Annotated in this window: 56 protein-coding genes and 1 pseudogene (2 of these 57 only partly in view); 30 read left to right on the forward strand and 27 right to left on the reverse strand. The window is 64.2% G+C overall.

Annotated features, from left to right (window positions below):
- From KIT79_08975 to KIT79_09010, 8 genes are all read right to left on the reverse strand, one after another.
- Window positions 1-298, reverse strand: the start of a protein-coding gene (locus tag KIT79_08975; GenBank protein ID MCW5829432.1) for a phosphatidate cytidylyltransferase. Its footprint begins 809 nt before the window's first position; the window shows 298 of its 1,107 coding nt (coding positions 1-298); it begins with the start codon at window positions 296-298; its stop codon lies off the left edge, out of view.
- 17 nt (window positions 299-315) lie between these two features.
- On the reverse strand, window positions 316-924 hold the full coding sequence (locus KIT79_08980) for a bifunctional nuclease family protein (protein MCW5829433.1): 609 nt from the start codon (window positions 922-924) through the stop codon (window positions 316-318).
- Window positions 921-2,273, reverse strand: a complete 1,353-nt coding sequence (gene miaB / locus KIT79_08985) for a tRNA (N6-isopentenyl adenosine(37)-C2)-methylthiotransferase MiaB (GenBank protein ID MCW5829434.1) — start codon at window positions 2,271-2,273, stop codon at window positions 921-923. Before miaB ends, KIT79_08980 begins: the two co-directional genes overlap by 4 nt.
- Before the next feature lie 171 nt (window positions 2,274-2,444).
- Entirely contained in the window at window positions 2,445-3,164 is a 720-nt protein-coding gene (locus KIT79_08990) for a hypothetical protein (protein MCW5829435.1), read from the reverse strand.
- A gap of 61 nt (window positions 3,165-3,225) precedes the next feature.
- Window positions 3,226-3,681, reverse strand: a complete 456-nt coding sequence (locus KIT79_08995; GenBank protein MCW5829436.1) for a rhodanese-like domain-containing protein — start codon at window positions 3,679-3,681, stop codon at window positions 3,226-3,228.
- Between the two features lies 1 nt (window position 3,682).
- Window positions 3,683-4,138, reverse strand: coding sequence for an SRPBCC family protein (locus KIT79_09000; GenBank protein ID MCW5829437.1), 456 nt, complete (start codon window positions 4,136-4,138; stop codon window positions 3,683-3,685).
- A gap of 27 nt (window positions 4,139-4,165) precedes the next feature.
- Window positions 4,166-5,584 (reverse strand): VWA domain-containing protein, encoded by a 1,419-nt coding sequence (locus KIT79_09005; GenBank protein ID MCW5829438.1) that lies wholly within the window; start codon window positions 5,582-5,584, stop codon window positions 4,166-4,168.
- A gap of 15 nt (window positions 5,585-5,599) precedes the next feature.
- Window positions 5,600-6,577, reverse strand: a complete 978-nt coding sequence (locus tag KIT79_09010; GenBank protein MCW5829439.1) for a MoxR family ATPase — start codon at window positions 6,575-6,577, stop codon at window positions 5,600-5,602.
- Window positions 6,578-6,909: 332 nt separating this feature from the next.
- Between KIT79_09010 and KIT79_09015 the strand changes: the two genes are divergently transcribed.
- Window positions 6,910-8,181, forward strand: coding sequence for a hypothetical protein (locus KIT79_09015; GenBank protein ID MCW5829440.1), 1,272 nt, complete (start codon window positions 6,910-6,912; stop codon window positions 8,179-8,181).
- A 4-nt stretch (window positions 8,182-8,185) separates the two neighbouring features.
- Here the strand turns inward: KIT79_09015 and nagZ are convergent, their stop codons facing one another.
- Both nagZ and KIT79_09025 read right to left on the reverse strand, forming a co-directional pair.
- Window positions 8,186-9,343 carry a beta-N-acetylhexosaminidase gene (gene nagZ / locus KIT79_09020; GenBank protein ID MCW5829441.1) on the reverse strand — a complete coding sequence of 386 codons (1,158 nt, stop codon included), beginning with the start codon at window positions 9,341-9,343 and terminating at the stop codon, window positions 8,186-8,188.
- 23 nt (window positions 9,344-9,366) lie between these two features.
- Window positions 9,367-9,756: a TraR/DksA C4-type zinc finger protein gene (locus KIT79_09025; protein MCW5829442.1), complete on the reverse strand. Its 390-nt coding sequence runs from the start codon at window positions 9,754-9,756 to the stop codon at window positions 9,367-9,369.
- A 246-nt stretch (window positions 9,757-10,002) separates the two neighbouring features.
- Between KIT79_09025 and KIT79_09030 the strand changes: the two genes are divergently transcribed.
- On the forward strand, window positions 10,003-10,980 hold the full coding sequence (locus tag KIT79_09030) for a DMT family transporter (GenBank protein MCW5829443.1): 978 nt from the start codon (window positions 10,003-10,005) through the stop codon (window positions 10,978-10,980).
- Here the strand turns inward: KIT79_09030 and KIT79_09035 are convergent.
- The 3 genes from KIT79_09035 to KIT79_09045 all read right to left on the reverse strand — a co-directional run bounded on the left by KIT79_09035 (window position 10,977) and on the right by KIT79_09045 (window position 14,442).
- A complete protein-coding gene (locus KIT79_09035) occupies window positions 10,977-11,639 on the reverse strand; it encodes an LON peptidase substrate-binding domain-containing protein (GenBank protein ID MCW5829444.1) in 663 nt (220 codons plus the stop codon). The two genes, KIT79_09030 and KIT79_09035, sit on opposite strands and share 4 nt — an antisense overlap.
- Window positions 11,640-11,781: 142 nt before the next feature.
- Window positions 11,782-12,714 (reverse strand): fructose-bisphosphate aldolase, encoded by a 933-nt coding sequence (locus KIT79_09040; GenBank protein ID MCW5829445.1) that lies wholly within the window; start codon window positions 12,712-12,714, stop codon window positions 11,782-11,784.
- Window positions 12,715-12,780: 66 nt separating this feature from the next.
- Window positions 12,781-14,442 carry a hypothetical protein gene (locus KIT79_09045; GenBank protein MCW5829446.1) on the reverse strand — a complete coding sequence of 554 codons (1,662 nt, stop codon included), beginning with the start codon at window positions 14,440-14,442 and terminating at the stop codon, window positions 12,781-12,783.
- 182 nt (window positions 14,443-14,624) lie between these two features.
- On the opposite strand from KIT79_09045, the pseudogene KIT79_09050 reads away from it, so the two are divergent.
- Window positions 14,625-14,926 (forward strand): annotated as a pseudogene (locus KIT79_09050) (type II toxin-antitoxin system RelE/ParE family toxin).
- On the forward strand, window positions 14,907-15,236 hold the full coding sequence (locus tag KIT79_09055; GenBank protein ID MCW5829447.1) for a DNA-binding transcriptional regulator: 330 nt from the start codon (window positions 14,907-14,909) through the stop codon (window positions 15,234-15,236). The pseudogene KIT79_09050 and the gene KIT79_09055 overlap by 20 nt, the downstream one beginning before the upstream one ends.
- Before the next feature lie 52 nt (window positions 15,237-15,288).
- Here the strand turns inward: KIT79_09055 and KIT79_09060 are convergent, their stop codons facing one another.
- Window positions 15,289-15,633 carry a hypothetical protein gene (locus tag KIT79_09060; GenBank protein MCW5829448.1) on the reverse strand — a complete coding sequence of 115 codons (345 nt, stop codon included), beginning with the start codon at window positions 15,631-15,633 and terminating at the stop codon, window positions 15,289-15,291.
- A gap of 190 nt (window positions 15,634-15,823) precedes the next feature.
- Here KIT79_09060 and KIT79_09065 point away from each other — a divergent pair, with 190 nt between their 5' ends.
- Window positions 15,824-16,564, forward strand: coding sequence for a hypothetical protein (locus KIT79_09065; GenBank protein MCW5829449.1), 741 nt, complete (start codon window positions 15,824-15,826; stop codon window positions 16,562-16,564).
- Window positions 16,565-16,605: 41 nt separating this feature from the next.
- On the opposite strand, the gene rpmF is transcribed toward KIT79_09065, so the two are convergent.
- Window positions 16,606-16,785, reverse strand: coding sequence for a 50S ribosomal protein L32 (rpmF, locus tag KIT79_09070; GenBank protein ID MCW5829450.1), 180 nt, complete (start codon window positions 16,783-16,785; stop codon window positions 16,606-16,608).
- Window positions 16,786-16,942: 157 nt separating this feature from the next.
- Between rpmF and KIT79_09075 the strand changes: the two genes are divergently transcribed.
- A complete protein-coding gene (locus tag KIT79_09075; GenBank protein ID MCW5829451.1) occupies window positions 16,943-17,701 on the forward strand; it encodes an endonuclease/exonuclease/phosphatase family protein in 759 nt (252 codons plus the stop codon).
- A gap of 23 nt (window positions 17,702-17,724) precedes the next feature.
- On the opposite strand, the gene KIT79_09080 is transcribed toward KIT79_09075, so the two are convergent.
- Window positions 17,725-18,393, reverse strand: coding sequence for a DUF177 domain-containing protein (locus KIT79_09080; protein MCW5829452.1), 669 nt, complete (start codon window positions 18,391-18,393; stop codon window positions 17,725-17,727).
- Window positions 18,394-18,525: 132 nt separating this feature from the next.
- On the opposite strand from KIT79_09080, the gene KIT79_09085 reads away from it, so the two are divergent.
- Complete coding sequence (locus KIT79_09085) at window positions 18,526-19,602, forward strand: hypothetical protein (protein MCW5829453.1); 1,077 nt, start codon at window positions 18,526-18,528, stop codon at window positions 19,600-19,602.
- A 3-nt stretch (window positions 19,603-19,605) separates the two neighbouring features.
- Here KIT79_09085 and KIT79_09090 read toward each other — a convergent pair whose 3' ends face one another.
- From KIT79_09090 to KIT79_09130, 9 genes are all read right to left on the reverse strand, one after another.
- Window positions 19,606-20,157, reverse strand: a complete 552-nt coding sequence (locus KIT79_09090; GenBank protein ID MCW5829454.1) for a thioredoxin family protein — start codon at window positions 20,155-20,157, stop codon at window positions 19,606-19,608.
- 11 nt (window positions 20,158-20,168) lie between these two features.
- The gene (gene lgt, locus KIT79_09095) at window positions 20,169-20,996 is read right to left on the reverse strand and encodes a prolipoprotein diacylglyceryl transferase (GenBank protein MCW5829455.1); all 828 of its coding nucleotides are present in this window, start codon (window positions 20,994-20,996) and stop codon (window positions 20,169-20,171) included.
- Window positions 20,977-21,504, reverse strand: coding sequence for a signal peptidase II (gene lspA, locus KIT79_09100; protein ID MCW5829456.1), 528 nt, complete (start codon window positions 21,502-21,504; stop codon window positions 20,977-20,979). Before lspA ends, lgt begins: the two co-directional genes overlap by 20 nt.
- Window positions 21,501-24,368, reverse strand: coding sequence for an isoleucine--tRNA ligase (gene ileS / locus KIT79_09105; GenBank protein ID MCW5829457.1), 2,868 nt, complete (start codon window positions 24,366-24,368; stop codon window positions 21,501-21,503). Before ileS ends, lspA begins: the two co-directional genes overlap by 4 nt.
- 162 nt (window positions 24,369-24,530) lie before the next feature.
- Complete coding sequence (gene rplC / locus KIT79_09110) at window positions 24,531-25,205, reverse strand: 50S ribosomal protein L3 (protein ID MCW5829458.1); 675 nt, start codon at window positions 25,203-25,205, stop codon at window positions 24,531-24,533.
- Window positions 25,206-25,451: 246 nt separating this feature from the next.
- Window positions 25,452-26,459 (reverse strand): DUF4340 domain-containing protein, encoded by a 1,008-nt coding sequence (locus KIT79_09115; GenBank protein MCW5829459.1) that lies wholly within the window; start codon window positions 26,457-26,459, stop codon window positions 25,452-25,454.
- A gap of 15 nt (window positions 26,460-26,474) precedes the next feature.
- Window positions 26,475-28,115 carry a GldG family protein gene (locus tag KIT79_09120; protein MCW5829460.1) on the reverse strand — a complete coding sequence of 547 codons (1,641 nt, stop codon included), beginning with the start codon at window positions 28,113-28,115 and terminating at the stop codon, window positions 26,475-26,477.
- Window positions 28,116-28,132: 17 nt separating this feature from the next.
- Window positions 28,133-28,909: an ABC transporter permease subunit gene (locus KIT79_09125; GenBank protein MCW5829461.1), complete on the reverse strand. Its 777-nt coding sequence runs from the start codon at window positions 28,907-28,909 to the stop codon at window positions 28,133-28,135.
- Window positions 28,906-29,856, reverse strand: a complete 951-nt coding sequence (locus tag KIT79_09130; GenBank protein MCW5829462.1) for an ATP-binding cassette domain-containing protein — start codon at window positions 29,854-29,856, stop codon at window positions 28,906-28,908. The genes KIT79_09125 and KIT79_09130 overlap by 4 nt, the downstream gene beginning before the upstream one ends.
- Before the next feature lie 252 nt (window positions 29,857-30,108).
- On the opposite strand from KIT79_09130, the gene KIT79_09135 reads away from it, so the two are divergent.
- The 11 genes from KIT79_09135 to KIT79_09185 all read left to right on the forward strand — a co-directional run bounded on the left by KIT79_09135 (window position 30,109) and on the right by KIT79_09185 (window position 46,131).
- Window positions 30,109-31,251, forward strand: coding sequence for a hypothetical protein (locus KIT79_09135; GenBank protein MCW5829463.1), 1,143 nt, complete (start codon window positions 30,109-30,111; stop codon window positions 31,249-31,251).
- 26 nt (window positions 31,252-31,277) lie between these two features.
- Complete coding sequence (xseA, locus tag KIT79_09140) at window positions 31,278-32,627, forward strand: exodeoxyribonuclease VII large subunit (protein ID MCW5829464.1); 1,350 nt, start codon at window positions 31,278-31,280, stop codon at window positions 32,625-32,627.
- Between the two features lie 38 nt (window positions 32,628-32,665).
- Window positions 32,666-33,622 carry a bifunctional riboflavin kinase/FAD synthetase gene (locus tag KIT79_09145; protein MCW5829465.1) on the forward strand — a complete coding sequence of 319 codons (957 nt, stop codon included), beginning with the start codon at window positions 32,666-32,668 and terminating at the stop codon, window positions 33,620-33,622.
- A gap of 2 nt (window positions 33,623-33,624) precedes the next feature.
- Window positions 33,625-34,503: a shikimate dehydrogenase gene (gene aroE / locus KIT79_09150; protein MCW5829466.1), complete on the forward strand. Its 879-nt coding sequence runs from the start codon at window positions 33,625-33,627 to the stop codon at window positions 34,501-34,503.
- Window positions 34,504-34,556: 53 nt separating this feature from the next.
- Window positions 34,557-37,034: an MMPL family transporter gene (locus KIT79_09155; GenBank protein ID MCW5829467.1), complete on the forward strand. Its 2,478-nt coding sequence runs from the start codon at window positions 34,557-34,559 to the stop codon at window positions 37,032-37,034.
- A 168-nt stretch (window positions 37,035-37,202) separates the two neighbouring features.
- Window positions 37,203-39,047 (forward strand): chlorite dismutase family protein, encoded by a 1,845-nt coding sequence (locus KIT79_09160; protein ID MCW5829468.1) that lies wholly within the window; start codon window positions 37,203-37,205, stop codon window positions 39,045-39,047.
- Between the two features lie 79 nt (window positions 39,048-39,126).
- Window positions 39,127-40,176 (forward strand): alcohol dehydrogenase catalytic domain-containing protein, encoded by a 1,050-nt coding sequence (locus tag KIT79_09165; GenBank protein MCW5829469.1) that lies wholly within the window; start codon window positions 39,127-39,129, stop codon window positions 40,174-40,176.
- Between the two features lie 10 nt (window positions 40,177-40,186).
- Window positions 40,187-41,215 carry an alcohol dehydrogenase catalytic domain-containing protein gene (locus KIT79_09170; protein MCW5829470.1) on the forward strand — a complete coding sequence of 343 codons (1,029 nt, stop codon included), beginning with the start codon at window positions 40,187-40,189 and terminating at the stop codon, window positions 41,213-41,215.
- Between the two features lie 61 nt (window positions 41,216-41,276).
- A complete protein-coding gene (gene uvrB, locus KIT79_09175; GenBank protein MCW5829471.1) occupies window positions 41,277-43,430 on the forward strand; it encodes an excinuclease ABC subunit UvrB in 2,154 nt (717 codons plus the stop codon).
- Window positions 43,431-43,435: 5 nt separating this feature from the next.
- Window positions 43,436-44,221 (forward strand): DUF429 domain-containing protein, encoded by a 786-nt coding sequence (locus KIT79_09180; GenBank protein ID MCW5829472.1) that lies wholly within the window; start codon window positions 43,436-43,438, stop codon window positions 44,219-44,221.
- 23 nt (window positions 44,222-44,244) lie between these two features.
- Window positions 44,245-46,131: a hypothetical protein gene (locus tag KIT79_09185; GenBank protein ID MCW5829473.1), complete on the forward strand. Its 1,887-nt coding sequence runs from the start codon at window positions 44,245-44,247 to the stop codon at window positions 46,129-46,131.
- Between the two features lie 6 nt (window positions 46,132-46,137).
- Here KIT79_09185 and KIT79_09190 read toward each other — a convergent pair whose 3' ends face one another.
- Entirely contained in the window at window positions 46,138-46,755 is a 618-nt protein-coding gene (locus KIT79_09190) for a molybdenum cofactor guanylyltransferase (GenBank protein MCW5829474.1), read from the reverse strand.
- Between the two features lie 98 nt (window positions 46,756-46,853).
- Between KIT79_09190 and KIT79_09195 the strand changes: the two genes are divergently transcribed.
- From KIT79_09195 to KIT79_09245, 11 genes are all read left to right on the forward strand, one after another.
- Entirely contained in the window at window positions 46,854-47,060 is a 207-nt protein-coding gene (locus KIT79_09195; GenBank protein ID MCW5829475.1) for a hypothetical protein, read from the forward strand.
- A gap of 6 nt (window positions 47,061-47,066) precedes the next feature.
- On the forward strand, window positions 47,067-47,507 hold the full coding sequence (locus tag KIT79_09200; protein MCW5829476.1) for a hypothetical protein: 441 nt from the start codon (window positions 47,067-47,069) through the stop codon (window positions 47,505-47,507).
- Window positions 47,508-47,541: 34 nt separating this feature from the next.
- Window positions 47,542-48,585 (forward strand): SPASM domain-containing protein, encoded by a 1,044-nt coding sequence (locus tag KIT79_09205; GenBank protein ID MCW5829477.1) that lies wholly within the window; start codon window positions 47,542-47,544, stop codon window positions 48,583-48,585.
- The gene (locus KIT79_09210) at window positions 48,582-49,073 is read left to right on the forward strand and encodes a PaaI family thioesterase (GenBank protein MCW5829478.1); all 492 of its coding nucleotides are present in this window, start codon (window positions 48,582-48,584) and stop codon (window positions 49,071-49,073) included. The genes KIT79_09205 and KIT79_09210 overlap by 4 nt, the downstream gene beginning before the upstream one ends.
- Window positions 49,074-49,082: 9 nt before the next feature.
- On the forward strand, window positions 49,083-49,991 hold the full coding sequence (locus KIT79_09215) for an NAD(P)-dependent oxidoreductase (protein MCW5829479.1): 909 nt from the start codon (window positions 49,083-49,085) through the stop codon (window positions 49,989-49,991).
- Between the two features lie 46 nt (window positions 49,992-50,037).
- A complete protein-coding gene (gene rpiB, locus KIT79_09220; protein MCW5829480.1) occupies window positions 50,038-50,475 on the forward strand; it encodes a ribose 5-phosphate isomerase B in 438 nt (145 codons plus the stop codon).
- A 108-nt stretch (window positions 50,476-50,583) separates the two neighbouring features.
- Window positions 50,584-51,885: a serine hydroxymethyltransferase gene (locus tag KIT79_09225; protein MCW5829481.1), complete on the forward strand. Its 1,302-nt coding sequence runs from the start codon at window positions 50,584-50,586 to the stop codon at window positions 51,883-51,885.
- 15 nt (window positions 51,886-51,900) lie between these two features.
- Window positions 51,901-52,467 (forward strand): cytidine/deoxycytidylate deaminase family protein, encoded by a 567-nt coding sequence (locus KIT79_09230; protein MCW5829482.1) that lies wholly within the window; start codon window positions 51,901-51,903, stop codon window positions 52,465-52,467.
- 21 nt (window positions 52,468-52,488) lie between these two features.
- Entirely contained in the window at window positions 52,489-52,944 is a 456-nt protein-coding gene (nrdR, locus tag KIT79_09235) for a transcriptional regulator NrdR (protein MCW5829483.1), read from the forward strand.
- A 72-nt stretch (window positions 52,945-53,016) separates the two neighbouring features.
- On the forward strand, window positions 53,017-54,384 hold the full coding sequence (locus tag KIT79_09240) for a sigma-54-dependent Fis family transcriptional regulator (GenBank protein MCW5829484.1): 1,368 nt from the start codon (window positions 53,017-53,019) through the stop codon (window positions 54,382-54,384).
- A gap of 102 nt (window positions 54,385-54,486) precedes the next feature.
- Window positions 54,487-55,866 (forward strand): AarF/ABC1/UbiB kinase family protein, encoded by a 1,380-nt coding sequence (locus KIT79_09245; protein MCW5829485.1) that lies wholly within the window; start codon window positions 54,487-54,489, stop codon window positions 55,864-55,866.
- Here the strand turns inward: KIT79_09245 and KIT79_09250 are convergent.
- Window positions 55,863-56,753, reverse strand: coding sequence for an alpha/beta hydrolase (locus KIT79_09250; protein MCW5829486.1), 891 nt, complete (start codon window positions 56,751-56,753; stop codon window positions 55,863-55,865). The two genes, KIT79_09245 and KIT79_09250, sit on opposite strands and share 4 nt — an antisense overlap.
- Before the next feature lie 36 nt (window positions 56,754-56,789).
- On the opposite strand from KIT79_09250, the gene gloB reads away from it, so the two are divergent.
- Window positions 56,790-57,162, forward strand: the start of a protein-coding gene (gene gloB / locus KIT79_09255) for a hydroxyacylglutathione hydrolase (protein ID MCW5829487.1). It continues 404 nt past the right edge of the window; 373 of the gene's 777 nt are visible here — the first part of the coding sequence; it begins with the start codon at window positions 56,790-56,792; its stop codon lies beyond the right edge, outside the window.

Consider the following 57,162-nt stretch of genomic DNA (forward strand, 5'->3'; position numbering starts at 1 on the left):
ACCCCCGGAGCCCCTTGGCATCCATGAAGTTGAAAAACTCCCAGGTGGCGGCAGCCGCGACCACGGCGACGATAGCCGTCCAGATCGCCCCGCCCTTGATGATCCCGAGAATGATGACCGGCACCAGCACGATGGCCGTGGCGACACGGGCCTTCAGGTCGCTCTTCTTTTTCGCCGCATCCGGGAGCTGGGCGCGGCCGATCGGGTAGTCGGCGCCAGGCTGCGATTCGATCGCTTCGACGAGCCGTGACTGCGGCAGCGTCTCCGGCGTATGGGGCGTGTGGGGCGTGTCGGTCATCCGGGCAGAGTCCCTGCCTACATCTTGTATTTCGACAGGTGCTCGGGCTTGAGCTTTTCAAGCAGTTCGGTCCACTTGTCCTTGTTGGAATCGTCAAACCGGACGGCCTGTTCCTCGGGCTCCGGCGTTGCGGGTTGTGAACCGGAGGAACCGGTCGGCGCCGGCTGCGCCTCCGGAGCCGGCGCATCCTCGCCGTCGCCTTCGTCCTCTTCTTCCTCGATGTCGCCCATCGGGATCCTGGCCGCCTCGAACACCTGCTGGCTCATGTAGACCGGGGCATCAAACCGGACGGCCAGCGCCACGGCATCCGAGGGCCGGGAGTCGAGTTCCACCTCGCGTCCGCCGGCCTCGACGAATACGGCCGCGAAATAGGTGTTTTCCTTGAGCGCGGTGATCTCGACGCGGACGATCTTGGCGTTCAGCCGCCTGAGCGCATCGGCGAAAAGATCATGCGTCACCGGGCGCGGCCCCGGCTGCGCGTCCAGGATCATGCGGATCGAATCGGCCTCGAACGGGCCGATCCAGATCGGCACGCCGGCCTGCGTCTCCGGGTCGCGCAGGATCATCACCGGCGAACGGGTCACGGGATCCATGGCCAGCCCGGCCACTTCCATTCGTCGTTTCATGCGGCCTGGTCTCCTTCGCCTGCTCCCGTGATCTCCCCCCGGAGCGTATGCGCCATCTTCTGCGTGATACGGACCGTGGAGGTCCGGCCTGTCCGCCAGAGCGGCGCCGGGACATTGACAGCGATATTCGACGGCGTCCGGCCCATCAGCTCGTTTTCCGCCTGCCGGGACGGGCCTTCAAAGAGGACCGGCTGGCCGGAACCCACCATCGCGGCCAGCTTTTCGTCGGCGATCTCCGCCGCCAGCTTCTGCACACGCTGGAGCCGTTCGGCCCCCACTTCCGGCGGCAGCTCGCGATCGAGCTTCAGCGCCGGGGTGCCGGGCCGGGGACTGTAGGCGAACGAGAACAGCGAATCGAACCGCACTTCCTCCACCAGCGATATCGTCGCCTCGAAATCGGCGTCCGTCTCTCCGGGGAAGCCGGTGATGATATCCGTCGTGATGGCAATGCCCGGCACCGCCTCGCGGAACCAGCCCACCACCTCAAGATACCGCTCGCGGCTGTATTCGCGCTTCATCCGCCGGAGCACCCGGTCCGAGCCCGACTGCACCGGAAGGTGGATGTGCGGCATCACCTTCGGTTCCGCCGCCATCACCTCCACGAGATCGCGCTGCACGTCGGCCGGGTGGGACGTGGTGAACCGGACGCGCTCCAGTCCCTCCACGGCGGCAACGAGACGGAGCAGCCCGCCGAAACCGGTCCCGCCGGCAAACTGCTTTCCGTAGGAATTCACGTTCTGGCCGAGCAGCGTCACCTCGCGGACTCCCTGCTCCACGAGGCCGCGCACTTCGGCGAGAATGTCTTCCGGCCGCCGGGACATCTCCGACCCGCGTGTGGCGGGGACGATACAGTAGGTGCACTGGTGATCGCAGCCGATCGACACATTCACGAAGGCCGTCACCTTCCGCTCCGACGGGCGGACGGGCGACTGGAATATCCTCTCGTCGTCGTAGGTGAAGTTGGCGCGCACCACCGGGTGTCCGGTGGCGCGGCGCTCGCCAATCATGCCGGGCAGTTCGTGGATATTGTGCGTCCCGCAGACAAGGTCGAGACCCTTCACCCGAGCCAGGGCCTCGGCACCTGCCTGCTGGGCGACGCAACCGGCCATGCCGACGAGGAGTTCCGGGTTCCGGCTTTTCAGCAGCCGGTATTTGCCCAGTTCCGAGTAGGTCTTCTGCTCGGCGCGGTCGCGCACCGAGCAGGTGTTGATGAGAATGAGGTCGGCCGTCTCCGGCTCGGAAGCAAACCCCCAGCCGTGCTGCTCCAGAAGTCCGAGAATCGTCTCCGAATCCCGAACGTTCATCTGGCAGCCGTGGGTCTCCAGATAGACCTTCTGTGGGCGCGTCATCTGCATCGGACTCTTCGGGGTTTCCGCCTCTGGATCTTCCGCTTGTGTCCAGTGGTACACAATCAGGGGGCTATGCAAAGCCAAGAAGGTGATTTTTTGCCCCGCCTGGGGAGCGGACCCCTATGTAGACCGCCTTCGCCACTTTGCCAAAGTCATCTTAACTGTCTGATATTACTTTGGTTTCAGCTCGACCCGGTGAAACTGCACCCGCCGGGGCAAAATCACGACCGGCAACTGCTCGGTCCGGTATCCGGCCTGGGCGATCTCCAGCATGTGGATGCCCGGCTCCAGCCGGATCGTGTTGGCCGAGGGCACCAGAACAGGGGCACCGTCCACCCGGATCGACGCCAGCCGGGGCTTGACGTCGAGCTGGAGCTGTCCGTCGAGCAACGCCTCGCGGGGGATGAACAGCTGGATGGCGAAAAAGACAGCCAGCGACGGCAGGTGGATCTCCCCGCCCCGCCACTGGAACTCCTGCCGGGCGATCACCTCGCCCGACTCCGTGCGGACCCGCTCCAGCACCAGTTCCGCCCGGTCCGGGCGCCCGCTCACCCCGCCGTGGATATACTCCACCGCCCCGGCTGCACGGGCCACGCGGGTCCGGCAGTCGACGTCCGAGCACTCCGGCAGCCGGCCCACGCCCAGTATCTGCTTCAGTTCGTCGCCATAAAGGATGTTGTAGTAGGCGAGCGCCGCCAGTTCCCGCGAGACGGCATAGTTCAGGCTGATCTGCTCGGTGTATTCGAGGCCGGGGGCCGGAAGCTCGAACAGCACGATCCGCTCTCGCGGGACATAGACCGGCGCCTCGTCGCCGAACCACTCGCTCGCCCCGGCGCGGACCGCCGGGAACGCGGCAGAGAGAAACAGGACCATGCACACCGCGAGCCGCATCGAAGGGAACCTCTCTTCCAACCGCCCGTAACCGGACCATGCGGGGGATTTCAAACCGGGGTCAGGCCGGGCGCCAGCGGGAGATGCCGCCGTCCACCGAGTAGACGCGGGTGAACCCACGCATGTAGAGCAGGCAGGCGGCATCGAGCGAACGCACCCCGGCGGCGCAGTAGATGACGATCTCGCGGTCGGCGGGGATCTCGTCCAGCCGCCGCTCCAGCTGGCCGACGGGTATCACCCTGGCGGCCGGGACAATGCCGTGGGCGGTTTCGTAGGGCTCGCGCACATCGAGCACAAACGCCCCGGCCGCCCACTTCTCGGTGGCATCGGCCGGCGCGATGATGATCTCGTCCACGGGCGGAATCCGCCGTCGCATCTCATCGTCCAGCCGCGCCTGCTCTTCCTGCCGGAGCCGTTCGCGCTCGCGGGCGAGTTTCTGTTCCTCCTCGCGCAGGCGCGCCTCGGCCCGGCCAGTCACGCGGTCCACGAGGCGTCCGAAAAAGCTGCGGGCTGGCATGTCAGGCGGCATTGCGCTTGCGGAACTTCGCTTCGAGATCATCCGCCCACTGGCGGTCGAACCGGTCGATCATGCCCTTCAGCGGGACCATGAGCGGCGCGAGCAGCCCCTCGGCGAACTCGTGGTTGCGGATGCGGCAGCGGCCGGGACCGAGCGGCTCGAAGTGGAACCGGTGGATGACCGTGAGCAGGCCGAGCGGCCACTTGACCCCCCAGCCGATCAGCCGGTGCTCCTCGTACTCATGCATGGTGATCCTGAGCGGAATGGCCGGGGCAAAGCTGGCGTGCATGGTGAACCGGTAACCCACACGCCAGTCGCCCGTGTCGGTGCGTTTCGTCTTGCGGATCGCCCGCGTCCAGCTGGGCCACTCCTCGATCCGCTTGAAGAAGGCGAAGATCTCCCCGGCCGGAGCGTCAATCTCGTTGGTGAAGTCGGTAAAGTCCCTGTGAAACGCCATGCGTGCAGCCCTCCGGTCGCGCCAGCCCTACCTGAACCCCTCAATCACGATCCGGTCAACCACACTGACCAGATCGTTCAGGTTGCCCACCACCTCGGCCCGCGTGACGTGCGGCAGGTAGCGGAACATCTCCGAATCGCCGAAGCCCCAATTCCCCCGGCCTTCGGGATTGAGCCAGGTGACCGATTTCGCCCGCTGCTTGATGTCCTTCAGCACCCATTCGTTCGGCGCGTTGTAGTTGTTCCGCCCGTCGCCGATCACGATGACGTGACTCTTGTCGTTCACCACGTGGAAGTGGTCGCGGTGGAAGATCTTCAGCGCCATGCCGTAGTCGGAATGGGTATAGGGGTTGATGATATCCCCCCACAGCGCTTCCTCGATGGCGCCCGAGACATCCTGGTTCTTGAACAGCGGCGTGATCTCTCCCAGTTCCGCCACGAAGATGTAGCTCCGCACGCGGGTGAAGACCGACTGGATCGAGTAGATGAACTGGAGGAAGAACCGCGACATGGACCGCACCGAGTCGGAAATGTCGCACAGGATCACCAGTTCCGGCTTGTCGATGATCCGGTCGTTGAACACCAGCCGGAACGGGACCCCGCCATACTGGATGTTCTTGCGGAAGGTGCGCTTGGCGTCGAACTTGCCGCGCTTCATCTTCTTGCGCCGGGCCTGCACGACCGACTTCAGCCGCTCGGCGAGCCGCTGGACGATCTCGCGCATCCGGCGCTGGTCCTCCTGGTTCAGCGAATAGAAGCTCTTCTGGAACAGAAGCTCGTTCTTGAACTTCTCCACCTGGTCGAAGTTCTCGAGCTCAAGCTGCCGCTCCACGTATTTCCGCACCGCCTCGCGGAACCGCTCCAGCCGCTCGTCGAGCCGCCGGAATCCCTCCTCGACCAGTTCGTTGGAAAGCCCCCTGGCCTTCATCTGCTCCCGGATCTTGCCGAGGCTGTCCTCCACCCGGTCCAGGTTGAGCCGCTGGCGGATCCGCTGGGTGAAGACGCCGATCTGGAGGATCGTCTCGATCTCGCGGACCTCGGCCTCCTCGCCCGCCTGCCGGAGCAGCCGGTCCAGCGTGCCGCGGTCGTTGCGGACGAGCGAGATGGTCAGTTCGTCCAGCTCGTTCGCCAGTTCCCCCATCGCCTCGCCGAGCGCCTCCAGGAACTTTTCCATGTCCACCGGCGGCCCGTCCCCGCCGGGACCGGCTTCCTGGGAATCGCCCATGAGCTCGCCGACCCCGGAAAAGAACAGGTCGAACAGCTCGTCGTAGGTGGCGATATCCACGTGGCGCTTGACGACCGATGCCCGGAGCGCGTCGCGGAACGGCACCCGGTCCTGGATTCCGATCAGCCGGGCCGACTCCAGCGCATCCACCGATTCGGACAGGCTCACCCGGACCCCGTTCTTGCGGAGCACGTTGAGGAAATCGACCAGCACGTCGTCCATGGGAAACCGCTCCGGCTAGTTCAGGAAGTCCTTGCGCGGATCTCCACTCGGCGCGTCCTTGTCAGTAACGGCCGCCTTGGCCTTCTGCCGCTCGATATAGGAGGCCATTTCCTTCTGCGCCTTGAGGACATCGCCTTCGTACTTGAGGATCGCCGAGAGCGTGTCCTTCACCACCTCGTCGCCGAGCGACCTGGCGTTCAGGACGGTGAGCGCACGGGCCCAGTCGAGCGTCTCCGAGATGGACGGGATCTTCTTCAGATCCTTCTTCCGCAGCTCGCCCACGAAATCGACGACTTCATTGGCCAGCTTGGCGCTCGCCTCGGGAACCTTCAGCCGTACGATCTCCAGCTCGCGGGACTTCTCCGGGTAGTCGATAAAGAGGTGCAGGCAGCGGCGCTTCAGCGCGTCCGAGAGCTCGCGCGTGTTGTTCGACGTGAGGAACACGAGCGGCTGGTGCCTGGCCTTGATGGATCCCAGTTCGGGCACCGTCACCTGGAAGTCGGACAGGACTTCCAGCAGGAACGCCTCGAACTCCGGGTCAGCCTTGTCGATCTCGTCCACCAGCAGCACGACCGGTTTCTCGGACGAGATCGCCTGCAACAGGGGCCGGGGGAGCAGGAACCGCTCGCTGAAGAAAACGTCGTCCTGCTTACCCAGGCTGTCCACCGCCTCGGTGAGACTCCTGGCGCTGCCCACCACCTCGCTGATCTTGTCCTTGAGGATCTGCGTGTAGAGAAGCTGCTTGGCGTATTCCCATTCGTAAAGGGCCTTCGCCTCGTCCAGCCCCTCGTAACACTGGAGCCGGACCAGTTCGCGTCCCAGCGCGGCGGCCACGACCTTCGACAGGTCCGTTTTACCCACGCCGGCGGGGCCCTCGATCAGGACCGGCTTGCCCAGTTTCGCGGCCAGGAAGATGACCGTCGAAATGCGTTTGTCGGAAATGTAGTTCTGGTCGGCGAGCTTCTTGCCCACCTCGTCAATCGATTTGAACACGCACTGCTCCTGCCTGCCGGCGGCCCCTGATTTGGAAGGCTGGGCCCGTCCAGCGACTCCCCGACCGTAGCACCCGCGCCGGAGCCGGTCGATAACTCACCCTGGCAGTGGTCATCCGGAACCAGACCTGCCCGTCGCGGGCCTCTATAAGGACATGCCAGCTGATGGCTGCATCGAGCAAGTCCGTTGCTCCCAGAATTGGCAGGCAGCCTGAAAACCCGCCATTAAAGCCGGTTTAATGCGGCTTTTCGGCCCCTTGACACCGTAGAGGCATAAACTAACATTCATGCACGGACTGTTCTGGTCCTCGTTATAAATGAGGAGTATGCCCTATGCCCGTCAACACAGCCGCCACCCCACCGGCCGAACCGGCCCGTTCCCAGACCATTCCTTCAGTGGACCGTCGCGTACTGCCCATCGATGGCCATGTGCGCAACATCCTGGGACTCTACCTCTCGATGTTCCGCAACTATGACGAGGCGGCACGGGCGATCCAGATATCCAAGGACACCGTGGCCAAGTATTTCGAGGGCAACCCGAACATCGCTCTCTATGTATTCGACCGCATGTTCGCCGTGTTGCAGGAAAAGGGCGGTTCCGAGCGCCTCAAGGCGGCCATGGATGGCGCCACCTACGAGGAAGTCGTCTCACGCGCCCGCGAGCGCAACGGCCAGCAGATCGACAACGTGATGTACAAGATGACCCCGCGCCTGAGGGACATCCTGACCCTGTACACCAACTCGTTCCCGAGCCGGGCGCGTGCGGCAGCCAAGATCGGCATCAACCCGCGCACGTTCAAGGCATACGTGAAGGGCGATATCGCCAGCTTCCCGCGCGGGAGGTTCGAGCAGGTGGTGGCCGTGCTGCGCGAGAAGGGGCACACCGAAAAGGAACTGCTACAGATCGCCGGCGTCTCCGACTGGTCGGAGCTTGTCGCTCCCCGTGCCCGTGCCGAAACGGCCTCGATCTCCGAGAACGACATCATCCAGGAGGTCCTGACACGCTTCGAGGCGGGCACGCTGAACACCCGCACGCTCGACAAGAACTTCCAGGCGGCTGCCGCCCGCATCTTCGGGGACTTCGGCAGCGCGATCCGGGCGGCGATGAAGCAGCTGGAGGAAAAACTGGGTCGCCAGATCGAGAATGCCATCTCCAAGGGGAACTTCATCGACGCCTTCAAGGATATCCGCCGCCTGGAGCAGTTCATCGGCACCTATGCAATGCGTGAACGCACCGTGAACCGCACTGCGAGCTACGGACGCAAGAAGGAGTGGTCCGACGACGTGAAGACCATGCGGGACCGCAAGAACCGCCTGAAGCTGCAGGTGTTCAAGGCCCTCCGCATCTACGACTTCCCCGATGACCGGCCCGACCTGGTGGAAAACATCCGCACGCCCGACATCGAGCACGAGGTCAGTGCCTACGATCCCGGCTCCCGCTACGAGGCCGGCGACATGCTCAAGCACCCGGAGTTCGGCGTAGGCCGTGTGCTGAAGGTGGCCGAGCCGCGCATGGTGCAGGTGACCTTCGGCCCCCGTACGGGCGAGAAGTTCCTTGTCATGAACGCCAACGGTCCCCGTCCCGAAATCCGCACTTTGCAGTAGGGAACTATCCCCTTCCCGCTTCGGTCGGGTCCGTCTTTCCCCAGGCGGTCTCCCCTCCATGCTCGCGGACGAGCGCCGAGAGGCGCTGGTGGCGCTCGCAGCCGATCACCCCCGGCGGCACCCGGCCGGTGCCTGCGGCGGCGAACTTCCGCTTGAACGCGAGCACCCGCCCGGCGGCCCGGCGCACAAGCCGTTCGGACAGTTCGCCGTCGCGGACCGCCTTCAGGACCGCCTCGACATAAAGCGGCTGGCTGTCGAAGTTCGCGCAGACGAGCAGCACGTCGCACCCCGCCTTGAGGCAGTCCACCGCCACACGGCCGGGTTCGCGCCCCTGGCTGATCCCCGCCATCATCAGGTCATCGGTGAACACCACGCCCCTGAAGCCCAGACCCCGGCGCAGGATGTCCCGCTGTATCCTGCGCGAAAGCGTCGCCGGGACGCCAGGATCCACTGACGGGAACACGACATGCGCGGTCATGATGCTGGCTACGCCGGCACGGATGGCGTCGCGGAAAGGCGGCCACTCGGTCCGGGCGAGCGATGCCACCGGCCGGTCCACCACCGGCAGCGCGATGTGGGAATCCTGGCTCGTGTCGCCGTGGCCGGGGAAGTGCTTCGCGCAGGCGGCGATGCCCGCCGACTGGAGCCCCCCGATGAACAGCGCGCCCAGCCTGCCCACCCAGGCCGGATCGTCGCCGAAACTGCGCGGCCCGATGATCGGGTTCTTCGGATTGGAGTTGACGTCCACCACCGGCGCGAAGTCGGTGTTGAACCCGGCGGCGTTCAGTTCCAGCCCGATCGCCCTCCCCACGTCGAATGCCAGTTCCGGGCGGCCCAGTTTCCGGGCGGCGCGGCTGATGGAGAGATTGCCCGTCCATTCGGTAAACGGTTTCTGGAGCCGGGTGACCAGCCCTGCCTCCTGATCGACGGAGATAACGGGCGGCAGGTGCCGGGGATGGAGGGAGCGGATCTCGCCGGTGAGGTCACGCACCTGGCCGGGGTTCTGGATGTTCTGGCGGAACAGGATAGTCCCGCCGATACCGTAATTCCTGACGAGTCTCCGGTAGCTGTCTGCCACCGCCGGGCCGGCGAAGCCCATGACGAAAAGCTGGCCCACGAGGGCCTCGGCGGGTTGGCGACGGTAGCACGCCGGCCGGTTCAAGACAGGTGTTCAGGCAGGGGCCGTCAGCCGGCCATGTCCCGCTCGCCGCGCTCCTGCTCTTCCTTGCAGGTGATGCAGAGCGTGGTGACGGGCCGGGCCTCAAGACGCTTCAGGCCGATCGGTCCGCCGCAGGATTCGCAGGTGTTGTAGGTGCCCTTGTTCATCCGCTCGATGGCGAGATCGATCTTCGAGAGCAGCGTCCGCTCGCGGTCGCGCAGCTTGTGGATGATCGCCTTGCTCACCTCGTTGGTGGCGACGTCCACCTCGTCCTGCAGGTCATCGGTCGTGGAGTTCTTCTCTTCGTCGGTCGCCTCGGCGGCGAGCTGGATGATCCGCTGGCGCTCGGCTTCAAGCTGCTCCAGGAAGCGTTTCTGGTCGGTCTTGCTCAGTTTGGTCGATTCGGTCTTGGCCATTGCTGCTCTAGTCTCTGGTCTCTTCCGTGTTATTGGCTTCCACCCCAGGGGAAACCGGCCTCACCATGTACATCCGGCCCCCTGCCGATGCAACCACGGCCGCCCAGACCCGCCGTTTGACGCATCCCGGCACCGGGTTTTACAGTATCCAGAGCCGCCGGAGAACCCGTTAATCCATTCCCGGCAGTTTCCCGTGAGTCACCCCTCCGGTGGCCGGGCCCGACAGGAGCCCGACACGGTACATTCATGGCCGAAGGCCCACATACGGTCCCCGTCCGGCTGGACCCACCCCGCCAGGTGACGGACAAGACACCCTGGCAGCGGTTCACGACCAGCGGCCCCATGCTCCTTTTTGCCGCCAGCATCTGCTTTGCCTGGATGGCCGTCTCGGTCCGCGGCCTCACCCGGTTCTCGCCGAGCGAGACGACCTTCCTCCGGTTCGCCATCGGCCTCGTTGTGCTGGTGATCTTCCACCGGCTCACGCTGATGCCGCTCAGGTTCGTCAATCGCCCGATGCTCGTCGTCCGCGGGCTGCTCGGCGCCGGGGCCGTGATTCTCTATTTCACCTGCATCCAGCGGACCAGCGCCGCCACGGCGACGCTGCTCAACAACTCCTATCCGCTGTTTGCAATGATCGCCGGGTTCTTCGTCGGGACGGTGACGGTGAACCTGCGGCTTCTGGCCCTCGTCGGGATGTCGCTGGCCGGCATGGTGATCGTCGCCAACCCCGCCTGGGGAAATGTTGGCACGGGAGCGGCTTATGGCATCGCGTCGGCGGCGATGGCCGGCGCCGCGCTGATCGTGATCGAGAAGATCCGCGAGACCGACTCCGCGCAGGCGACCTTTTTTTCCATGTGCGTGGGCGGCGTCATCATCGGGCTTGCCGGCATGGTGTTCCATGACCGGGGGATGCTGGTGCCCACCGGGCCCGAATGGGGCTGGATCATCCTCCTCGGACTCACCTCCACGGCGGCGCAGCTCATGATGAACCACGCCCTCTTTTACGTGAAGGCGACACAAGGGTCGGTCGTCTGCGTGACGACGACCGCCTTCACCGCCGTCTTTGCCTATTTCACCTTCGGCGAGAAAGTCGCGTGGAACTTCTATCCTGGCGCCGCGCTCATCCTGACGAGCGCCGTCATCTCGGCGCTCACGATGGCCCGCCACCCGGCGGAAAGGCCCGCCGAGCCGCCCGCCGCCGAACCGGAGCGGAGCGCCGCCTAGTTCAGGTTTTCCGGGTCGGTGGGGAACAGTTCGGGAAGTTCCTGGCGGCGGACCTGGAGCTTTTCATGCAGGATCAGGTAGCGCTCAACGATGGTGGATGATTCCAGCATCTGCTGCTTTTCCATTCCCGACAGGTTCAGCACCTGGGCCGCCACGGCGCCAAACTGCGCGTCGTCGAGCTTGAGGAGCCGCTCGCCGAACTCCCCGTCGGCAAGCACACGCGGATCGATGAACCGGGGGATCGTCTCCAGAAGGTCGCGGCGGATCGCCTGGATGCTCGCCTGCTCCTCGGCCGTCGCGTTCACGTATTCATGGTTGATCGCCACCTGACGGTAGCTCTTCGCGCCCGGCAGCTCGCGGTCGATGCGGAACCGCTCGATGCCGAGCAGCCAGATGAGGAACCGGCCGTCCGCCAGCTCCTGGTGCCGTGCGATCAGGCCCGCGCACCCCACATCGCGCACCGGCGGCGCGCCGTAGTAGTCGCGCTCGTAGCCCGGTTGCAGCAGGACCATCCCGATCACCCGGTGGGTGTCGAGCGAATCGCGCACCATGTCGCGGTAACGGGGTTCAAAAACGTGGAGCGGGAGGACTTCGGAAGGAAGCAGTACGGTTTCCGGGAGGGGGAAGATCGGAATGACGTCGGGCACGTTGGAAATCATCTCGGGCGTTACTCCTCTGGCTGGCTTGCCGGTTTCCTGCTGGTGTCCCTCCCGAACGCTTCTTCTCGATACGAGGACATTATAAACCCAAAACAGGCTCCGTGTCGAAGCCTGTGTGTGCGCTAAATCAATAAGTAACGGATTAAACCGCGTCCAGAAGGCGGGTGACTTCGGTCACGATCTCCTGCGCCTTGGGCTTGGTGCGCTTCCACATGTTGCGGCCGATGATGAACCCGAAGCATCCTCCCGCGACGCAGGCCTTCGCGTTCTCGATCACCGTCTCGGTGGAGGCTCCCTCGCCGCCGGAGAACAGCACCGGGATGCCGGTCGCCGCCTTCACCACGCGCCGGGCGCGCTCGGCCGCCTGCGCGGCCGGGTCGAGCCGGAGGAGCTGTTCCTCCAGCTCGCGGTAATACTTCGGCACCTTCTCGTTTTTCACGAAGTCGGGCTTGGCCGCCTTGGGCAGGTTGCTCTTGACGATCGTCGCGCCCATCTCGACGGCGAGCCGCGCCGCCGACTCCAGCGCATAGGAAGTCTCCTTGCCGCCCTTGGCGTCGATCGCCTCGCCACGCGGGTAGGCCCAGACGATGAGCGGCAGGCCGAACCGCTCGCAGGCGGCGCGCACCCCGGCCATCTGCGGCAGGTCTTCGTCCTGCCGGGGCGAGCCGTAGTAGAGCGTGTAGCCGATGCCGGTGGCGCCGATCCGCACGGCGTCCTCGACGAACGACGTGGCTGTCGAGAGCGCCTGCGCGTCGGACGGAATCGACGTCTTGCCGTTCACCTTCAGGATCAGCGGGATGCGCCCCTCTGTCTTGGTCCAGAACCGCCGGGCGACGCCGTAGTGGACGGCCACGGCGTTGAAGCCGAGGTCGATGCCCAGTTCCATGATGTAGTCGGGATTGCCGGCGTCGCTCTCGGCCTCCAGATGGCGGCAGTCATGCTCGATGAACTGGTCGTAGGGGAGGATGATCGACGTGCCGTTGCCGCGCGTAATCTGGCTGACCCGGGCCATCTCGCCCGGTCCCAGGCGAACGCGCCGGAAAAATCTCAGGGGGTCTTTACGCATGTCCTGCATGGGAAACGGTCCTCCATCGTCAGGCCGGTTCCTATCCGGCAGAAGGCGGGTAATTCAACACATTCCTCACGGCCCCAGCACCGGAATGCCCACCGTCCCGGCGAGGCCCCGGATGCCGAGCGTGACGGCCGGCAGGTGCACCGCGCCCGGCCCGACCTCGAACGGTCCGATGGGCGTCCCCTCCTCGATCAGGTACCGCTGCCGCTTTCCCCTCAAGACGACGGCCACGAGGTAGTTCCCCTCCGGCACGTTCTCGAAAACAAAGGGATCGGCGAAATCCGCCCGCGGTTTCGACGCCGCCACGAGCCGCGGAATCAAAAACGCCGTCCACTCCGGACTGGTCGCTTCCGGCCGGGGGAGCGTCTCGCCAGGTTCCAGCGAGAGGAGTACGAGTCTCAGCGCCTCGGCGCCGAGAACGCCCGCCTTCATCGTGATCGTGGCGGCGCCGTCCTCGCCCTGCCGGGCGAAAGCCCGCTCCACGGCCGATTTCGCCTCCGGGGTGAGACGGAACTTCGCGGGATCGAGAAAGGCATAGAGAAGCCCATCGTTGTCCCGGTCCCTCATTCCCCGCCCGAGGCGGTCCAGAAGCAGCGTGCAGGCGGGCGGACGCTTGAGGCCGAAACAGCCCTGCACGAGCCCCGCCGTGATCTCCTCCGGCAGGGCGGCCGCCACGCCGCTCGCCGCGTGGATATCGTCCACGTAGGGCTTCAGTTCCGGGGCAATGGCGATCCGCCGGTCCCAGCGGCCGAACGAGAGGGGCCGGACCGGCATCCCCTCGATCGTGCTCCAGACCTGTTCGGGCAGCATCCGGGGCGTGAGCCGCTTTTTCTGCCCGCCGCCGGATGTCTCCTCCTGTTCATCGTGCTCGTCGTGAAGGATCACCAGCGTGGGACTCCCCGCTGTCTCCAGCGGAACCCCGGCCATGAACTGCCGGGGGCCGCTTTCGGCGGGCAGCGGAGCCCGCGCCGCCTGCGCCTGCGACATCCCGCCGGCGGCGATCACGGGCAGAAGCGCCAGCGCCGACTGCCGCCAGTCCCGCACGGCCAGCCGCCACACGAAGAGAAAGAGGCCGGTCGTCCAGAGCACAAGCACCACCGACCGTTCCAGCACCGGACCCCAGAACGGCGCGCCGGGCCGGGACACCAGATCAAGCCGTGATGCCTGGTGCGCAGCCACGTGGCCGCTGGTGAGAAGCATGAGGACGCCGAGCGAGAGCGCGCTCCCCGCCAGCACGAGCAGCGGGAGCGGCAGCGGGCGCACAAAGACGGACTCTTTCGGCGGTTTCAGGGCCATCCAGACGCCGAGCCCCGCGAGCGCGCCCGGCAGCATCGCCCAGGCCATCGAGCCCCCCGACTGGAGCCACGGGGCCCAGGAGCCAAGCAGCATCGAGTGGAAGACGGCGGCGATGGCGAACGAGAAGTCGCTCACCGATTCGGGCCATGGCTTTACTTCCAGTTCCGGCGGCCGGATGCCGGAGGTGAAAAGCCGCGCCCCCAGCAGCGCGAGCCCGGCAAACAGGCCCACCGACAGGGCGACGAGCGGCAGGCTCCGGAGCCAGCCGGTCATCCCAAGCACCGGCTCCCACGCATACGCCTCCACCGGCACCACGCCCGTGTCCAGCGGCGGAACCACCTGCGCCGCCGAGATGAGACTCACCCGGAGTTCGTGGAGGAAGTGGGGAACGGCGAGGAGCACGAGGCCCCAGACGATGCGGCGGCGGCTGGTCACGGGCCGAGCCTAGTTGGGCCGCGGGCGGAGAGGGAAGGAGGGGGTGAACAGCAGGACTTGGATGATATAGGACTCAGTGCTATAGTTTCCCCGTGGCTGCCGCCTTCAAGACACGGGGATTTGCCAAGCAGGCCCGAAAGGCAGGGATCACCGATACGGCGCTGGTAAATGCCGTGGAAGAGATGAAACGCGGGATAGTCGATGCCGAGCTTGGCGGAGGTGTCGTAAAGAAGCGGGTACCTCTGCCGGGACGCGGCAAGCGTGGTGGAGCTAGAACGCTGCTCGCCACTAACCGGCACGACCGGTGGATATTCCTCTATGGTATGGCTTCGCCAAGAACGAGAAGGAGAATGTGAGCGAGGCCGAACTGGAGGCTCTCAAGCTGCTGGCGAAAGATTTGCTTGGACTGACGGCGACCGAACTGGCCCGGGCCATCGAAGCCGGAGAACTGCTGGAGTTGTGTGATGAAAAAGACCACCACTAGAAAGACCGGGAGCCGCATTCTCGCCGCCGTCCATGAAACGGCCAGCGGGCTCCATCGCGCCGGGTTGATCGACAAGCGCCGGATGCGGGACTACGACGCTCTGGCCCTTACGGCCGTCGAGCCGTTCAGCCCAAGGCGAATCCAGTCGCTCCGGCGTGAACTGAACGTCAGCCAGGCCGTTCTCGCAGCCCTCCTGAACAGCAGCGTCTCCACCGTGCAGAAATGGGAAGTCGGCGCCAAACGTCCCAGCGGCCCGTCGCTGAAGCTGCTCAACATCCTGGAAAAGAAGGGGATCGAGGCCGTGGCCTGAGGTAACGGCCTTCAATCCATACCGTCTCGACCGTCTCGCAAATCAGGCACTGTCACATGTGGGTGATGCTGAATCCGGCGCCGAGCAGTACCCAGAGGAAGCATCCGGCCACGGACAGCACAAGGGTGGTGCGTCCAGGGCGCTTCCAGTGGATGAGCGGCAGTAGCGTCGCACCGGCGCAAAACAGCAGGAACCCGGCATTGGAAGCAATGGAATGGTATTTCATGAGATGCAGCCGCCCCAGGACATTCAGGGGGCCCAGAATCATGCGGACAATGATGCCGCCCCGGACATATTCCGAATAGCTGAACCAGACGGTGGCCGCCGCTAGCATCTGCACGCCGGTAAACGCCGCAAGGCACCTCGAAAAGGCCTTTTTCCGGTCCGTCCAGTCCATGACCCGAAGGATACCGGACCCCCAGCCGCACGGGAACCGGGGATTTGCCTGATCCCCGTGATGTCTCAAAAACCCCCGAAAAATCCTCCCCGATTCCCCACTGATTCCGCCTGGCTGGAAGCTGTGTCATGCCCTGTCATATGGTCGTGCTTCACTCCTCCCATAACCTTAGTAGGGAGGTGCCTTCATCATGAATCCGTCCATCAACGAGCCCTTGAGCCCGGAGCCGCCGCCCGCGGCGGGCCCCGGCACGCGCCCGCCGTATCCCGGCATTCCGCCGCCCAATCCCGGCGAGCCGCTCCAGGCAGCCGGCGCCCCGCCCGGCATCTGCATCGACCTGGTGCGGTTCCAGCCGACCCGCTATCCCGGCGACGAGACCTGGGAGCCCTGGGCCGTGGGGCTCATCTGCGAGCGAATGTGCCACTACCGGATTCCGGACTGGTACCCGGCCGAGTGGCGGCCCGGAATGGAGATGCGGCTCCGCATGGTGCTGGGGTTCCTCCGGATCAGCGAGCACGCCAACAACGAGCGCGTCTGCCTGTCGGCCCTGAACACGGCGAGCCGTGACTTCAGGCAGATCCAGATGGAGATCCAGGCGGCCGCCGAGAATCTGGCGAAGGACCGGTCCGGGAATGGCCAGACGGGTGGTGGGGTGTCCGGCAATCCGGACACAAAAGAGTTTAACACGCTAAGGAGTGAAAAAAGTGGTCACGGGCCGGAACCCGCCCCGGAGCCAAGGCCGGAACCGCCACTGGAGGCGGCCCCTCCCGCCAGTACCGCCCGGTCCCCCGGTACCGGAGGCGAGCCGGGAGAAGGCCATCCGCGCCTGCCGCCGCTTACCCGCCAGCAGCGGCGAAGGCTGGACCGCCAACTCCGGAAGAACCGCGAGCGGCTGGAAAAAGGCCAGGCGACCAAACCCTTGAGCTGGTAGGGAGTGGCCCCGCATGACAGGGCCGGGCTGACCAGGCCTTCTTATTCCTTCGCCTTGATGATGGCGCGGCCCTTGTAGTAGCCGCAGGACGAGCAGGCGCGGTGGGGCTCGGTGTATTCGAGGCAGTTGGGGCACTGGTATTTGCCGGGGACACCCAGACGGTCCTGGGCGCGACGGCTCTTGCGGCGGGATTTTCCGGGCTTGCGTTTCGGGACACCCATGACCACGGCTCCTTGAGAATGAGGCACTGCTGCCCGCGGGCAGTCAGGGGCCCCGTTGGTAGCCCGGCAGGACGGGCAAATCAAGGGGGATTTTCGGCCCCGGGACCGCTATCCTCACCGGCCGGGGTCAGATTAACGAAGGGGCGGCTCGAAGGCCTTGAGGCTCTATTTTCTCAACATCCTGTTCCAGGCGGACGAGGCCCGGTTCGAGCGCCTCATGCAGCGGGTCCGCGACCTGGAGCCCGACGTGATCGCCTTCGTGGAAGCCGACGGCTGGGCCAGGGGGCGGGCCGAGCGGTTCGCGCGGGAGATGAAAAAGGACTCCTACGTGGCCGAGAGCCCGAGCGGCCTCGACCTTGCCGTCTTCGCCCCCTATGGCTGGATGAGCGAGAAGGCGCCGGTGGGGGCCGGGCTGTTCTTCCACGGCGCCTGCCGGGTGACGATCCGCCCCCGGACGGGCGGGCCGTTCCGGCTCTACACGACACACCTCAACCCCAAGGGGGAGGACCGCCGCCTGAAGGAGATGGACGCACTGCTCGCCGATGCCGCCTCCGGGCCGCCGGGCGAGCCGGTCCTCATCGTGGGCGACCTGAACTCCGTGCGCGGCGAGGACCGGATCGCCGGACGCCCCATCGCCGGGATCGTCCCCGACGAGAACTCCCCCTACTGGCTCCACGACAAGCTGCCGCCCAAGGTGATCGACCGGGTGCTGAAGGACGGCTGGCACGACCTCTACCGGGAACTGGAGCCGCAGGCCGACGGGTTCACCTTTCCGTCCACCGCCCCGGCCGCCCGGTACGACTTCACCCTCGCCAATGCCGCCATGCGCCCGAGGGTCCGGGGCGTCCAGCTTCTCGGTTCGCAGGCGGACGTGCAGGTGTCGGACCACCTGGGCCTGATGGTCCGGGTGGAGTGAACATATATATCAACCCCGACAGGTCAGCCCTTCTTGAGTTCCTTCAGCACCGCCCAGCGGGGGTCCGCGCCCCTGGCCCGGTCCGGGGCCAGCGCGCCGGGGTCCACCGCGCAGGTCCGTCCCGGAACCATCTCGCAGGTGGCCCGCATGGGGAGTTCCAGGGCCACAAGCTCGTAGAGGTAGGGCTCCAGGTCGATCTCCGCGCCGGAGTAGGTCATCTCGTCCAGGTCGCCAGCGGCGAGCCGGTTCCCGGATTCGTCCTCCGGGCCGGCCGCCTCGAACTGCTCCAGGGGCTTCTTCCCCTTCGGGGCCGGCTTTGCTGTTTTTGCCGGCTTCGCGGCCTTTGTGGCCTTTATCTCCAGGCGGCTCTCCTTCTGGAAGACGAACCGGACCTTCTCGTCCATCCGGAACGGAAGCACCTGGCCGCACCGGTCGCAGGGCCGCTCGTAGTCGAACGCGAGCCTTCCCTCGGCCACCACCACGTCGCCCGCCTTCGAGACCTGGAGCTCCGCACGGATGGGCCCCTTCACCCCGACACCGAGACCGCTGGTGTCGGTCCCCGTGGGCGAGCGTCCCGCCGCGCCGGTGGCGTCCGGCGGCAGGTGGCCGTCGGCCGAGAGGAGCGGCACACTGGCCGTGATCTCCCTCGGTTCCTGTTCGATGTCGCGGAGGCTCACGAGAAACTGGCTCATGGGCGGAATCATACACGATCGGCCGCCCCCTGAGAGGGGTACTCCCGCCACAAAAATGGCCCGTCTTGCCACCCCCGCCCCGCCGGTGGCAGGGTCAGCCGGTTGCTGCTGCCGGAGCAAGGGAGAGCCGCCATGACCACACCCACCGAGATGCCGCCGAACTTCAGGGCCATACCGGAACTGGACGACGGGTGGAGGGACACCCATCCCGGCCACCGGGTCGAGGAAATGCGCGAGCGGGGGCGGTCCTTTCAGAAGCAGTTCCTGAAGGATGGCCCCGTGCGCGGCGTCCGGACGGTGGATCTGCTGCCCTTCCCCTATCCCGTCGCGTTCGGCTTCTGGCAGGCCGCGCCGAACAAGGCGAAATACCTCATCATGCGGAACCGCATGGAGGTGATCGAGTTCGAGGATTTCTCGGGGCAGGTGAGGACGCTGCTCGTGAATCCCACCGAGCATGACCTCTCCGGCCGGGCGCCGTTCTTCGAGAACGCCCGCCGGGAGCTGATGCCGTTCGTGTCGGAGCAGCGGCTGGCGAAGATGGACGGCCCGGTGCCGAAGCTGAAGAAGCTCGGCCTCGACCCGGCAAAGATCGACTACATCACCTTCGACCACCTGCACGTGCAGGATCTCCGGCGCGGCCTTCTCGGCGAGAACGGCCGCCCGCCGCTCTACCCCAACGCCCGGCTGGTCGTGAACCGGCGCGAGATCGAGACGCTCCAGAGCATCCACCCGCTCCAGCGGCCCTGGTGGATCGAGGGCGCTCTGGACGGCGTTCCGCCGGAGCGGATCCTCTCCGTCGAGGGGTCGGTCTGGCTCGGCAAGGGCGTCGCCATCGCCTGGACGCCGGGCCACACGCTCGGCAACCACACCATCGTCTTCCATGCCGAAGGCCGCGGTGTCTTCACCGTCTCGGAGAACGGAATCTCGCCCGACAGCTACGTGCCGGAGCGGTCGAAGCTGAAGTCGCTCCGGGAATATGCGAAAAAGTACGGCGCCGAGGTGGTGATGAACGGCAACGCACTCGAAAGCACCTTTTCACAGTATTCGTCGATGATCCTGGAGAAAGAGCTCGCCGGACGGACCGCGGATGGCGTTCCGCAGGTCTACAACTCGTCGCCGTTCATACGGACGCCGATGGCCTGGGGAATCGGCCCCACCTTCACGATCGACCCGGTCAACACCGGCTCGGTCACGAAGGCGAAAGCCTGACGCTCACTTCCACTTGATCGTGCAGCCGATGGAGTAGGTTTCGGGCACCGCCGGGGCCTTGCCGGCCATGATCGCGTCGAGTGCATTCCTGAGATCGTGGCTTTTCGCTCCGGCCGGATCCTTGTAGTTCTCGTCGATCCGGCCGTGGTAGGCGAGCCTGCCGTCCCGGCCGAACACGAAGCACTCGGGGGTATGGGTCGCGCCGAAGGCCTTGGCCGTCCCCTGGGTGTCATCCCGCAGGTAGAGGAAGTTGAACCCCTTTTCGCGGTGCCGCTTCACCATCCCGGCGAAGGAGTCCTCCGGGTAGTTCAGATCGTCATTGGCGTTGATGCAGGCGATCCGGAGGCCCCTGGGGCCGTAGTCCTTCTGGATCTGGACCATGCGCCCCTCCCACCCCTGCACGTAGGGACAGTGGTTGCAACTGAAGATGACGGCGAGGATGCCGTCCTTCAGCAGTTCCACGCTGGACACCATCCTGCCGTCCACGTTCTTCAGCGTGAACGGCGGGCACGGGGTTCCGGTGCGGATCGACTTCTCGTTGGTGGATACCGACATGGCGCGGGGGATTATGACCCCTTGGGCGCCGGCTGGCCAGCCGGCGGGACGCCATCCCAGTAGTACCGGGGCTTCTTCTTCCAGTATGCCCAGGCGATGATCCCCAGTCCGAACAGGACGGAGAACAGCGAAATGAACTGGGAGGTGGAAAGGCCCGTGTCCCCCACGAAACCGCGCACCGTATCGCCGCGGTACAGCTCGATCACGCTCCGGGCGATGGCGTAGGTGATGAACACCATGCCGGTCGTGATGCCGTCGTGTTTCTTGTACTGGTTGAGAACGATACCCAGCCCGACGATCGCCATGCAGGCGAGGAACTCGTAGATGGGCGTCGGATGGACCGGCAGCCCCTGCCGGAGGTAGTCGGAGGCCGCCGCTGGCGGATAAACGACGCCCCACGGCACGCCGGTCACCTTCCCGTAGCAGCATCCGGCCGCGAGGCAGCCGAACCGCCCGATGCCAAGCGACAGCATCATCGCGACCGCGCCGATGTCCGAGTAGGCGAAGGCCCCGACGTTCTTCCGGCGGAACACCCAGAAGGCGACCGGCACGACCAGCATCGGGCCGCCATAAAACACGAGCCCGCCCTTCCAGATGGCGAATACGTCCCAGAAGTTGTCCTCGAACCGCTCCCAGGTGACGAGCACGTACAGGGCGCGTGCCCCGATCACCCCGACGATCACGAACAGGAACGCCAGGTCGGCAGCGAACTCCGGGTCGAGCCGGATCCTCCGCGCCTGCCACTGCATGTAGTAGAGCGCCAGCAGGAACCCGGCGGCGGCCGTCAGGCCGTAGGTGTGAAGCTGGAACGGGCCGATCTCAAACAGGATTGGACGCATGACTGGTGTCTTCCTTACGCAGCAGCTCAAAGACAATGATGATGACGGCCCCCACCGTGATCCCTATGTCCGCGACGTTGAACGTCGGCCAGGCAGGCCCGCCCTTGCCCCAGTAAAAATCGAGAAAATCGACAACGAAGCCGAAACGGGCCCGGTCCACGGCGTTGCCCACCGCCCCCGAAAAGATGAGGCCGAGCCCCGACGCCATCCAGTAGTCCCGCGCCGGAATGGTGATGAGGAACCAGAAGATCGCCGAAACCGCCACGATGGTCACCACGGCAAAGAACCAGCCGCGCGCCCCGTCGGGAAGATCCCGGAAGAGGCTGAAGGCGGCGCCGTAGTTCCGGGCATAGGTGATGCTGAACAGTTCGTCGATAATCACCCGGCTCTGCCCCGGCCGGAAGTCGCGGACGATCAGGTCCTTGGTCCACAGGTCAAGGAACACCATGATCGGGACGATCGAGCCGAAGATGACATATTTGGGCGGAAGCGGCCGGCGTTCGCTCATGGGACCACCTCGATGCACCGCTCGCACAGGTCCGGGTGCCTTTCGCAGGATCCGGTCTTTTCTGAATGATGCCAGCACCGGCCGCAACGGGCGCCGGACGCCTTCCCGACGTGTATCTGCACCGTATCGGCCTCCGGCAGCAGCTCAAAGGATGACACGACGAGCAGTTCCTCCATGAGCGACAGGCGGTTTACGTCGCGACCTGCCGCCACCCGCAGGAAGTCCGCCGGAATCTCCCCGCGTTTGGGAGCGACGGCCGCCTTTGCCTCCTCGGATTTCCCGATGCTGCCCGCCACCCGGAACTTCTCCAGTTCCAGGTTCACGGCCTCGCGGAGCGCGAGCAGCGGCACGAAATCCGCCGCCAGCTTCCGGTGCCGGTCCAGTTCCGTACCGGAAGGGCCGGGCATGTCGTTCAAAAAGACCGACTCTGCCGCCAGCGGACCGAACGGCGCATCTTTCGCCGTCCCCGGCGCCTGCCGGTGCAGTTCGCCCCAGGCTTCCTCGCAGGTAAAGGAGCACACCGGCGCGAATACGGTGAGCAGCGTCACCAGCACGTCATACATGGAACTCTGCGTGGAACGGCGCGCCGGATCGTCCGCCTTGAGGATATACAGGCGGTCCTTGGTGGCGTTGGCGTAGATGGATGAAAGATCCACGGTCACAAACTGGTTCACGCCGTGATAGACACGGTGGAACTCGTAGTTTTCGTAGGCCGCCCGCGCTTCGGCCGCCAGCACCATCGCGCTGGAGAATATCCAGCGGTCCAGAAGCGGCCGGCGGTCATAGGGGACATAGTTCGCCGCCGGGGAAAACCCGTCCAGGCAGCCCAGCAGGTGACGGACGATGTTGCGGAACTTGCGGTACATCTCCGACAGCCGCTGGAGGATTTCGTCGCCGAAATGGATGTCGTTCCGGTAGTCCTCGGCAGCTACCCACAGGCGGAACAGTTCCGGCCCGCTCGTCTTCAGCGTCTTTTCCGGCGGCGTGTAGGTCGGGTTCGACTTGGAATACTTCTTACCCTCGTGGTCCACCACGAAGCCGTGGGTCAGTACCGCACGGTAGGGCGGACCGCCACGGGTGGCGACCGAGGTGAGCAGCGACGAATGGAACCACCCTCGGTGCTGGTCGGAGCCTTCCAGATACAGGTCGGCAGGCCAGGCAAGTTCCGGGTTCCCTTCCAGCACGGCGGCGTGGGACACCCCGGAGTCGAACCACACGTCGAGGATATCGCCGCCTTTCTTCCATTCCGTCTGGCCGCACCGGGGGCATTTGTACCCGGCGGGGATGAGCTGTTTCACGTCGCCGGCGAACCAGACCTCGATACCGTGCTGCTCGATCTGTCTGGCCACCAGTTCGACCAGCTCCGGCGTCGATTCCACATGACCGCAGCCCGAACACTCGTAGCTGACGATTGGCACGCCCCACACCCGCTGGCGCGAGATGCACCAGTCGGGACGGTTCGCCACCATGTTGTAGATCCGGTCCCGGCCCCACGGGGGAATCCACTGGACCTTCCCGTCGATGGCCTCAAGGGATTTTTCGCGCAGGCCGTCGTGCTCCAGCGAGACGAACCACTGGGGCGTCGCCCGGAAAATGACCGGTTTCTTCGACCGCCAGCAGTGCGGGTAGCTGTGGCTCACCTTGCCCTGCGCGAGCAGCGCACCTGCGGCATCGAGCTTTTCGATTACCTTCGGATTGGCATCGAACACCTGAAGTCCCACAAGATCCTTCAGATTTTCATGGAGGTCAGCCGTATAACGGCCCCTCGAGTCCACCGGCGAATAGACATCAAGATCGTAATGGCGGCCCATCACGTAGTCCTCGGCTCCGTGGCCCGGCGCCGTATGAACAATTCCGGTGCCCTGTTCGAGCGTGACGTGGGTGCCGAGCATGATGAGCGACGCCCGGCCGGTGAGCGGGTGCCGGGCGGTCTTCCGCTCCAGATGGCCGGGACGGAACTCCGCCACCACCACCGGATCCTTCAGCTTGCAGGCGGCCGCAAACGCCTCCAGAAGTCCCTTGGCGACAATGAATACGCGCCCGCGCCCGGCTGCATCGGCCGTCTTCACGGCCACGTAGTCCAGTTCCGGGTGGAGCGAGAGGCCCAGGTTCGCCGGAATGGTCCAGGGCGTCGTCGTCCAGATGACAAGCTCCGGCTTCTCCCCCTTCAGTTCGGGGGCAATCTCCGACCCGTCTCCGTCGTAGGGAAATGCCACATAGACCGATGGCGAGGTGTGGTCATCATACTCCACTTCCGCCTCGGCGAGCGATGTTTCCAGCGCCCAGCTCCAGTAGACCGGCTTGTTCTGCCGGTAGACGTAGCCCTTCGACAGGAACCGCCCGAACTCGCGAAGGATCTTCGCCTCGTAATCCTTCGTCATCGTCCGGTAGCAGTTGGCGTAGTCCGCCAGCACACCCAGTTCGCGGAACTCCGCCATCTGGATGCCGATGAACTCCGAGGCGTAGTCCCGGCAGGCGGCCACCATCTGCTCCGGCGTCGCCTGCTGTTTCTTCGCCCGGAAGTTTTCGGCCACCTTCTGCTCGATGGGGAGGCCGTGGCAGTCCCATCCCGGCACGTACGGTGCCCCCTGCGTGCCGGAAAGGTTCCGGTACTTGACGATGATGTCCTTCAGGACCTTGTTGAGGATGTGCCCGTGGTGGATATGGCCGTTGGCGTAGGGCGGACCATCATGGAGAACGAACCGCCTGCGGCCTTTCGTGCGCGCCACCATCCGGCCATAGGTGTCTTCCGACTCCCAGCGCCTGACGAACTCCGGCGCCCTCCTGGCCATGTCGGCGCGCATGGGGAACGCCGTCTTCGGAAGGAAGATGGTGTGCGACCAGGGATTATCGTTTTTGGCCATGATGGTTAAAGGACGCGGCCAATGGCCGCGTGCGGAACCGGTCCTATAATCCGCGCCGGAAACCGGGAGCAAGTGAAAAGACGTTCACCACGGACGCCCCTGTGGTTCCTCTCCGCCATTCACGGAAAGGATTGCAGGGGCACCCGGATCTACGGTAAAAGCCTACTTCTTCCCCGCAGCCTTGCGGTGGGCGGCCTTGCGGGCCTTCTGGACATACACGATGCCGTTGATCGGGCCGGGAACCGATCCCTGTATCAGGATCACGTTCTCGTCGGGGCGGACCTGAACCACCTTGAGGTTCTGGGTCGTGACCTTGTCGACACCCATGTGGCCCGGCATGCGCTTGTTCTTCCACACCTTGCCGGGGTGCTCGCGGGCGGAGATACCGCCGCCGTGCCGGAAATATTCGTGCGTGCCGTGGGTGGCACGGAAGCCGCTGAACTTGTAGCGGCGGATCACGCCAGAGAAGCCCTTGCCCTTGGTGATGCCGGCGACATCAACCAGTTCGCCCGCCTCGAACGCCTTTACCGTCAGGTCGTCGCCCACGTTGATCTTGGCGAGTTCCTCAGAGGGAAGCCGCACTTCCTTCAGATGCGCCAGCGGCTCGTGTCCGAGCGCCTTGAAGCGCCCGAGATCCGGCTTGTTCGTGCTGTAACTCTTTTTGGATCCGAACCCGATCTGGACGGCCTCGTAGCCATCCTTTTCTTTTGTCCTCTTGGTGACGACCTTGCACGGTCCTGCCTCAACAACAGTGACGTTGAGGCGGCTGCCGTCGTCGGTAAACACGCTCGTCTGTCCGAGCTTGCGGCCGAGAATGCCGAAAGTATCAATGCGCATGGAATGGTCTCCTTCCAGAGAGGTTGGGATGAGATAGTTCGGGCGGGACTCCAGCCCCTGCGCGGTTTCCAGAACGAACTGGAACCCTGGGGCCTTTGTGCCGCGTCCTGCCATATGGCCGGACTCACTTCAACATCTTGAAATCACTTGTGTTTCCCCGCTCCGTCCCTTGCGGAAACCGTTACCGGGAACCGACCGGTTAAACGACAACAGGCCCCCGTGTCAACAGGGCCTGAATGCTCGCAATCAGGGTGCCGGAGCAGGAGTTTCAGGTGCTTCCGCAGGCGGCGCTTCCTTCACCATGAGGTAATCCGGCCCGGAGGGCATCTGGTCCCGGCTGAACTTCGAGATGGTCACGATTTCCCCGGACCGGCTGGACCAGGTCCAGGTGCCTTCGCTGCTTTTCTCCACCGACCCGAACCGTACCTTATCCAGCAGCTTGCCGTCCTCGCCATACAGTTCCGCTTCCAGCACGGGCCTGTCGAGGCCGTATTTGCCGAAGCTGTCCTCGCCCTCTCCGCTGAACTTCACCGCCCTGAGAAGCCGGAGTTCCGACAGGAAATCATCCAGCCGGTCCACATCGATCTTCCCCTCGGGTCCGGCAGCGAACTTCCAGCCGTCCTTGCCCCGCTCCAGCACCGTCTCGCCGGTCCCCTTTTCGCCCCAGCGGACCACGGCCCTGAACACCTGGGCAGGCTCGGCGTTCACCAGCTTCTTCTCCCGCAGGTCTTCTGTCTTCCGTTCGAACGGGTAGAGCGTATGTGCCGCCGTAACGTATACCGGGCCATCCAGGTCCACACGGATATAGCGGGAGTTCCCGAGCGGCGAATCCCCGCCAATCAGGATGTCGGTCTGGTCCTTGTTCTTCTCCCGAAACCAGACCGTGCGTGGCGGATGATCCAGACCGAAGCTGGAGTCCGGCACGTTTTCATCCGTTTCGATCATGCGACCCCTGATCGCCGCCAGCGCGCTCACCAGATCTCCCACGGCGGACGGATCTGCCAGATGGCGGCGATCGCCGTCACGGACCTCCCACTCGCCGTTCGCCTTCTGGAAGACAGTGAACGACCCCTTCTCGTCGGCAATGCCCACTTCCTCTACATTGACGGCCGAAAGCCCCGGAAACAGCTTTTCCCCCTCGCCGGGTTGCACTTCCTCCGCCACGGGTCTTTCCGACTCGACGAAATACATGTACGCGCCTGCGGCGACCGCAAGAAAAGCGAGCATGAGCGTGTTGCGTAGTTCCCGGTTCATAGGCGATCCCGAAGGTCAGAGCCGCCGGCGGCGGAGCTGGATGAATACGCCCATCAGCACCAGCAGGAGCGGGAACAGCAGGGAGGGCACCCAGCTGATGAAGCGGGTGAAGCTCTCGCTCGGCAGGTTGATCGGCCTCTCGCCGCGCTTCCGGGGCCGGATGGAGATCAGCTCGGTATCCCCGGTCGCCCAGCTCACGGCGTTCAGGAACAGGTCCTTGTTGCCGTAGTAGCTGACCCACTGGTTCGTGATGAAGTCCGAGTCGCCCGCCACGACAAACCGGACGCTCCGGGTCTTGCCCTCGCCGCTGTCTTCCCCGGCTTCGTCTCCGTCATCTCCGCCGCCATCAGCATCCGGACGCTTCACCAGCCGGATTCCCGCCTCCATCAGCACCACAGGCCCCAGGGCATCCTTGCCCTGGTCGGGCCGGGGCCTTGTTCCCTTGGCAAGGTCCGTCTCGCCCCAGGAATCCTCGCTCGTAAACACGATCGAGGTGGATGTGGCGGCCGGATCGGTAGCCTCGACCCCTTCGATCCGCTCCAGTGACCGGGCGAGCGGGAAAATCGTCTGCACGTTCTTCATCTTGTCTATGATCTCGTGCCTGCCATAGGCAGCGGCCACGGGCGCGAGGAAGTTCTGGCCGGTCATCTGATTAAGCGGATTGGCGTCCACCACCACGTCGTTGCGGGGCCGGACATTGAAATATTTCAGCAGGCCCGACTGGTCGGGTGTCTGCGGATCGACCAGCACCATCAGCGCGCCGCCGCGCCCGTCCACGAAATCCCTGATAAGCGGAATCTCGTCTGGCGAGAGCGCCCTCGTCGGCCCGGCGATCACCAGCAGGCTGCATTCCGGCCGGACACCACCCTCTGACAGGATGTTGACCCCCATGACCTTCAGCCCCTGCCCGGCCAGTTCGCTCCGGACCGTGGTGAGACCTTCGCCTTCGGGATCATCCAGACCGCGCTCGCCGTGACCGGTAGTGAAGCAGACCGTCTTTTCCACCTGGCGGGTAATCCGGATCAGCCCGCGGGTCAGTTCCTGCTCGTCGGTAGCCGGGAGCGACTGCCGTTTCTCGCCGCTTTCGAGAATGACCGTACCGGCCATGCCAACATTGTAATCCCGCGTCGTTACCGGATCGGCGTCCGGATCAATCAGCCGTACGGTGATCCGGGGCGAGGCTTCGGCATAGAGCCCCGCCAGTTCCTTGAACGTGTCCCGCGCAGGCTGACCGGACTTGAAGAAGCCCAGAATCGTCACGTCCTGACCGAGCGCCCGGGCCACTTCCTCGGACTGCGGGGCGAGCATGTTGATTCTTTCTTCTGTCAGGTCCCACTTCTTGTAGTTGCGGCTGGCGAAGTAGTTCACCGAGACGATGATCGCGAGCACCATCAGTATCTGGACAAGCGCGCCGGCGGTCCGGAGCGTGCCCCCCGACTTCACGGCCCGGACGACGGTTTCCCAGTCCCACGCCAGGTATCCGGCGAGCAGGCTCACGCCGAGACCCAGGATCAGGCTCCAGACATGGAACAGGTCGCCCCATATCTTGAGGTCGCCCCGGACCCGCAGGAACAGGAGTCCAATGACAATGACAGCTATGGATGCCAGCAGCAGGGGCCAGCGTCCGGTGGTTTCGCGGCGGCGGGGTGCGTTCATCTGCGTCATTCCTCCCCTTAGCTCCGCCACTGGCTCGTGCCGAGCGTACGATGCGTGGCGAACAGGAACAGCGCCGGCAGCGACACGAAGTAAACGATATCCCGCGTGTCGAGGATGCCCTTGGACAGGTTCTCGAAGTGCTTGTCATACGCGGCGTATTCGATCACCGGCCTCAGGAACGACCCCTCGAACATTCCTGTCAGCCATCCCAGCACCAGAAGCGTCAGCAGTCCCACGAACGACAGCAGCGCCGCAACGATCTGGCTCTCGGTGACCGAACTGGCAAAAACGCCGATGCTGGTGAAGGCGGCCCCCACCAGGAACACGCCCAGGTAGCCGGAATACAGCGGCCGCAGGTCGAGGGGGCTGATCTGGTGCAGTACGGCGGGTATATGGAGCGTCCCCGCCAGCATCACGGCCACAACGAACAGCGCGGCGGAATACTTGCCGAGCACGATCGCCGTGGTCGATACCGGCGAAGTGAACAGCAGTTCGTCGGTTTTCATGGTGCGCTCTTCAGTGAACAGCCGCATCGTGATGAGCGGCGTGAAGAACAGCAGGAATGTCGTCAGGTAGGGGAATACGCCCTGCGACATCATGATGTTGATGTCCGGCGTCTGGCCCCGCATGATCGGACTGTCGCGGCTCATCAGGTAATCCCGCACGTATGAGTCCATCATTGCCAGAAAGAACTGGCCGCTCAGGAACAGGAATCCGCCCGCCACGGTCCACGCCATCGGCCCGCTGAAGTAGGCGCGGACCTCGCGCCAGAAGATCGTCAGGAAACCCTTCATGCCTGCGGCACCTCCCCGGACGCTTCCTCGGAAGTCAGCCGCCGGAAGATCGACTCCAGCGATTCGGCCGCCCCGCGGAACTCGACAAGCCCATAACCCTTCTCGACGGCGAAACGGGCGATCTCTGCCCGCGAATCCGGCTCAAGTCCGGTTTCGATCACCAGCGTGCGGTGCGAATCCTCGCCAGCCCAGCTCGCTGACCGGACGCCCGGGACTGACAGTATTTCACTGGCGGCTGCCGGGGCCTCCTTCTCGAATACCAGCTGAAGGCGGCGGCCACCCGATCCCTGGAGCAGCCGTTCGACCGTATCGCTCGCCACGATCCGCCCCTCGTTGATGATCGTGACCTGGCGGCAGGTCTTCTCGACCTCCGACAGGATGTGCGTTGACAGGATCACCGTGCGCTCTTTGGCCAGGTCGGCAATCACTTGCCGGATCTCGATCACCTGATTGGGGTCGAGCCCCGAGGTGGGCTCATCAAGAATGACAACCCGTGGCTCATGGACAATCGCCTGCGCGATACCAACCCGTTGCCGGTAGCCCTTCGACAGGTTGCGGATAAGCCTCCCCGACACGTCGGAAAGACCGCAAAGCTGGATGGCCCGGTCCACAAGGCCGTTGCGGCGGCTCCCCTCGACGCCCTTGAGGTCGGCGACGAACCGGAGATAATCGACGACGATCATGTCGCCATAGAGTGGCGGCGTCTCGGGCAGGTAGCCGATCCGTTTCTTCACCTCGAAGGGGGCCTCGGTCACGTCGAAGCCGTCCACAACCACACGTCCCGAGGTCGGAGGCAGGTAGCCCGTGAGGCAGCGCATGGTAGTGGTCTTTCCGGCACCGTTCGGCCCCAGGAATCCCATCACCTGTCCTTCGTCGACACGAAATGAAACATCCCGCACGGCCAGATAACTGCCGAAATAGCGGTCCAGATGCGAAACTTCGATCATGGCCCCTGGTTCTCCCGGTTCAGACTGCGAGCAATCGGATAATGCCGCCCTGTCCCCGGGGCAAGAACCCCGGTGATTAAAAAATGTTCAGTCCACTACTGAAACGCATCCTGGGCCTGCCGACCGGACCCGGAAGTTTGCAAGGGCGCGGGCAACGCCTATAGTGACGCTTCCCGGCCTTCCGGTTCTGCCTGTTTCCGCAGTTTGCCGGACTTTGGGGCATTAAAGACGGCCGGGAAGGGGTCAGTTCCTGTGGCATCGTTAGGAACCCTGCTCGTGGATGCGGGGCTCATCACCCAGAAGCAGTTCGATGAGGCGCTCCAGAGCCAGGTGCTCTTCGGCGGCAGTATCGGCACGAACCTGATCGAACTGGGCTATCTGGATGAGGACAAGCTGTGCCAGGCACTGTCAAAGCAGCTCGGCATCCCGACGGTGCTGGCTGCCGAACTGGAGCGCATCGCCCCCAATGTCATCGCCGCGGTTCCGGCTCCGCTTGCCCGCGAATACTACTCGGTCCCGTTCCGGCTCGATGGGGACGAACTGCATGTGGCGATGGCCGATCCGCGCGATCCGGTGGCCCTCCAGCAGCTGACGCTCAAGACAGGCCGCAAGATCCGCCCTCACGTGGTGCCTGAAGTGCGGATCTCCTACCTGATGGAAAAGTTCTACGGCATCCGGCGCGAGCAACGCTACCTGAGCATCGCCAAGCCGGCCCAGGAAAAGCCGGCGGCATCCGCCCTCTCACTCACGCCGCACCTGATGGCCGCCCCCGAGCCACGGCCGGGAGAGAAGCATGAGGCATTCGCCCGCCTGAGCGCATCCCGGCCGCCTGAACCGGCCGAAAAGCTCCCGGAACCGAAAGCGGCGGAAAAGGAGCGGCCGCGCCGGTACACACCCGCCGAACTGGCCGAGATGATCAAGGGCGTCAAAAACCGCGACGATCTCGCCCAGATCATACTGGAATACGCGAAGGGCTACCTGAAGCGTGGCGTCCTGTTCGTCGTGAAGCGGGATATCGCCTTCGGCTGGGCGGGTTTCGGCGAGCGGATCACGCCGGAAACCGTCCGCGGGCTGATGCTGCCGCTCTCGCAGCCGTCACTGTTCCAGCTGGTCTGGAAAAGCCACGGGCACTACCTGGGCAGCGTCGCCAGTTCCCCGATCAACAACCGGTTTTTCAGCGCCCTCGGTGACATGCACCCGCTCACGGTCATCGTGCTGCCGATCCTGTACAACAACAGCATGATCGCGCTGCTCTATGGCGACAACGGCGAGGGCAAGGGGGTGAGCCCGGCCCGCGCCACCGACCTCCAGATCCTCACCACCCAGGTTGCATCGGGATTCGAAACCCTGCTCCGCAACCTGCGCGAGACGCGCCCGGCCGCCGCGGCCCGATGACCGCGCCGGGGTAGATCAGAACCACCATGCCCCGCGACTATCCAGAAACTCCGGTCGTCTCGGTGGCCGATTTCGTCCGGCAGGTAAACGACGTCCTGCGGTCAAATGTTCCGGGCGTGTGGGTCGAGGGCGAACTGTCCAGTTACAAGGTCTGGCCGAGCGGCCATGCCTACTTCACGCTGAAGGACCGGGATGCGGTCCTCGAGGCGGTCATGTTCGCTCCCGGTCCGAGGCAGCTCCGCTTCCAGCCGCGTGCGGGGCTTTCGGTCATCGTGCACGGGCGGCCGGACATCTACCCGGCGAGGGGCCAGTTCAAGCTGCTGGCCGACCGGATACTCCCCCAGGGCGAGGGAATCCTGCAGCTCCAGTTCCAGCAGCTCGTCGAGCGACTCCGCAAGGAAGGACTGTTCGACGACCAGTGGAAGCGGCCCATTCCGCCGTTCCCCGAGCGGATCGGCGTCGTTACGTCGGTGCGGGGCGCCGCCGTGCGGGATTTCCTCCGGACCCTTTTCCACCGCTGGCCGGGAGCGGCCGTCGTGCTCGCCGACAGCCCGGTCCAGGGTGCGGATGCCCCCCTGAGGCTCGTGCATGCACTGCATGACCTCGCCACCCATGGAGAGGTGGATGTCATCGCCCTGGTCCGGGGCGGAGGCTCGCTGGAAGACCTGTGGGCCTTCAATGACGAGAATCTCGCCAGGGCCATCCGGTCCTGCCCTGTCCCCGTCGTGACCGGAGTCGGCCACGAAACCGACACCACTATCGCAGACTTCGCAGCCGATCTCAGGGCCTCCACCCCCACGCAGGCGGCGATGATTCTCTCGCGCAGCGTCGCCGACGTATCCGACGGCGTACGCAAGCGGCGGCAGGCGATCGTGAGAACCATGCAGGTGCGGCTCCAAGATGCCCGCCTGCGGGCGCAGGCAGCCTCCACCCGTATCGCCGATCCCCGCCACCTGTTCGCCGGCCGAAGGCGGCAGATCACCGATGCCTCTGGCCTGCTTGAACGCCTCCTCCGGTCCCGGCTCTCCGGCTGGAAATCCCGGACAATTACAGCACTGGAGCGGGTCCAGGCGGCTGATCCGCGCAAACGGCTTGCCGCGCAGCACCGGAGGGCATCCGATCTCAGACAAATCCTGATCCGGTCAGCCGAGCGGCTGCTCGCCGAGCGCCGACGGAGATTCGGCGAACTTCCCGCCCGGCTAGATGCCATGAGCCCGCTCAAGGTGCTTTCGCGGGGCTATTCGGTCCTCACCACTGCCGCCGGCCAGGCCGTCCGCAGCGCCACCGAGGTCAGGCCGGGGGAACGCCTGACGGCCCGGCTCCACCACGGCCGGCTCGACGTTGAGGTCAAAACCCGTTACGAGGAGTCTGGCTGAACGGCTTGGCCGCCAGCCCCTATCGAGGACGCCCGCAGGTGAAAGTCGCCAATGCCAGAAAGATCGGCCCCCGGTTCTTCGACCGGACCGTGCTCGCCATCGGAAACTTTGATGGCGTTCACAGGGGGCATCACGCGATCCTGAGCGAGGTGGTGCGGCTCGCAAAAACGACCGGCGGGCCCTCCGTCATCTACACCTTCCAGCCGCATCCCCGGAAGGTCCTGTTCGGCCCCGATTCGACCCGGGTGCTGACCGACTTCGACACGAAGGTCCGGTTACTGTCCAGATTCGGCGTGGACTGGATGGTCTGGGATGAATTCACCCGTGATTTCTCCGAGCAGTCGGCAGCCGAATTCGTCGAGAAGCGGCTGGTCGGGACATTCCACGTCGAACACGTGCTGCTGGGCTATGACAGCCACTTCGGCAAGGACCGCTCGGGCGGCGCGAGCGAACTGGTTGAGCTGGGCCGCCGGTTCAACTTCACCGTGGACCAGCTCGGGCCGGTACATGTGGGCGAGCGGCCCATCAGTTCGACCTGGATCCGCGAATCCATCGAGTCAGGCAACATACGGATGGCGAACGGGCTGCTCGGTTACGAGTTTTTCCTGAACGGAATCGTCTGGAAGGGTCAGCGGCGGGGCCGGACTCTCGGCTTCCCGACCGCGAACCTGCTCACGCAGGCCGAAGTACTGCCCAAAACCGGTGTCTATGCCACCCGTGTCCGGCTGGATGGAAAGATACTGGATAGTGTGACCAACGTGGGGCTCAACCCGACCTTCACCGAAGGTGGCGCCGGTCATCCCCTCAACATCGAGACGCACATTTTCGGGCTCGACGCCGACATCTATGGCCGCCAGATTGACGTGATTTTTCATGACCGGCTTCGCGATGAGCAGAAGTTTTCCGGCGTGGAGGCCCTCAAGGCGCAGATTACGGCAGATTGCCAGAAGGCGCGGGACCTCCTGGCGAAAATGCCTCCACCGGAGGATTTCTGAGCATGGATTCCCGCACCGCTGCCGGTATCCGGGCCACGACACGGCTCCTCGCCGTGCTGGGCCACCCCGTGAGCCATTCGCTGAGCCCTGCTATGCATAACGCTGCCATTGCCGCGCTCGGTCTCGATCTGTTGTACATCGCACACGACGTCGAACCCCGAAATCTCGACGACGTGCTGAAAGGCCTCCGGAAGGCGGGATACCTTGGTGTCAATCTCACCATTCCGCACAAGGAGGCTGCCGTCCGGCTTTGCACGAAAATCTCGCCGGAAGCCCGGCTCGCCAGAAGCGTGAATACACTCCGGTTTGGTGCGGACGGCATCTACGGCGACACGACCGATGGCGCCGGCCTGCTGGATTCCCTGAAGGCGGAATTCGGGTTCTCGCCAAAAGGAAAGCGGATTGTCATTCTGGGAGCCGGTGGCACTGCACGGTCGGTGGCGGCCGCGCTCGCTGGCACCGCAAAGACGATTCACATCGCCAACCGCACGGTTGAAAAGGCCGACCATCTGGCGGCGCTGATGAACCGGGCACCGGGCAAAACGCTTTTCACATCGTCAATGCTGGACCAGTTGGAGCTGGCCGCCCCGCTCCAGGACGCGCAACTGGTCATCAATACGACCAGCGCCAGTCTCACGGGCGCGGCCCTGCCCCGTCTCCCATGGAAAATCCTGGATACGGACACCATCGCCGTTGATGTGATGTACGGAAGGCCCACAAAGTTTCTGGCTGATGCGAAACGCCACGGACTTCGCCATTCGGACGGCCTGGGTATGCTCGTCCATCAGGGAGCACGGGCCCTCCGCATCTGGACCGGCCGGAATCCCGACACCCGGATCATGCGGGAAGCGGCGCGAAAAGCACTGAAGCAGGGCCGTTGACCCGGCCTCCCCCGGCCCCCTAGGTTGCAACCGACGGCTATTCACGACGGCAGATGCCCGAAACATTCATCAACTCGCTTGCCCGCCGCTGGTCCCGGCTTGTGCTCCGGTGGCCCGGCATCCTTCTTGCCCTGCTAACGGCGGCGACGGGCCTGCTCGGCTGGTATGCATCGGGCCTTGAGCTGCGTTCCGATTTCAAGGAACTCCTGCCGCAGGAGTCGCAGGCCGTCAGGGACTACAACCAGTACCGTGACCGGCTGGGCGGTGTCGGTAACTTTATCATCGTCGTCGAGAACCGGAACTTCGACGCCGCCCGCGACTATGTGGATGCGCTGGTTGCCGCGCTGGAGGAGAAGACCCCTCCCGGCCAGATCGAATACATCGACTACCGCGTGACCGCCCAGCGGGAGTTCTTCGAGAAGAACAAGTACCTCTATGTCGATGTGGAAGATCTCGTCACGATCCGCGAGCGGCTCCGCACCAAGATCGAGTGGGAGACCATCTGCAGCAACCCGATGTATATCGACATCGCTGGCGATTGCGACGAGGACCCCGGTTTCACCTTCGACGACATCCAGGACAAATACCGCGCCCTTGGCCGCCGTTACGACCACTATATCGAGAACTACTACACGTCGGCCGACGGCAGCCTGATCGCCATACTCATCAAGCCGAGCCACGATGCGGCGAGCGTCACCAACGTGGAGGCGTTCCTCAAGGCCGTCGAACCGGTGATCCAGTCGGTCGATCCCGCCGCCTTCGATCCGTCCATCCAGCTCAGATACACGGGCGCCTTCATGATGGCCTATGGGGAATACAAGGCCATCTTCAACGATATTCTCTCCACGGCCGCGCTCTGCTTTGTCCTGGTGCTCCTGGCTCTGGTCCTCTATTTCCGGCGGTTCCGGACGATTTACCTGATCTTCAGCGGTGTCATCTTCGGCCTCGTCTGGATGTTTGCCCTGACGCGGCACCAGTACGGTTTCCTCAACTCCGTCACGGGATTCCTCGGAATCGTGGTGCTGGGGAACGGCATCAACAACGCGATCGTGCTCGTCGCCCGATACCTCGAAGAACGCCGCCGCGGGGAAGAGATGCCGGAGGCGATGGAAACCGCCCTGGCCTCGACCCTTCGTGCGACATTCGTCGCTGCCTTCACGACGGCGGCGGCCTACGCGACGCTCGTCATCTCCGACATGCAGGGGCACAAGCAGTTCGGCGTCATCGGCTCCTTTGGCATGGCCGCCTGCTGGCTGGCCACGTTCCTCGTCGTCCCACCGCTCATCTGCCTGTCGGAGCGGTTCCGCCCGATCTCGCCGGAAGGCTACGCCGAAAGCCGGATCCGGGTGGGAGACTGGATCTACAAGTCGATCCGCCGGTATCCGCAAGGCTGGATTTCAGCGGGTGCCCTGCTCACCGTGGCCGGGACCGTCTGCCTCGGCCTGTTCCTCCGGGATCCGTGGGAAGAGGACTACACAAAAGTCCGGTCACAGTCGTCGCTCCGGAGCGGCTACCAGGCGACCAACCGTCTCATCATGGAGCGGATATTCGACCTGTCGCTGACCCCCGCAGCGGTCCTTGTGGATGATCCGGAAGATGTCCCCGCTGTTGTCGCCGAACTGGAACGGCGGCGGGAGACGCCGGATTCCATCATCGACTCCATCCGGTATGTGGCGGGATTTGTTCCGGACCGGCAGGGGGAGAAGCTCGCTGTCCTCGACGATATCCGCGAACTGATGGACGGGCAGGCACTCAGATTCCTGAATGCCGAGCAGCGCACGGAGGTGGACCGGATCCGCGAGTCCATCAACCTGGAGAAAATCACCGTGGATGACCTCCCCGATGAGATCGTCCGGAACTTCCGCGAAAAGGACGGTTCATTCGACAAGGTAATCTACGTGTTCCCCGACAACAGCCGGGAGCTGGTCTACAAGAGCAACCTCCAGGCGTATGTGGACTCCGTACGGCATATCCGGCTGGATAACGGCAAGGAAGTCACTTCCGCCAGCGAGCAGACGCTGGTTATCGACACCATCAACCTGACGATCGAGACCGCCCCTGTCGTCGTCGGCCTCGCCTACGGGCTTGTGCTGCTGCTGGTGGCCGTCCTGTTCCCGTCAGCACGCGCAATCATCACGCTGATGATCACGCTGACGGCCGGCTTCCTGATGATCTTCATGGGGTTCTATGGACTCAACCAGAAGCTCACATTCTTCAACTTCATCACCCTGCCGCTCACCATCGGCATCGGTATCGACTACGGAACGAACATCTACAGCCGGTACGAACTGGATGGCCGCGGCTCGATCCGCGACGTGCTGAGGACGACCGGCGGAGCCGTGATGCTCTGCTCGGTAACAACAGTGATCGGGTACCTGTCGCTGCTCATCGCCAACAACCTGATGCTGGTCTACTTCGGGTGGCTGTGCCTCATTGGCGAGATCACCACCGTTTTTACCGCCATCGTGCTGCTCCCCGCCTGGCTCCTGTGGCGGGAACGGCGGGAACTGGTCATGCCACCGGCGGGCTGATCCCTCTTGCCAGCGGCCCTTTTCCCCAAGGGAAAGGGGCCGTTCGTTTTCACACATTCCCTGATTCAGGTCAGGTTTTTCCGGCTCTGGCCTGTGCTACGAAGGGCGGCTATGAAATGTGGCAAGTTAAGGCATATATCGGGAACTGGTTATTAAGGACGGCGACTCATGGATCTTCAGCATACGGTATTCGGCATGTGGAACGGCGGGCACTTCCTGCACTTCGGCGAGGATATCGGCGCCGAACGGCTGAAGGCGCTGGTGCGCAAATCCTATGACCTGGGCGTCCGGACGTTCATCACGGCCGATGTCTATGGCGAGGGCGAATCCGACCGGATCGCGGGCGAAGTGCTGAGCGCCTATCCCCGCGACAGCTACTGCCTTGTGGGCGGCATCGGGCACGACTTCATCAAGGGCCAGCGCGACGGAGAAAAGGGGTTCCCCCGGTTCACCGACCCCAGCCTTCGCCCGGCCTCCGAATACGAGAGCTACATCCGCACGTCGGTCGAGGAGTCCCTCAAGCGGTGCCGGACGGACCATTTCGACCTCGTGTTCCTGCACAACCCCGACCAGACGGGCTACGAAAGCCCGGTCGTCTGGGACGCGATGGCAAAACTCAAGGCCGAGGGGAAGACCCGGATGCTCGGCCTCGCGCCGGGCCCGGCCAACGGCTTTACCTTAGACATCATCCAGTGCTTCGAAAAATACGGCGAGCGGATCGACTGGGCCATGATCATCCTGAACCCGCTGGAGCCCTGGCCGGGAAGCTACTGCTTCGCGGCGGCCAAAAAGCACAATATCAAGGTGCTGACTCGCGTGGTGGATTACGGCGGCCTCTTCCATGGCTACATCAGGCCGGGCCACCGGTTCGGGCGGAACGATCACCGCTCCTTCCGGCCTGCAGGCTGGGTTGAGGAAGGACTGAAGAAGATCGACCAGATGCGGCCCATCGCCGAGCGGCACAACCTCTCGCTTTTACATCTCGCCTGCCAGTGGACAATGGGACACGATCCGGTGGAAGCCGTCGTGCCGACCCTGCTTCAGGAAGCCGGTCCCGATGCGAAGCCGGTAGAAGCGCAACTGGAAGACCTGGCGAAACTGCCAGCGAAGAAGCTCCTTTCGCCGGAGGAAGTCGCCGCCATAACGAAGATCGGCGACAACAAGGGCTGCATGCAGCTCAAGGGCGCCTCGCGCCAGTACAGCGGTCCGCCGCAGGGCGACCAGTGGGCCATGACCCCGCAACTGGAAGAGGTGGCCAGGCGCTGGAACTTCCGGCCCGACCGGGATTTCTATTTCGCGGGCGACCCCCGCGACATGCGCGAAAAAGGACTCCCCATCCGCGGCGAGCCGCAGCTTGAGGACCGGCGCCTGTTCATCCAGCTCCAGTGCTTCACGGGCGCCAACGGAGCAGGAACGCTCGTCGAGGCGATGAAAAAGAGCCAGCTCGAATGCGTCCTGTATTCCAGCGCCAACGATCCGCATGGCGTGGGCGTGCTGGTCCTGAGCGAGAACGAGAACACCTTCGTCACGACGGCCCGCGACCTGTTCAACAGCGATCCGTTCCAGAAGCTCGTGCCTGTTCCCGCCATGACCATGTTCGGCCGGACCTACGGCGGCGGCCGGGAACCGGACCTCAAGGACTGGCTGCTCGACAAGCCCCGCCGCAACGCGATGAACGGCGACTGCCCGTGGGCCATCTGGTATCCGCTCCGCCGCAAGGGCGCGTTCTACCGGCTGCCGGATGCCGAGAAGGGCAAAATCCTGTTCGAGCACGGAATGATCGGCCGCAACTACGGCAACGCGGGGCTCGCCTTCGACATCCGCCTCGAATGTTTCGGCATGGACCCGAACGACAACGAGTTCGTGATCGGGCTCGTGGGCCCGCGCCTCCACCCGCTCTCGAAACTGATCGCCGACATGCGCCCCACCACCCAGACCTCCGAATACATGGACAAGCTGGGGCCTTTCTTCGTCGGCAAGGCGATCTGGCAGAGTGGCGTGAAGGGCTCATAAGTCCACCCGCTTGCCCTCCTCCCGCGGGGCCCGTATGTTTCGCCCCTCGGCGCTCCGGGAGGCCGCCCTTAACGACGTCATGCGAGCAGCGGTCTATCACGGCAAGGACCAGGTGAAGGTCGAGGAGGTTCCGGTACCGGATGTGGGGCCGGGGGAAGTCCTCGTCCGCGTGAAGGCCTGCGGCGTCTGCCAGTCGGACATCAAGAAGATCCACTACGGCCTGCACGAGGGCCCGCGCATCTACGGACACGAGACGGCCGGCGTCGTGGAGCGCACGGGCGCTGGTGTGACGAAATGGAAGCCGGGCGACCGGGTGGTGTTCCACCACCACTATCCGTGCATGAACTGCCGCTACTGCCGCACCGAGAACTACTCCATGTGCCAGGTGTACAAGGACGTGGTTTCAACGGCCGGGTTCGTGCCGTCGGGCGGCGGATTCGCCGAACTGGTGAAACTGCCCAGGCACCTTGCCGATCACGCCGTCATTGCCATGCCGGACAGCATCTCGTTCGAGGAAGCCACGTTCGTCGAGCCGCTCAACTGCACGCTGAAGGCGGTCCGAAAGGCGCGGGTACAGGCGGGCGATTTTTCATGGGTGATCGGCGCGGGACCGATGGGCCTGCTGTTCGTCATGGCGCTGAAGGCCCTTGGCGCCCGGCCCATCGTCTCCGACCCCCTTCCCGAACGGCGCGAACGGGCCCTGAAACTGGGCGCGGCCCACGCGCTCGATCCACTGGCGGCCGGTTTCGCCGGTGAGCTGGCGGAGGTTTCCGGTGGCCTTGGTCCGGACCAGGCCTTCCTCGCCGTGGCCCAGATGAAGCCGCTGGAACAGGCCCTCCGGCTCGTCCGCAAGGGCGGGACGGTTTGCGTGTTCAGCGAGTTCCCCGAGGAGCAGCGGCTTGGCGTCGATCCGAACCTGATCTACGGCCGCGAGGTGGACCTGATCGGCAGCTACTCCTCGTCAGCCGCCGTGCAGGATCTTGCCGCCGAACTGGTGTTTTCGCGCCGCGTCCCGGTACGGGAACTGATCTCCAGAACCTATCCGCTCACCGGCCTGATGGACGCCATCAACGAGGCGCTCCACCCCACGCCCGCCACCTGCAAGCTGATCGTTACGCCGGAAGGATGAGAGCCGGGAAATGCGCGCCGCCATTCTTCATGGAAAGGAAGACCTCCGGCTGGAGGAGGTGGAGCGGCCCCGGCCCGCGCCGGGAGAGGTTGTGGTCCGGGTACGGGCGGCGACCACCTGCGGAACGGATCTCAAGGTCTGGCTCAGGGGCGGACACGCGAGGATGATCCAGCCGCCCGCCCCCTTCGGACACGAGTTCGCTGGCGAGGTGGCAGAACTGGGCGAAGGGGTGACGGCGTTCGCCACAGGCGACCGGATTGTCGCCAACAATTCGGTACCGTGCGGAAGCTGCTTTTTCTGCCGCAAGGACCAGCCGAACCTCTGCGAGCAGATCGCCTTCGTCAACGGCACCTATGCCGAATACCTGCTTCTGCCGGCGGCCCATGTTTCCCGTGCGGCGATCCGGATACCGGACGGGGTTCCATTTGAAACCGCCTCCCTTTCGGAACCGCTCGCCTGCGTCCTGTGGGGCCTTGAGAACACGCCTGTCACCCGTGGTGACGAACTCGTGATCCTGGGCGATGGCCCCATCGGCCTCATGTTCGCCGCCGAGGCGGTCCTGACGGGGGCCACCGTGCGGGTAATTGGCGGGTCCGATTCCCGGCTTGCCTGTGCACGGAGAATCGGCGCTGCCGAGACGTACAACTACCACCAGCAGCCGGACACGGTCGCCCTCGTGAAAAAACGCTGCAACGGCGGCCGCGGACCGGATCTCGTGGTGGAAGCGACCGGGAAGTCCGGCGCCTGGAACGAGGCGGTGGACCTCGTGAGAACCGGCGGCCGGGTCAACCTGTTTGGCGGTTGCCCGAAGGGCACCGCCGTCAGCTTCGACACCGAACGGATTCACTACGGGCAGGTCTCGCTGCACGGGGTATTTCACAACACCCCGGAGACATTCCGCAGGGCACTGGAGCGGCTCGCATCGGGCGGCTTCCCCGTCAGGGAGATTCTCTCCGAAGAACGCCCGCTCCCGGAACTGGCGGCCGCCTTCGACCGCATGCGCCGCCGGGAAGTGGTCAAGGTTGTGATCCGTCCATAGGGCCCCTTGCTCCTCCCGATAACCGTCTATACTGGCTGGTTACGCCGGGAGGCGAAACCGGGTGCGCTACAAGGATGACAAGCCGTTTGAACTGGTGAGCCCCTTCCGGCCGGCAGGGGATCAGCCGCAGGCAATCGACCAGCTCGTCCGGGGCCTGCAGGCGGGTTCCCGCCACCAGGTGCTGCTGGGTGTCACGGGGTCCGGCAAGACGTTTACCATGGCGAACGTGATCGCCCAGGTGAACCGGCCGGCTCTGGTGCTCGCGCACAACAAGACGCTCGCCGCGCAGCTCTATTCCGAGTTCAAGGAACTGTTTCCGAAGAACGCGGTCGAGTATTTCATCTCCTATTACGACTACTACCAGCCGGAAGCCTACATCCCCGGTTCGGACACCTACATCGAGAAGGACAGTTCCCGGAACGAGGAGATCGACAAGATGCGGCACGCGGCCACCCGCTCCCTGCTGGAACGGCGGGACGTCGTGATCGTGGCATCGGTCTCCTGCATCTACGGCATCGGCTCGCCGGACGCTTATGGCGACATGCTGTGCGCCATCGAAACGGGCGAGGAAATCGACCGGGACATGTTCCTCCGGAAGCTGGTGGAGATCCTCTACCAGCGAAACGACGTGGATTTCGCCCGCGGCACGTTCCGCGTACGCGGCGACACGGTGGAGGTATTCCCGGCCTGGGAGATGGAGCGGGCCATCCGGGTGGAGTTCTTCGGGGACGAGATCAGCTCGATCCGCCTGATTGACGCTCTCACCGGAACGACACTGGACCGGCTCGAATCGGTGGCGATCTACCCGGCCTCACACTATGTCGTGCCGCCGGACATGAAGTTCCGCGCCATCGAATCGATCAAGACCGAACTGCGCGAGCGGCTGGCCCAGCTCCGCGACCAGGGCCGGATGCTGGAAGCCGAACGTCTGGACCAGCGGACGACATTCGATCTGGAGATGATACAGGAGGTAGGAACCTGCCCCGGAATCGAGAACTACTCGCGGCACCTCACAGGCCGCAAGGCCGGCGACCCGCCTGCCACGCTGCTGGACTACTTCCCCAGGGATTTCCTGCTGGTGGTGGATGAAAGCCACCAGACGATCCCGCAGGTTGGCGCCATGTTCAAGGGCGACCGGTCACGGAAGGAAACCCTCGTCGAGTACGGTTTCCGGCTGCCCTCGGCGCTGGATAACCGGCCCCTCAACTTCCAGGAGTTCGAGGGCCGCATCTCGCAGGCTGTCCACGTATCGGCCACCCCCGGCGACTGGGAACTCCAGAAGGCCGGCGGGGTGGTGGTGGAGCAGATCGTCCGGCCGACCGGCCTCGTCGATCCGGCCATCGAAATCCGGCCCGCCACGAACCAGGTGGAGAACCTGTTGTCAGAAGTCCGTGCCGTCGTCGCCAGGGGTTACCGGGTATTCATCACGACGCTCACCAAGCGGATGGCCGAGCACCTTTCCGAGTATTACGCCAATGCCGGCGTCCGCGTGAAATATCTCCATTCCGATATCGACGCGCTGGAGCGGGTGCAAATCCTGCGCGAACTCCGGCTTGGCGAGTTTGATGTCCTGGTCGGGATCAACCTGCTCCGTGAAGGCCTGGACATACCGGAGGTGGCGCTCGTTGCCATCCTCGATGCTGACAAGGAAGGTTTCCTCCGTGGCCGTACGGCACTCATCCAGACATTCGGCCGTGCCGCCCGCAACGTGGACGGACGTGTCGTCATGTACGGCGATACGGTGACGAAGGCGATGGAAGAAGCCATCGCCGAAACCGATCGCCGCCGCCGGATCCAGACTGCCTACAACGAGAAGCATGGCATCATTCCGCAAACCATCGTGAAGGCGGTCCGCGAGGGGCTCAAGACCTCTGACGGCGGAGCGGCCTACGAACGCGACGCCCGGGCCGGCCTGAGGGCCGCCGAAGAACCCGCCGACTATCTGCCGGTGGCCAAACTGCCGCAGGTGACGGCGCGGCTGGAAAAGGAAATGAGGGAAGCGGCAAAGTCCCTGGATTTCGAAAAAGCCGCGGCCCTGCGGGACCGCATCCGCGAACTGAACGAGCGGGCCCTCGGCCTTCGTGACGACCAGATGATCAACACCGCCGCCCTCACTACCCTGCCCGTGCAGCCCCGCCGTGCCAAACCCTATCCATCGACAGCAGTCCGGATGGCAAAAAAGAAGGCCTCCCGCGGGCGGCGGACTGGCCGGTAACCGCCGTGCGTTTTCTCGGTATCGATCTGGCCTGGAAGGACGGCAACCCCTCCGGGCTCGCGCTTCTTGGCGGACAGAAGTTCCCGCTTCACCTGCGGGAGACCGTCCATACGCTGGACCGTCATCCGGAAGTCCACGGCTGGATTGCACGGCAGGTCAGGAACCACCGGGCGGCAGTGGGCGTCGACGCGCCGCTGCTGGGCCTTGGAACCGGAGCCCGCCGGGAATGCGACGATGCCATCAGCCGTGCTTTCGGACGGTTTCATGCCTCGACCCACAGTCCCTCCCGGTTCCCCGGCCTGGAACATTTCGCCGCCAGGCTGGTGCGTGACCACGGCATGAGGTGCTTCGCCCCGGACTGGCGTCCGGCACCGGCCCTGCCGGCCATCCGCGAGGTTTACCCTAACGCCCTGCAGGTGATGCTGTTCGGACTTGATACGAAGCCCCGCTCCACTATCGTCAAATACAAGCGGCGACGGTTTTCAACGAAAGCCGACTGGGTCCACCGGGGCCTGGGGCCGTTTGTCCGCAAGCTTATGAACGTGGTCGCAGGACGCTATGTCGTTCCCGCTGGCCGCGAGTGGCAGGCTCTCGTTTCAGCAACGCCATCGCCCTCGATGACGGGCTCTGAACTGAAATCCATCGAGGACCAGTGGGACGCGCTCCTGTGCGCGCTGGCCGTTGCGCTTGAGTTCTTCCAGAAAGATTCCATGCGCCCCTATCCGGACAGCTATAACTGGCGGCAGGGATACATACTGGCACCGGTGCCGGGCGGGAGCGGAAACCAGTGACCTCCGGACCATGCCGAAACCGAATGCTGCCAACGCTCGCGCTCGCCGGCGTGGCGATCCTGACCACGTCGTGGGTGCATGTCCGGAACTGGCAGAACGGGATGGAGGGATGGAGGAACGAGCGGTATACGGCTTACAGCATCCACTTTTCCGAATACGGCCTTTTCCAGTCCGGGCCCATTCCCCGGCCCGTCGTTCGTCAGCTGGAAACGCCCCGTTACTACACAAACTATCCGCCGCTCTACCCGGTCGCTGCCAGCATTCCGGTAACGCTGTTCGGCGAAAATGCCCTTGGCACCAGCCTTGTCGACATCCTTCTGGCCGCCGGCATCGTGTTCATTCTCGCCCGGCTGGCGGCCCGACCGGCGCCCGCCGATCCCCGCTGGGCGATACTGGCCCCGCTGTTCGCCGCCGTATTGCCGGGACTCCCGTTCGCCGCAAGAACCAGCGAGGCTCCCGGTGTACCGTCGCTGTTTGGCAGCCTTCTGGTGCTGCTGGCCTATGTGCGGTTCGCCGAACGCCCCGGTAACGGCCGTCTCACCGCTCTGGCAACGGCCTCTGTTGCCGCATTGCTGACCGGATGGGCCACGCTGGCCGCCATCGCCGTTTGCATGGCTCATCTGCTGCTCCGGCGGCAGGAGATTCCCGCCTGGAAAAAAATGGCCGCCATCTGGCTCATGACAGCGGTATTTACGGCTCTGTTTCTAATTACTGTCTACATGTCACCGGGGGGCGGCCTGCTTGGGCTGGCGCGCTTCATCGAAAGAGTCACCTACTATCTCAGCAGCTCGCAGGGTATCAGCGGGACTGCCGTGTTCTGGCCACACTGGACGGCGGTATTTTCCACCTGGCGCTGGATGGCGACCCTGCCGGTATTGCTTCTGGGAACTGCCGGTCTTTCCCTGTACATGACGGAGACTGACCAGCCGGTGCCCATATCTGCAGTCACCATCAACCGGCTCCTGCTCACAATTGCCCTGGTCCATGCATTTTCCTACCGGTCAATGCTGAACGACTGGTTCGCGCTTGGCATTCCGGTCACCGTCGCCCTGGCGTTTTCCGCCGGACTTCTGCTCGCTTCATTGCCCTGGAAACGGGTCGCCATTGCTGCGGCGGCAGCCATTGCTGCCGCGGGGCTCGCTGGAATCCACTGGCGGCTGGAAACCGAGCGGATATTCTACGCGCCTGTCGTCGCCTTGTACCAGGAGACAGCGGACTATTTGCGGGGCACCGCCCTCTCCAGCCTGCGACCGGCTGCCATCGGCACCAATTTGTGGATTCCAGAAGGGTTTGAGAATGCCGCCGGGCCCGGCATTGAACTCGTCACATCCAGCAATATCTCGCTGCTGCCCCACATGGGGTTGGGCGCCTATCTCGCCGTCAATCTTGAAAACCGGCGGGATCTGGCGCCGGACTACCTGGGTCCGAAGCACCACGGAGAAGCTCTCCATCTTCTGAGTGACCGGCCCCTCGCCCGAGGAGAAACATACAGGCTGGTACCTCTTACTCCCGGCCAGACTGACCGGCCAGATACGCCGCTTGAGGTTTCCACCTCTCTGAGAGACGGCACCTCCATCAGCTTCCGCCCTCCCATCCTGCTCGCCCGGTCGGAGATACGGATCATGGACACGCCATATCTGGGACATGAACTGCTCCGGGAGGCGGGGCCCGAGCTGGCGGTCACCGTCGCGGATAACCTGATGACACTGCGGCTCCCCCCCGCAGGAAAATCAATGGATGCGTTTTTCAGGTCGCTGATCCGCTATCCCTGGCTGCTGGGCCGCTACCGGGATGCTCCGGTAGGCGGAACTGTCACGCTGGCCGACGGCGGGCGATGGCAGTTCAGCTGCCCGCTCCCCGTGGATGGCCGCGCCCGGTGTGAAACCCGCCTGCTTCCGGCCGCGCCCTGACCTCCATCAGACTTTTTCGCCGCCACGGAAGGCGAGCCATTCCTCCGCTGTATTGATGTTGAGGAACTGGTGCGGACCAGCATCGAGATCGGCGGCGGGGATGACCTTGACGCCCGTGACAGACGAAAGCGCCCGGACGAGCCCGCGTTCACCGCCTGCCCACAACCGGTTGAGTTCTTCCAGCAGGCTGGTGCTGTAGATGCCGTGGAGCGGTTCCGGTCCCGAAGCCGACCGGGGCAGGATGGCGCGAGCATCCGACTCCGCCGCCAGTTCGACCAGCGCGGCGATCGGCCCCGGCTCGATTCCCGCCAGGTCACAGGAAATAACGAGATTCCAGGACGCCGCACCCAGTCCCAGAGCCGTCAACAGCCCGCCCAGCGGCCCTTCTCCGGGATACTCGTCCACAAGAACCGGGTAGCCGAACTGGCTGTAGGGAGCCGCCGAGCCTGCCACCAGGCAGACCTCGCTGCACAGCGGGCGGAGGATACCCGCCACATGGGCCACGAGCGGGCGCCCCCGGAAATCGAGCAGCGCCTTGTCGCGTCCCATGCGGCTGGATTTGCCGCCGCAGAGCACGAAACCGGCCGGTTTTCCAGCATGAGCCACCCCGGAAGCGTAGAGCATCGGCGCGGAACGTGTAAGGCACTCCAGATGGCCGTTGCCTTGGAACTCCCTTCGTGGGAGAATGCCGTTTCGATCTGCTCGTCCGGAGGGGCATCAGATTGGGCGAACCGGAAACCAGGCGGCGCTGGAGATGTTCGTGGTGCGGATTCGAGCACGATGGACCTGCGCCCGTGCACGTCTGCGACGTATGCGGAGCACCGGGAGACGAGTTCGTCGAGGTGGCTGCGAAAACGGCCGAAACGGCAGGCGACACCTCCCTTCTTTACCGGAAGGGCGGGCCGCTTCCCGGCAACCAGGAGGAGTAAGGGGAGATGTTCATTACATACGCATTGGGGCTGGTTCTCGACTACGACACGGAAACCGCCGGTTCGGTCATCAACAGGGTCTGGGCGGCACTCGAAACCGACCCCGTCATGAAGAAAAAGATCAGCAAGGCGGCCGCCGTGGAGGGTTCCAACGCTGACCGGCTCGAAAAGGCATTCCGTGAACTGACCGGTTTCCCGCTGCTCCCCAATCCGCTGGCCTATGCCCAGGGATTCGCAGGCGGCGTGGCAGCCGCGATGATTCCTTCGAAACGCATTACTGCCCTGTTCGACTCGGGCCTTCTGGACCGGGTGGTGGAAATCTACTGGGGCCTGAAACGCGACTACGGCGATGAGCGGGGCCGCGAACTGTTCCAGACGATGATCGATACCCACAAGGCCGAGTTCGCCATGTTCAAGACCAAGCGGCATCTGCGCCGTGTGGCATGACTAAAGCCCTCCGGGCCGTCCACACTGGCGCGGTATGGCCGGATTCCCAGGATTGCGCCGGACTGAAGCACGCACCCTTCCGGAGCGGCTCGGAACATTCGTTGAGGTGGCGTCGAATAACGCCTGCAACCTGTCGTGCGTTTACTGCTATGGCCTCGGCCATCCCCCGCCAATGCGCATGACCGAAACCGGGTATGCGGGCCTGCTGGATGAACTGCTGCCCCGTGCCAGCATACTGGTGCCTTCGGCCGGGAGCGAACCCTTCTCGGCGCATCTGGACATTGCCACCCGCAAGGTCGTCGAGCACGGCCGCCGGATGCTCCTCATCACCAACGGAACATTCCCCATGGCCAGCACGGTCCAGACGCTGGGGAAGCATCTCTACCGGCTCCAGGTTTCGGTCGATTCCCATCTGGAAGAGACCTACGAGCGGATGCGGCCAGGAGCGAAGTTCCGCAATGTTCTGGCCAACCTGCGTGAGGCCATCGGTGTGTTGCGCGGCATGGACCTCCTACACCGGCTCGTTGTGAGCATTGTCCTGACCCGGGATACCGCCCACTCGGTTGCCGGGACGATCCGTTTCTTCCGGAAAGAAGGCGTGGAGGCTTTTCTCGTGCAGGAGCTGTACCGGTTCGACCCGCGTCTCGACGCCTACCAGCCCGACCGGACGTCCATAGAACAGGTCCGCAGCCAGTGTCCGGCAGTGGCCCGTGAAACCCTGAGCGATATCCTGTTCGCGCATCCGCCGGTACAGCGGTTCAACGGGCGCGCAGAAACGGCGCCGCCCGTGGAGTGGGATCCCGAAAACATCCGGGCCCGGATGGCCGAAAAGCCTGGCCAGTGCTGGCAGGCCTGGGAGTGGCTCAAGATCCATCCGGGCGGGAATGTCCACCCCTGCTGCGTTGCGCCCCCTGAACTGGAACTGGGAAATCTCTCCCGGAAAACCCTGGCAGAAATTCTGGCCGGTGGCGGGCGGGAGAGGCTGCAAGCCGCTTTTGAAAATGGTAATCCCCCGTCCGTATGCCGGACCTGCCCTCTGCTCGGTCAGATAGCCCGGCCTCTGGAAGTGGTGACATGAGCGAAAGCAAGACCCCGGAAACCGGTGACTGGCCCTTCCACGACGATATGCCGCCCGGCCGCGAGGCCCGCCAGCTTGAGCGCGCCAACACCGCGCCGTTCCTGAAACTGATCGGCGCCCGCGTGGAAGCCGTCCGCAAGGACTGGGCGCGGATGGCCATCGATTACCGGCCGGACCTGAACCAGCCAGCGGGGATCATGCACGGCGGCGTGCACGCCACGCTGGTGGATACGGCAGTTGCCCAGGCAATCGTCACGACGATCAAGCCGGGCTTCCAGATGGTGACGATCCACCTCGATACCAAATATTTCAAGCCCACCGCGTCGGGAACCCTCATCGCCGAGGGGACAATCATCCGCAAGGGCAAGCGCGTCGTGCATGGCGAAGTCTCGGTGACGAACCAGAAGGGCGAACTGGTTGCACAGGGCTGGTGCGTCTATGCCATCGTGAAAGCCCGCCCCGAGGAAACCGCGGGCGTGGCAAAGTAGGGAGCTTTCATGGACCTGAAAGGCAAGAAGATCGCCGTTACCGGAGCTACCGGATTTCTCGGACGCTATATCGTGGATACGCTGATTGGGCACGGGGCCCTTGTGGTTGGCGTCGTGAGAAATCCGGACCGTGTGCCCGAACTGAAGGTGAAAGGTGTTGAACTCCGCAAGGCCGACCTTGCCGACCGGGACCTTCTGGCTGAAGGGTTCCGGGGGACGGATGCGGTCATCTCCAATGCCGCCCTGTTCGACATCGCCAACCAGAACTGGGAGGACCACCTCCGGACCAACATCGACGGCACGCGCAACGTGTTCGATGCGATCCGTCAGTCAGGGGTCAAACGGGCAGTGCATGTCTCGTCAGTGGCCGTCTACCGTGGCCACAAAAAGCCGGTTACCGAGGACCACCCGCAGCACACCGAAGCCAGCCGCCGCAACCGCGCCACTATCTATGTCATCTCCAAGGCCCTGTCGGAGCAGCTCGCATGGAAACTGGCCGCCGAATACAGCATCAGCCTCACCAGCGTCCGGCCGTCCGCGATCTACGGAGCGTTCGATACCAACATCACGCCCTGGATCCGGCGGCTCATGGCGCCGCCGGTCACGATCGCCCCGGCCATGCTGCATTTCCCGCTGGTCTACGCGGGCGACGTGGCCGAGGGCATCGCACTCGTACTGGAAAAGCCGGAGATCACGGCAGGAAAGGCATACAATCTTTCCGGAAGTGATGTGAGCGTATGGTCGTTCATGGACGCCTGGGCCGAGGCCAAGGGGAAGCGGCCCCTGCTCCGGATCCCGATCCCGGTGCCCATCAACCGTCATTTTGATATCACCCGCGCCGCCACTGAACTGGGCTGGCAGAACCGCCCGTTTATCGACTGTCTCAAGGAGACTTTCGCGGCGGAGGCAGGGAAATAAAACCGCCCTTGCCGGTCCCGGCTGCATTCAGATAAGGAACAGTCCCATGAAGATTGCCGCCGGAGCCGACCATGCGGGTTTTGAACTGAAGGCCCAGCTCGCCGAAAAGCTGCGATCACTCGGCCATGAGGTGACCGATTTCGGCGTCGCTGCGGCAGATTCGGTGGACTACCCCGACTACGCGGCAAAGGTCTGCAAGGCAGTCATGGCAGGCGAGACAGAACTGGGCATTCTTGTGTGCGGCACCGGACAGGGCATGGCGATGACCGCCAACCGTTTCCGCGATATCCGCGCTGCCGTCTGTTCCGAGCCCTTTTCGGCCCGTATGGCCCGTGCCCACAACAATGCCAACGTCCTGTGCCTGGGAGCACGGGTCGTGGGAGCGGGCCTTGCCGGAGAAATCCTCGACACCTTCCTCAATACCGCCTTCGAGGGCGGCCGCCACGAACGCCGAGTTCACAAGATCAACAGTTCCAGTGCCTGAAGGGCGTTCCAGCCCCCGTTTGCCCCGCTGCCCGGTTGGGATATAGGTATGCGGTCCGGGGCGTCCAGCCCGGACCCAATGGGCCGCTCCGGGGGAGTTCAACGACACATGCCCAGCCTCGCCGCCAAACCCTCCGCCAGCGATACCGGACCGGCCATCGTGGCCGACGAAGCCCGTCTCCGGGCCCAGGATCCCGAAATCTGGCAAACGCTTTCCGACGAACTGGCCCGCCAGCGCGGCCAGCTCGAGATGATTGCCTCCGAAAATTTCACCAGTCCGGCCGTCATGGCGGCCGTCGCCTCGGTGCTTACCAACAAGTACGCCGAAGGATATCCGGGGAAACGCTACTACGGCGGCTGCGAAGTGGTGGACGTGACCGAAACGCTCGCCATCGAGCGGGCCAAGAAGCTCTTCAACTGCCAGTTCGCCAACGTGCAGCCCCATTCGGGCTCATCGGCCAACATGGAAGCCTATGCCGCCCTCATCAGTCCCGGCGACACGATCATGGGGCAGGATCTCTCGCACGGAGGGCATCTCACGCATGGCTCGCCGGTGAACTTTTCCGGTTCGCTCTACAAGGTCGTCTCCTACCAGCTGGATCCGCAGACCCAGCGGCTCAACTTTGACCTGATCCGCAAGGCGGCACTCGAGCACAAGCCGAAGATGATCATTGCAGGAGCATCCGCGTACGCCCGGCTCATCGACTTCGCCGAATTCCGCAAGATCGCCGACGAGATCGGGGCATTCCTCGTGGCCGACATCGCCCATGTGGCGGGGCTTGTTGTCACGGGCCTGCACCCCCATCCGTTTCCCCATTGCCACATCGTGACCACCACGACGCACAAGACGCTCCGGGGGCCACGCGGCGGACTCATCCTCACCAACGACGAGGCGATCGCCAAGAAGATCAACTCGAAAGTATTTCCAGGCAACCAGGGCGGCCCGCTGATGCACGTTATCGCCGGCAAGGCCGTGGCGTTCAGGGAAGCCCTCCAGCCGGAATTCGCTGTCTATGCGAAACAGATCATCTCCAACTGCCAGGCGCTCGCCAGGGTGCTGCTGACGCGGGGCATCGCCCTCGTCTCCGGCGGCACAGACAACCATCTTCTGCTCATCGACCTGTCGAGCCGCGAAGTGACCGGCAAGGACGTGGAGGACGCCTTGGGAGAGGCGGGCATCACGGTGAACAAGAATACCGTTCCCTATGAAAAGCGTTCGCCGTTCGTCACTTCCGGCGTCCGCGTCGGAACGGCGGCCCTCACCACCCGGGGCATGAAGGAGCCGGAAATGGAACAGATCGCCGGGTGGATATCCGACGTGATCGGGAACCCGAAGGACACGGCCCGCATCCAGAAGATCCGTGCCGCCGTGGCGGACCTGTCAGCCCGGTTCCCGCTATACCGGTCCTGAGGCTCAAGGAAAGGCATGGAGAACAAACCGCCGCTTCGCAATACCCACGCCCGGCCCGACTGGGACGAGTATTTCATGGACATGGTCCATGTGGTCAAAAACCGCTCGACCTGCATCCGGCGGGCAGTAGGGGCGGTGATCGTCAAGGACAAGCAGGTACTCGCCACCGGTTACAACGGCCAGCCCCGGGGCGCGGCCCACGCAGCCGAGGTGGGGTGTCTCCGCGAAAGGCTGGGCGTGCCGTCCGGCGAACGGCACGAACTGTGCCGCGGGCTCCATGCCGAGCAGAATGCGATCATCCAGGCCGCCTACCACGGCGTCGCCATCGCCGGGGCGGAGGTTTACTGTACCACCAAGCCATGCATCATCTGCACGAAGATGCTCATCAACGCGGGCATCCAGCGCGTCCACTACGAGGAGTTCTATGACGATCCGCTGGCCGACGAGCTGGCGGCCGAATGCGGCATGGAGATGGTCCAGTACCTTCCCAAGGACCAGCGCCCTTCCGCAGCCGCCGAAAAGGCCGGTGTGCCCGAGTTCCGGCCCGGCCTCACCCACAAGGGCGAGACTGTCCCCGGCTAGGAAAGGCAGGGTCGCACCCACGTGAAGTGTCCCTTCTGCGGTCATCTCGATACCTCGGTGGTCGATTCCCGGGAAACCCCCGACCAGCGGCAGGTCCGCCGCCGGCGCGAATGCAAATCGTGCAACGAGCGGTTCACGACCTATGAAACCGTCGAAGAAATCCTCCCACAGGTGGTGAAAAAGGATGGCCGCCGGGAGCCCTGGGACCGGCACAAGCTCCATATCGGCTTGCGGCGGGCCTGCGAAAAGCGGCCGGTCTCCGAGGAGCAGATCACCAGGCTGATTACGGGCGTCGAAGAGCGTCTTTTTGAAAAGTACCCGCGCGAGGTCAGTTCGCAGGAGATCGGCGAAGCCATGATCGCCGAACTGCGCAATCTCGACCCGATCGCCTACCTCCGCTATGCCAGCGTATACCGCCAATTCGACGACCCAAGCCAGTTCGCCGAGGAAGTGAACCGGCTGCTGGGCCGCAAGTAGCCCCGGAAGCCGCCACCGGAAACCGCCGCCATTTCTTGAAACCGCTGGCGATATCCACCTAAAAATACCCCCATGTCCGGCCCCCGAATCCTGACCGTCGACGACGAGGATCTGATCCGCTGGTCGCTGAAGGAGCGGCTGTCGGCCGCCGGCTATGAGGTCCATGAGGCCGAGACCGGTGCCAGGGCCGTCTCCCAATGTGAATCCGGGGTGGATCTCGTGCTGCTGGATTACCAGCTACCGGATACCGACGGACTGACCCTGCTCGGAAAGATCAAGACACTTGATCCGGACATACTGGTAATCCTGATGACCGGACACACCAGTGTGGAAACCGCCGTCGAGGCGATGAAGCAGGGTGCCTACGACTACGTGAACAAGCCATTCAACCTGGACGAGATCGAAATGCTCGTTGCCAAGGCGCTGGAAACGACGCGGCTCCGGCGTGAGGTGAAGGCGCTCCGGCAGGGGGTGAACGGCACATACGGATTCGACCAGATCATCGGCGAGTCTCCCGCCATGCACTCGGTGAAGGAACTGCTCCAGCGTATTGCCGCGAGCCCCGGTTCCACGGTCCTGCTGACCGGCGAGAGCGGCACCGGCAAGGACCTTGCCGCCAAGGCGATCCACTACAACAGCAGCCGGGCCGACGGTCCGTTCATGAACATCACCTGCTCGACCATCGCCGAGACGCTGCTGGAAAGCGAGCTGTTTGGCCACGAAAAGGGGGCGTTCACCGATGCCAAGGGCCAGAAGAAGGGGCTCCTGGAACTGTCCCACGGGGGAACGGTCTTTCTGGACGAGATCGGCGAGATCAGTCCCGCCCTGCAGGCCAAGCTGCTGCGGTTCCTTGAGGACCGGACCCTGAAGCGCGTCGGCGGCCATGCCGATATCCGGGTGGACGTGCGCGTCGTCGCCGCCACCAACCGCAACCTGGAGGAAGCGGTCCAGAAGCGGGAGTTCCGTGAAGATCTCTACTACCGGCTCCGGGTTCTCCCGGTGGCCCTGCCCCCGCTCCGGGAGCGTCGCGGCGACATACCGCTCCTGCTCAACTTCTACATCGACCGGTTCAACCACGAGTTCAGACGGAACGTGAAGGGCGTAACGCCGGAAGCGCTGAAAGCGCTCGAAGCCCACAACTGGCCCGGCAATATCCGCGAGTTCAAGAATGCCGTCGAGCGGGCGATGCTGCTCACGACCAACGATACCTTGGGACCGGAGGATTTCCTCATGCTGGCACCCCGGCAGGCCGCTGAACCCGGCGCCTTCCGGCTGCCGGCCGACGGCATCCGGCTCGAAGACGTGGAGCGTGACCTGGTCCGGCAGGCCCTCGACCTTGCCAAGGGCAACCAGACCCGCGCCGCCGCCCTTCTTGGCATGAACCGGGACCAGATCCGCTACCGGATCGAGAAGTTCGGGTTCGACAAGCCGCCAAACTGAACGGTTCCATTGCCGGACCTGCCGCTTCCGGCTAGGGGAACCGGTTCCCTGAAAGGATGGCTGCCCGCCTCCAACTGACAGGGCACACAAACCGGAGCCCGGATGCGAGCCGTTTTCACCGCCATTTTCCTGTGCATGGTTCTGGGAATCGAACTAGTCCGCTACGGCTGGGCGAACCTGTGGATCACGCTCGGACCCAGGACGAAGCGCCGTGCAGGCCGGCTGCACGCCAAGGGAGCAGCCATAGCCCGGTTCTGCAGCAACACAGGCCCGACCTTCACCAAGATCGGCCAGATTCTTTCAAGCCGGCCTGACATCCTGGAGCCCGAGATCATCGAAGAACTGGCCATGCTTCAGGACCGCGTACCGCCCGTGCCATTCGCACTCATCCAGAAGATTATCGAAGGCGATCTCGGCGGCCCGCTGGAAAAGTTTTTCCTGCAGTTCGAGGAAAAGCCGATCGCCGCCGCGAGCGTGGCGCAGGTCCACCGGGCCTGGCTTCACGATGGGCGTGCGCTGGCGGTAAAGGTCCAGCGGCCCGGCATGGCACGCAAGTTCGAAAGCGACATCTCCGTGCTCAACTTCTTTGCCGCGTTCACTTCGCTGGTTCCCGGCGTGAAGAACCTCCGGCTGCCCGAGCAGGTGGACGAGTTCGGACGTGCGCTTCACAGCCAGCTCGATTTCAGGGGCGAGCGGGATAACAACCGGCTTTTCGCCGCCCTGTTCCGCGACGTGCCGTGGGTACGGCTGCCCGCCGTACACGAGGAACTCTCCGGCCCCCGCGTCATCACGATGGAGTTCGTCGAGGGGAAGAAGGTTCCCGATTACATCCGGAGCCGGAACGCCCCGGACACCGAGCTGGCGGAGCGGCTGTATACCCTCTATCTGCTCATGTGCATCGAACGGCACACGCTCCATGCCGACCTGCATCCCGGCAATCTGCTCATCGACAACGACCGCCGGATCGTCATGCTCGACACGGGACTCGTTTACGCCGTCCCCCGGCACTACGCGCAGAAATACATGCAGCTGCTGCTCGCCTTCGGAACATTCGACGGCCACCTGCTCACCCGGGCCTATCTCGCCGACCGGACGGACATCGATGAAGATCGCCGCCGCATCATCGGCGACAAGACCCACGAAATGACACAGAAGGTGCTCCAGGGCGACGTGCGCGAGATCGATCTTGCCGACGTCTGGCAGGATCTTCTTGCCCTGCTCCGCGAGCAGGCGGTGACTTTCGACCGGGAACTGACATTGATTGCCGTCACGGATTCCACGTTTTCCGGCATGGCCCGGCAACTCGATCCGGAGTTCGACTTCTTCCAGTTCATGATCCGGGAGACAGCGCGCCTTATCTTCGAGAAGAAGGTTCTCCCGGCAGACGACCCGTACCTGAAGGAAGCCCTGCGTATCCAGATGCTCGGCGGCGCCAAGAAGGTTTACGAGCAGAAGCAGGCATCCGCCGCCGCACAATCCTAGCGGCTGAAAAACCCGCCCAGCGTTTTCGCAAGCAGTTCCGGCTGGTCGTAGTGGACCATGTGCCCCGCGCCGGGAATAACCGTATAGCTGCCGTTTGCGAACAGCGCCGCCCGGTCCTCGTACCGCTGGCGGTCGTATTCGCTCTCGCCACCCCGGATGCAGAGCACCGGGCAAGTGATCCGCGCCCAGAATGATCTGGCCTGTTCGGCATTGAACGGCTGGGGCGACATCACCTTGTGAACCGGATCATGGGCGAACTGGACCTTCCCTTCGCCATCACGGACCGAAATCTCGTCTGCCAGGAACCGGGCGAACTCCGGCGCAAGCCGGGGGTACATTTTCATCAGCCGGGCAGAGATGTCCTCTACCGTGTCATACGGCCGCGGACGCTTCGTGCGGAACTTGCGGTGCTCGCCGATCCACCGCCGGAACCGGTCCGGTGCAATCGAGACGCCCACATCCGGAGGCCCGAGCCCCTCGATATTCACGTATTTCACGGTCCGCTCCGGAAACGTGCCCACGTACAGCGACGATGCCATCCCACCCATCGAATGGCCCACCAGATAAAACGGCTGGTCAGGGGAAATGTGGTCAGCCACCTCGGCGATATCCTGCACATAGTCGGGAAAGTGGTAGTCCCCTCCCCGCTGCCAGGTGGAACGGCCCATCCCCCTGAAATCGAACGAATAGGTACGGAACTGCAGGGCGAAATGCGGGGCTACCCGTGCCCAGGCGGCTCCGAGGTCCAGCCAGCCGTGGCAGAACAGCAGCACCGGAGCGTCAGCCGGCGCTCCCGGCCAGTTGAGGTACTGGAGCCGGAGCCCCGGAAGGTTCAGCCAGTGACGGGTGGGGGGATGGGTCTGCTCGTTCATCCGGACAGCGAGCATAGACGCACCGGCCCGGCAGGTTAAACTGGTCTGCCGATGGCCCTTGAAATCATCCAGTTGCCCCAGTGGCAGGATAACTACGCCTACCTCATTGCCGACCCCGTGGCGGGAGAGGCCGCCGTCGTGGACGCGCCGGAGCCGGGGCGGATACCGGAACTCCTGAAAGAGAAGAACTGGCAGCTCAAGGCGATCTTCAACACCCACCACCATCCGGACCACATCGGCGCCAACCGGGAGCTGATCCGGATGTATCCGGGGCTGGAAATCTACGGCCACCAGAACGACGCCGGGCGCATCACCGGAATGAACCGGCCGGTGGATGACGGCGACACCGTGAGACTGGGCAGTGAAACCGCCGAAGTCCTGTTCGTCCCCGGCCATACGTCGGGGCATATCGCCTACCGGTTCG

The organism is Deltaproteobacteria bacterium (genome assembly GCA_026129095.1).
GTDB lineage: Bacteria > JAGRBM01 > JAGRBM01 > JAGRBM01 > JAHCIT01 > JAHCIT01.

Coding starts and splice junctions, on each gene's coding strand:
- KIT79_08980 (MCW5829433.1), bottom strand. CDS start 924: ATGAAACGACGAATGGAAGTGGCCGGGCTGGCCATGGATCCCGTGACC.
- miaB (MCW5829434.1), bottom strand. CDS start 2,273: ATGACGCGCCCACAGAAGGTCTATCTGGAGACCCACGGCTGCCAGATG.
- KIT79_08990 (MCW5829435.1), bottom strand. CDS start 3,164: ATGCGGCTCGCGGTGTGCATGGTCCTGTTTCTCTCTGCCGCGTTCCCG.
- KIT79_08995 (MCW5829436.1), bottom strand. CDS start 3,681: ATGCCAGCCCGCAGCTTTTTCGGACGCCTCGTGGACCGCGTGACTGGC.
- KIT79_09000 (MCW5829437.1), bottom strand. CDS start 4,138: ATGGCGTTTCACAGGGACTTTACCGACTTCACCAACGAGATTGACGCT.
- KIT79_09005 (MCW5829438.1), bottom strand. CDS start 5,584: ATGGACGACGTGCTGGTCGATTTCCTCAACGTGCTCCGCAAGAACGGG.
- KIT79_09015 (MCW5829440.1), top strand. CDS start 6,910: ATGCCCGTCAACACAGCCGCCACCCCACCGGCCGAACCGGCCCGTTCC.
- KIT79_09025 (MCW5829442.1), bottom strand. CDS start 9,756: ATGGCCAAGACCGAATCGACCAAACTGAGCAAGACCGACCAGAAACGC.
- KIT79_09030 (MCW5829443.1), top strand. CDS start 10,003: ATGGCCGAAGGCCCACATACGGTCCCCGTCCGGCTGGACCCACCCCGC.
- KIT79_09035 (MCW5829444.1), bottom strand. CDS start 11,639: ATGATTTCCAACGTGCCCGACGTCATTCCGATCTTCCCCCTCCCGGAA.
- KIT79_09040 (MCW5829445.1), bottom strand. CDS start 12,714: ATGCAGGACATGCGTAAAGACCCCCTGAGATTTTTCCGGCGCGTTCGC.
- KIT79_09055 (MCW5829447.1), top strand. CDS start 14,907: ATGAAAAAGACCACCACTAGAAAGACCGGGAGCCGCATTCTCGCCGCC.
- KIT79_09060 (MCW5829448.1), bottom strand. CDS start 15,633: ATGGACTGGACGGACCGGAAAAAGGCCTTTTCGAGGTGCCTTGCGGCG.
- KIT79_09065 (MCW5829449.1), top strand. CDS start 15,824: ATGAATCCGTCCATCAACGAGCCCTTGAGCCCGGAGCCGCCGCCCGCG.
- rpmF (MCW5829450.1), bottom strand. CDS start 16,785: ATGGGTGTCCCGAAACGCAAGCCCGGAAAATCCCGCCGCAAGAGCCGT.
- KIT79_09080 (MCW5829452.1), bottom strand. CDS start 18,393: ATGAGCCAGTTTCTCGTGAGCCTCCGCGACATCGAACAGGAACCGAGG.
- KIT79_09085 (MCW5829453.1), top strand. CDS start 18,526: ATGACCACACCCACCGAGATGCCGCCGAACTTCAGGGCCATACCGGAA.
- KIT79_09090 (MCW5829454.1), bottom strand. CDS start 20,157: ATGTCGGTATCCACCAACGAGAAGTCGATCCGCACCGGAACCCCGTGC.
- lgt (MCW5829455.1), bottom strand. CDS start 20,996: ATGCGTCCAATCCTGTTTGAGATCGGCCCGTTCCAGCTTCACACCTAC.
- lspA (MCW5829456.1), bottom strand. CDS start 21,504: ATGAGCGAACGCCGGCCGCTTCCGCCCAAATATGTCATCTTCGGCTCG.
- ileS (MCW5829457.1), bottom strand. CDS start 24,368: ATGGCCAAAAACGATAATCCCTGGTCGCACACCATCTTCCTTCCGAAG.
- rplC (MCW5829458.1), bottom strand. CDS start 25,205: ATGCGCATTGATACTTTCGGCATTCTCGGCCGCAAGCTCGGACAGACG.
- KIT79_09115 (MCW5829459.1), bottom strand. CDS start 26,459: ATGAACCGGGAACTACGCAACACGCTCATGCTCGCTTTTCTTGCGGTC.
- KIT79_09120 (MCW5829460.1), bottom strand. CDS start 28,115: ATGAACGCACCCCGCCGCCGCGAAACCACCGGACGCTGGCCCCTGCTG.
- KIT79_09125 (MCW5829461.1), bottom strand. CDS start 28,909: ATGAAGGGTTTCCTGACGATCTTCTGGCGCGAGGTCCGCGCCTACTTC.
- KIT79_09130 (MCW5829462.1), bottom strand. CDS start 29,856: ATGATCGAAGTTTCGCATCTGGACCGCTATTTCGGCAGTTATCTGGCC.
- xseA (MCW5829464.1), top strand. CDS start 31,278: ATGCCCCGCGACTATCCAGAAACTCCGGTCGTCTCGGTGGCCGATTTC.
- aroE (MCW5829466.1), top strand. CDS start 33,625: ATGGATTCCCGCACCGCTGCCGGTATCCGGGCCACGACACGGCTCCTC.
- KIT79_09155 (MCW5829467.1), top strand. CDS start 34,557: ATGCCCGAAACATTCATCAACTCGCTTGCCCGCCGCTGGTCCCGGCTT.
- KIT79_09160 (MCW5829468.1), top strand. CDS start 37,203: ATGGATCTTCAGCATACGGTATTCGGCATGTGGAACGGCGGGCACTTC.
- KIT79_09165 (MCW5829469.1), top strand. CDS start 39,127: ATGCGAGCAGCGGTCTATCACGGCAAGGACCAGGTGAAGGTCGAGGAG.
- KIT79_09170 (MCW5829470.1), top strand. CDS start 40,187: ATGCGCGCCGCCATTCTTCATGGAAAGGAAGACCTCCGGCTGGAGGAG.
- KIT79_09185 (MCW5829473.1), top strand. CDS start 44,245: ATGCTGCCAACGCTCGCGCTCGCCGGCGTGGCGATCCTGACCACGTCG.
- KIT79_09190 (MCW5829474.1), bottom strand. CDS start 46,755: ATGCTCTACGCTTCCGGGGTGGCTCATGCTGGAAAACCGGCCGGTTTC.
- KIT79_09200 (MCW5829476.1), top strand. CDS start 47,067: ATGTTCATTACATACGCATTGGGGCTGGTTCTCGACTACGACACGGAA.
- KIT79_09205 (MCW5829477.1), top strand. CDS start 47,542: ATGGCCGGATTCCCAGGATTGCGCCGGACTGAAGCACGCACCCTTCCG.
- KIT79_09210 (MCW5829478.1), top strand. CDS start 48,582: ATGAGCGAAAGCAAGACCCCGGAAACCGGTGACTGGCCCTTCCACGAC.
- KIT79_09215 (MCW5829479.1), top strand. CDS start 49,083: ATGGACCTGAAAGGCAAGAAGATCGCCGTTACCGGAGCTACCGGATTT.
- rpiB (MCW5829480.1), top strand. CDS start 50,038: ATGAAGATTGCCGCCGGAGCCGACCATGCGGGTTTTGAACTGAAGGCC.
- KIT79_09225 (MCW5829481.1), top strand. CDS start 50,584: ATGCCCAGCCTCGCCGCCAAACCCTCCGCCAGCGATACCGGACCGGCC.
- KIT79_09230 (MCW5829482.1), top strand. CDS start 51,901: ATGGAGAACAAACCGCCGCTTCGCAATACCCACGCCCGGCCCGACTGG.
- KIT79_09240 (MCW5829484.1), top strand. CDS start 53,017: ATGTCCGGCCCCCGAATCCTGACCGTCGACGACGAGGATCTGATCCGC.
- KIT79_09245 (MCW5829485.1), top strand. CDS start 54,487: ATGCGAGCCGTTTTCACCGCCATTTTCCTGTGCATGGTTCTGGGAATC.
- KIT79_09250 (MCW5829486.1), bottom strand. CDS start 56,753: ATGCTCGCTGTCCGGATGAACGAGCAGACCCATCCCCCCACCCGTCAC.